This window comes from Gordonibacter urolithinfaciens (genome assembly GCF_900199375.1).
Lineage (GTDB): Bacteria > Actinomycetota > Coriobacteriia > Coriobacteriales > Eggerthellaceae > Gordonibacter > Gordonibacter urolithinfaciens.
Genome location: NZ_LT900217.1, coordinates 2,812,134 through 2,868,769, shown reverse-complemented (window position 1 = coordinate 2,868,769; position 56,636 = coordinate 2,812,134). Strand labels below are relative to the sequence as shown.

49 protein-coding genes are annotated in these 56,636 nt (G+C 68.2%); 22 read left to right on the top strand and 27 right to left on the bottom strand.

Translation table 11 applies throughout. The annotated features are described in order from the left end of the window. Positions 1-663 precede the first annotated feature (663 nt). Positions 664-2,049 (bottom strand): TrpB-like pyridoxal phosphate-dependent enzyme, encoded by a 1,386-nt coding sequence (locus BN3560_RS12270; RefSeq protein ID WP_096228279.1) that lies wholly within the window; start codon positions 2,047-2,049, stop codon positions 664-666. 235 nt (positions 2,050-2,284) lie between these two features. On the opposite strand from BN3560_RS12270, the gene BN3560_RS12265 reads away from it, so the two are divergent. The 9 genes from BN3560_RS12265 to BN3560_RS12225 all read left to right on the top strand — a co-directional run bounded on the left by BN3560_RS12265 (position 2,285) and on the right by BN3560_RS12225 (position 15,530). Continuing rightward, complete coding sequence (locus BN3560_RS12265; RefSeq protein ID WP_096228278.1) at positions 2,285-3,394, top strand: IS1249 family transposase; 1,110 nt, start codon at positions 2,285-2,287, stop codon at positions 3,392-3,394. A gap of 639 nt (positions 3,395-4,033) precedes the next feature. Then, positions 4,034-5,665 (top strand): ABC transporter substrate-binding protein, encoded by a 1,632-nt coding sequence (locus BN3560_RS12260; protein WP_096228277.1) that lies wholly within the window; start codon positions 4,034-4,036, stop codon positions 5,663-5,665. A gap of 232 nt (positions 5,666-5,897) precedes the next feature. Further along, positions 5,898-6,917 (top strand): ABC transporter permease, encoded by a 1,020-nt coding sequence (locus BN3560_RS12255; RefSeq protein WP_096228276.1) that lies wholly within the window; start codon positions 5,898-5,900, stop codon positions 6,915-6,917. A gap of 5 nt (positions 6,918-6,922) precedes the next feature. Next, positions 6,923-7,852: a nickel transporter permease gene (gene nikC, locus BN3560_RS12250; protein WP_167380506.1), complete on the top strand. Its 930-nt coding sequence runs from the start codon at positions 6,923-6,925 to the stop codon at positions 7,850-7,852. Between the two features lie 4 nt (positions 7,853-7,856). Next, on the top strand, positions 7,857-8,984 hold the full coding sequence (locus BN3560_RS12245) for an ABC transporter ATP-binding protein (protein ID WP_096228274.1): 1,128 nt from the start codon (positions 7,857-7,859) through the stop codon (positions 8,982-8,984). Further along, a complete protein-coding gene (locus tag BN3560_RS12240; protein WP_096228273.1) occupies positions 8,981-10,051 on the top strand; it encodes an ABC transporter ATP-binding protein in 1,071 nt (356 codons plus the stop codon). The genes BN3560_RS12245 and BN3560_RS12240 overlap by 4 nt, the downstream gene beginning before the upstream one ends. 92 nt (positions 10,052-10,143) lie before the next feature. After that, positions 10,144-13,146, top strand: coding sequence for an insulinase family protein (locus tag BN3560_RS12235; RefSeq protein WP_096228272.1), 3,003 nt, complete (start codon positions 10,144-10,146; stop codon positions 13,144-13,146). Positions 13,147-13,672: 526 nt separating this feature from the next. Continuing rightward, positions 13,673-14,449: an ABC transporter ATP-binding protein gene (locus tag BN3560_RS12230; protein WP_096228271.1), complete on the top strand. Its 777-nt coding sequence runs from the start codon at positions 13,673-13,675 to the stop codon at positions 14,447-14,449. Between the two features lie 151 nt (positions 14,450-14,600). Further along, positions 14,601-15,530 (top strand): SufB/SufD family protein, encoded by a 930-nt coding sequence (locus BN3560_RS12225; protein ID WP_096228270.1) that lies wholly within the window; start codon positions 14,601-14,603, stop codon positions 15,528-15,530. Between the two features lie 123 nt (positions 15,531-15,653). Here the strand turns inward: BN3560_RS12225 and BN3560_RS12220 are convergent, their stop codons facing one another. After that, positions 15,654-16,616: a substrate-binding periplasmic protein gene (locus BN3560_RS12220; protein WP_096228269.1), complete on the bottom strand. Its 963-nt coding sequence runs from the start codon at positions 16,614-16,616 to the stop codon at positions 15,654-15,656. A 639-nt stretch (positions 16,617-17,255) separates the two neighbouring features. Between BN3560_RS12220 and BN3560_RS12215 the strand changes: the two genes are divergently transcribed. Continuing rightward, the gene (locus BN3560_RS12215) at positions 17,256-17,990 is read left to right on the top strand and encodes a ComF family protein (RefSeq protein WP_096228268.1); all 735 of its coding nucleotides are present in this window, start codon (positions 17,256-17,258) and stop codon (positions 17,988-17,990) included. Between the two features lie 72 nt (positions 17,991-18,062). On the opposite strand, the gene BN3560_RS12210 is transcribed toward BN3560_RS12215, so the two are convergent. Then, positions 18,063-19,385, bottom strand: a complete 1,323-nt coding sequence (locus tag BN3560_RS12210) for a glycosyltransferase family 2 protein (protein WP_096228267.1) — start codon at positions 19,383-19,385, stop codon at positions 18,063-18,065. Positions 19,386-19,743: 358 nt separating this feature from the next. Between BN3560_RS12210 and ahcY the strand changes: the two genes are divergently transcribed. Beyond that, the gene (gene ahcY / locus BN3560_RS12205; RefSeq protein WP_096228266.1) at positions 19,744-21,009 is read left to right on the top strand and encodes an adenosylhomocysteinase; all 1,266 of its coding nucleotides are present in this window, start codon (positions 19,744-19,746) and stop codon (positions 21,007-21,009) included. A gap of 57 nt (positions 21,010-21,066) precedes the next feature. Here the strand turns inward: ahcY and BN3560_RS12200 are convergent, their stop codons facing one another. The 4 genes from BN3560_RS12200 to BN3560_RS12185 are packed head-to-tail and all read right to left on the bottom strand — an operon-like array spanning position 21,067 to position 27,163. Then, positions 21,067-21,402, bottom strand: coding sequence for an Hpt domain-containing protein (locus BN3560_RS12200; protein WP_123649923.1), 336 nt, complete (start codon positions 21,400-21,402; stop codon positions 21,067-21,069). Beyond that, on the bottom strand, positions 21,399-23,102 hold the full coding sequence (locus BN3560_RS12195) for a putative bifunctional diguanylate cyclase/phosphodiesterase (RefSeq protein WP_096228264.1): 1,704 nt from the start codon (positions 23,100-23,102) through the stop codon (positions 21,399-21,401). Before BN3560_RS12195 ends, BN3560_RS12200 begins: the two co-directional genes overlap by 4 nt. After that, complete coding sequence (locus BN3560_RS12190) at positions 23,102-25,810, bottom strand: hybrid sensor histidine kinase/response regulator (RefSeq protein WP_096228263.1); 2,709 nt, start codon at positions 25,808-25,810, stop codon at positions 23,102-23,104. The genes BN3560_RS12195 and BN3560_RS12190 overlap by 1 nt, the downstream gene beginning before the upstream one ends. 6 nt (positions 25,811-25,816) lie before the next feature. Next, positions 25,817-27,163: an ABC transporter substrate-binding protein gene (locus BN3560_RS12185; protein WP_096228262.1), complete on the bottom strand. Its 1,347-nt coding sequence runs from the start codon at positions 27,161-27,163 to the stop codon at positions 25,817-25,819. Positions 27,164-27,483: 320 nt separating this feature from the next. Between BN3560_RS12185 and BN3560_RS14905 the strand changes: the two genes are divergently transcribed. Continuing rightward, positions 27,484-27,615 (top strand): hypothetical protein, encoded by a 132-nt coding sequence (locus BN3560_RS14905; protein WP_269456917.1) that lies wholly within the window; start codon positions 27,484-27,486, stop codon positions 27,613-27,615. Positions 27,616-27,679: 64 nt separating this feature from the next. Here the strand turns inward: BN3560_RS14905 and BN3560_RS12180 are convergent, their stop codons facing one another. Beyond that, a complete protein-coding gene (locus BN3560_RS12180) occupies positions 27,680-28,663 on the bottom strand; it encodes an aromatic ring-hydroxylating oxygenase subunit alpha (RefSeq protein ID WP_096228261.1) in 984 nt (327 codons plus the stop codon). Between the two features lie 300 nt (positions 28,664-28,963). Between BN3560_RS12180 and BN3560_RS12175 the strand changes: the two genes are divergently transcribed. Both BN3560_RS12175 and BN3560_RS12170 read left to right on the top strand, forming a co-directional pair. Then, positions 28,964-29,350, top strand: a complete 387-nt coding sequence (locus BN3560_RS12175; RefSeq protein ID WP_096228260.1) for a hypothetical protein — start codon at positions 28,964-28,966, stop codon at positions 29,348-29,350. A 114-nt stretch (positions 29,351-29,464) separates the two neighbouring features. After that, positions 29,465-30,517 (top strand): ATP-binding protein, encoded by a 1,053-nt coding sequence (locus BN3560_RS12170; protein WP_231897399.1) that lies wholly within the window; start codon positions 29,465-29,467, stop codon positions 30,515-30,517. Between the two features lie 42 nt (positions 30,518-30,559). On the opposite strand, the gene BN3560_RS12165 is transcribed toward BN3560_RS12170, so the two are convergent. The 4 genes from BN3560_RS12165 to BN3560_RS12150 form a co-directional block, all read right to left on the bottom strand. Beyond that, a complete protein-coding gene (locus BN3560_RS12165) occupies positions 30,560-31,231 on the bottom strand; it encodes a pentapeptide repeat-containing protein (protein WP_096228259.1) in 672 nt (223 codons plus the stop codon). Positions 31,232-31,304: 73 nt separating this feature from the next. Next, on the bottom strand, positions 31,305-31,931 hold the full coding sequence (locus tag BN3560_RS12160; protein ID WP_096228258.1) for a 4Fe-4S binding protein: 627 nt from the start codon (positions 31,929-31,931) through the stop codon (positions 31,305-31,307). Then, positions 31,928-32,788 (bottom strand): SIR2 family NAD-dependent protein deacylase, encoded by an 861-nt coding sequence (locus BN3560_RS12155; RefSeq protein WP_096228257.1) that lies wholly within the window; start codon positions 32,786-32,788, stop codon positions 31,928-31,930. The genes BN3560_RS12160 and BN3560_RS12155 overlap by 4 nt, the downstream gene beginning before the upstream one ends. Beyond that, entirely contained in the window at positions 32,772-33,728 is a 957-nt protein-coding gene (locus BN3560_RS12150; protein WP_096228256.1) for a protein-ADP-ribose hydrolase, read from the bottom strand. Before BN3560_RS12150 ends, BN3560_RS12155 begins: the two co-directional genes overlap by 17 nt. A 267-nt stretch (positions 33,729-33,995) precedes the next feature. Here BN3560_RS12150 and BN3560_RS12145 point away from each other — a divergent pair, with 267 nt between their 5' ends. Next, positions 33,996-34,856 carry a MerR family transcriptional regulator gene (locus tag BN3560_RS12145; protein ID WP_096228255.1) on the top strand — a complete coding sequence of 287 codons (861 nt, stop codon included), beginning with the start codon at positions 33,996-33,998 and terminating at the stop codon, positions 34,854-34,856. 128 nt (positions 34,857-34,984) lie between these two features. On the opposite strand, the gene acs is transcribed toward BN3560_RS12145, so the two are convergent. The 5 genes from acs to BN3560_RS12120 all read right to left on the bottom strand — a co-directional run bounded on the left by acs (position 34,985) and on the right by BN3560_RS12120 (position 40,638). After that, complete coding sequence (acs, locus tag BN3560_RS12140; protein ID WP_096228254.1) at positions 34,985-36,976, bottom strand: acetate--CoA ligase; 1,992 nt, start codon at positions 36,974-36,976, stop codon at positions 34,985-34,987. A gap of 63 nt (positions 36,977-37,039) precedes the next feature. Continuing rightward, positions 37,040-37,699 carry a hypothetical protein gene (locus BN3560_RS12135; protein WP_096228253.1) on the bottom strand — a complete coding sequence of 220 codons (660 nt, stop codon included), beginning with the start codon at positions 37,697-37,699 and terminating at the stop codon, positions 37,040-37,042. A gap of 484 nt (positions 37,700-38,183) precedes the next feature. Next, positions 38,184-38,747: a DUF1062 domain-containing protein gene (locus BN3560_RS12130; protein ID WP_096228252.1), complete on the bottom strand. Its 564-nt coding sequence runs from the start codon at positions 38,745-38,747 to the stop codon at positions 38,184-38,186. A gap of 545 nt (positions 38,748-39,292) precedes the next feature. Further along, on the bottom strand, positions 39,293-39,937 hold the full coding sequence (locus BN3560_RS12125) for an MBL fold metallo-hydrolase (RefSeq protein WP_096228251.1): 645 nt from the start codon (positions 39,935-39,937) through the stop codon (positions 39,293-39,295). Positions 39,938-40,230: 293 nt separating this feature from the next. Then, positions 40,231-40,638: an RrF2 family transcriptional regulator gene (locus BN3560_RS12120; protein ID WP_087190489.1), complete on the bottom strand. Its 408-nt coding sequence runs from the start codon at positions 40,636-40,638 to the stop codon at positions 40,231-40,233. A 178-nt stretch (positions 40,639-40,816) separates the two neighbouring features. Between BN3560_RS12120 and sufC the strand changes: the two genes are divergently transcribed. From sufC to sufU, 5 genes are read left to right on the top strand one after another with little or no spacing between them, the layout of a single operon-like run. Beyond that, positions 40,817-41,584, top strand: coding sequence for a Fe-S cluster assembly ATPase SufC (gene sufC / locus BN3560_RS12115; protein WP_096228250.1), 768 nt, complete (start codon positions 40,817-40,819; stop codon positions 41,582-41,584). Between the two features lie 9 nt (positions 41,585-41,593). Further along, positions 41,594-43,009 carry a Fe-S cluster assembly protein SufB gene (gene sufB / locus BN3560_RS12110; RefSeq protein WP_096228249.1) on the top strand — a complete coding sequence of 472 codons (1,416 nt, stop codon included), beginning with the start codon at positions 41,594-41,596 and terminating at the stop codon, positions 43,007-43,009. Then, positions 43,009-44,457: a SufB/SufD family protein gene (locus BN3560_RS12105; RefSeq protein ID WP_096228248.1), complete on the top strand. Its 1,449-nt coding sequence runs from the start codon at positions 43,009-43,011 to the stop codon at positions 44,455-44,457. Before sufB ends, BN3560_RS12105 begins: the two co-directional genes overlap by 1 nt. Further along, positions 44,454-45,686, top strand: coding sequence for an aminotransferase class V-fold PLP-dependent enzyme (locus BN3560_RS12100; protein ID WP_096228247.1), 1,233 nt, complete (start codon positions 44,454-44,456; stop codon positions 45,684-45,686). Before BN3560_RS12105 ends, BN3560_RS12100 begins: the two co-directional genes overlap by 4 nt. Beyond that, entirely contained in the window at positions 45,679-46,125 is a 447-nt protein-coding gene (gene sufU, locus BN3560_RS12095) for a Fe-S cluster assembly sulfur transfer protein SufU (protein WP_096228246.1), read from the top strand. Before BN3560_RS12100 ends, sufU begins: the two co-directional genes overlap by 8 nt. A gap of 224 nt (positions 46,126-46,349) precedes the next feature. Here sufU and BN3560_RS12090 read toward each other — a convergent pair whose 3' ends face one another. From BN3560_RS12090 to BN3560_RS12070, 5 genes are all read right to left on the bottom strand, one after another. Further along, a complete protein-coding gene (locus BN3560_RS12090) occupies positions 46,350-46,919 on the bottom strand; it encodes a VanZ family protein (RefSeq protein ID WP_096228245.1) in 570 nt (189 codons plus the stop codon). A 63-nt stretch (positions 46,920-46,982) separates the two neighbouring features. Next, positions 46,983-48,248, bottom strand: coding sequence for an ABC transporter permease subunit (locus tag BN3560_RS12085; RefSeq protein ID WP_096228244.1), 1,266 nt, complete (start codon positions 48,246-48,248; stop codon positions 46,983-46,985). Further along, positions 48,241-49,161: an ABC transporter ATP-binding protein gene (locus BN3560_RS12080; protein ID WP_096228243.1), complete on the bottom strand. Its 921-nt coding sequence runs from the start codon at positions 49,159-49,161 to the stop codon at positions 48,241-48,243. The genes BN3560_RS12085 and BN3560_RS12080 overlap by 8 nt, the downstream gene beginning before the upstream one ends. Positions 49,162-49,182: 21 nt before the next feature. Further along, positions 49,183-49,983 (bottom strand): hypothetical protein, encoded by an 801-nt coding sequence (locus tag BN3560_RS12075; protein WP_096228242.1) that lies wholly within the window; start codon positions 49,981-49,983, stop codon positions 49,183-49,185. After that, a complete protein-coding gene (locus BN3560_RS12070) occupies positions 49,980-50,483 on the bottom strand; it encodes an RNA polymerase sigma factor (RefSeq protein WP_096228241.1) in 504 nt (167 codons plus the stop codon). Before BN3560_RS12070 ends, BN3560_RS12075 begins: the two co-directional genes overlap by 4 nt. A gap of 191 nt (positions 50,484-50,674) precedes the next feature. Here BN3560_RS12070 and BN3560_RS12065 point away from each other — a divergent pair, with 191 nt between their 5' ends. Further along, positions 50,675-51,580, top strand: a complete 906-nt coding sequence (locus tag BN3560_RS12065; protein WP_096228240.1) for a DUF2268 domain-containing putative Zn-dependent protease — start codon at positions 50,675-50,677, stop codon at positions 51,578-51,580. Between the two features lie 19 nt (positions 51,581-51,599). Here BN3560_RS12065 and BN3560_RS12060 read toward each other — a convergent pair whose 3' ends face one another. The 4 genes from BN3560_RS12060 to BN3560_RS12045 all read right to left on the bottom strand — a co-directional run bounded on the left by BN3560_RS12060 (position 51,600) and on the right by BN3560_RS12045 (position 53,737). After that, positions 51,600-52,361, bottom strand: a complete 762-nt coding sequence (locus BN3560_RS12060; RefSeq protein ID WP_096228239.1) for a M23 family metallopeptidase — start codon at positions 52,359-52,361, stop codon at positions 51,600-51,602. Positions 52,362-52,376: 15 nt separating this feature from the next. Next, a complete protein-coding gene (locus BN3560_RS12055) occupies positions 52,377-52,805 on the bottom strand; it encodes a 6-pyruvoyl trahydropterin synthase family protein (RefSeq protein ID WP_096228238.1) in 429 nt (142 codons plus the stop codon). A gap of 99 nt (positions 52,806-52,904) precedes the next feature. After that, a complete protein-coding gene (locus tag BN3560_RS14565) occupies positions 52,905-53,222 on the bottom strand; it encodes a hypothetical protein (RefSeq protein WP_194073893.1) in 318 nt (105 codons plus the stop codon). Positions 53,223-53,362: 140 nt separating this feature from the next. Continuing rightward, positions 53,363-53,737 (bottom strand): VOC family protein, encoded by a 375-nt coding sequence (locus BN3560_RS12045; protein WP_096228237.1) that lies wholly within the window; start codon positions 53,735-53,737, stop codon positions 53,363-53,365. A 358-nt stretch (positions 53,738-54,095) separates the two neighbouring features. On the opposite strand from BN3560_RS12045, the gene proC reads away from it, so the two are divergent. Further along, on the top strand, positions 54,096-54,899 hold the full coding sequence (gene proC / locus BN3560_RS12040) for a pyrroline-5-carboxylate reductase (protein WP_096228236.1): 804 nt from the start codon (positions 54,096-54,098) through the stop codon (positions 54,897-54,899). A 140-nt stretch (positions 54,900-55,039) separates the two neighbouring features. Here the strand turns inward: proC and BN3560_RS12035 are convergent, their stop codons facing one another. Next, positions 55,040-56,443 carry an MFS transporter gene (locus BN3560_RS12035; protein ID WP_227115400.1) on the bottom strand — a complete coding sequence of 468 codons (1,404 nt, stop codon included), beginning with the start codon at positions 56,441-56,443 and terminating at the stop codon, positions 55,040-55,042. Positions 56,444-56,636: the final 193 nt, after the last annotated feature.

Here is a 56,636-nt window from a genome sequence, read left to right as displayed (position 1 = left end):
GCGAAACGGTTGCCGGCTAGGATGCAGACGCGCGCCCGAGCAGGCGCGCCGCAGCGGGGCGGGCGGGCGAGCCTAGCGAAGCCCCGCCTGATGGACCCGCTGCACGGCGGGTGAATCCCCGTTCGCAGCGCGCCAGGGGACGCTGCCGGAACCGCAGGCCGCCCTCGCGAGCGAAAGGCCGGGATCTGCCGCCGATTCCGGCCTTTCCTGTCAAAAAAGAGCCGGTTTGGCAATCGACAACGTAACGCTCAAAAAGGCGACCTGGCCTTTCTCGAGGCGACCTGTCGAAAGGCGCCTCGAAACGCGCTTCTCGATTGCCAAACCGGCTCTTTTTTGACAGGAAGGACGGTTTCGCGTGACAAAAACACCGGCCTATGCGGAGACAGCCATCACCTGCGCGGCGCGGCTCCCTACCCGGGGCGGCGCCCCTGCGCTTTACGGAGCTCCCGCTTGGTGCGATCCCCGTGCAGTGCGGCGTCCCCCGTGCGAAGCTCGAGCGCAGGGCTCCCGCGTAACGCGACGCAGCTCCCAGCCCAGGCGACCCGCTCGCATGGTGTGGCGCCCCCGACAGGCATCGCGCCCGTTGCCAAGCGGGGAGCGCGGCCGCGGCCGGGTGGCCGGGGGGGGGACGCCCCTCCTCCGGCCTCGGCCGAGGGCCGCCTCCTACTGCAGGCCCTCGATGTGCGGGATGGTGGCGAAGCCGGCTTCCAGCTCCTCGTCGGTGGGCTCGTGGTCGACCATCTCGCCCTTGTTGAAGGCGTCGTAGGCCTTCATGTCGAAGTAGCCGGTGCCGGTGAGGCCGAACAGGATGGTCTTGGCCTCCCCCGTCTCGGCGCAGCGGCGCGCCTCCTCCATGGCCTGGAAGATGGCGTGCGCGCTCTCGGGCGCGGGCAGGATAGTCTCCAAGCGCGCGAACTCCACGGCGGCGGCGAACACGTCGGTCTGCCTCACGGCCACGGCCTCCAGGTAGCCATCGTGCTTCAACTTCGACACGATGGGGCTCATGCCGTGGTAGCGCAGGCCGCCGGCGTGATCGGCGCTGGGCTGGAAGCCGTTGCCAAGCGTGTACATCTTGGCAAGCGGGCACGTCTGGCCCGTGTCGGCGAAGTCGTAGGCGTAGCGCCCGCGCGTGAGCGAGGGGCAGCTCGCAGGCTCCACGGCCACGAAGCGCGTGTCGGGACGCTCGCCGCGCAGCGTGTCGCGCATGAACGGCGCGATGAGGCCGCCCAGGTTCGACCCGCCGCCCGCGCACCCTATCACCACGTCCGGGTACTCGCCCAGCTCTTGAAAAGCGGCGTAGCTCTCCAACCCGATGACCGACTGGTGCAGCACCACCTGGTTGAGCACGCTGCCCAGCGTGTAGCGCCCCTTGTTCTCGGGGATGTTCAGCGCGCGCTCCACCGCCTCGGAGATGGCCGTGCCGAGCGATCCCGTGGAATCGGGATGCTCGGAGAGCATCTTGCGGCCGATGGCCGTGGTGTCCGACGGCGAGGGCGTGACGTTGGCCTTGAACGTCTCCATGATGTTGCGGCGGAACGGCTTCTGCTCGTAGGAGCACTTCACCATGAACACGTCCAGGTTGAGTCCGAAGTGGTCGGCGGCCTCGGCGAGCGCCGTGCCCCACTGGCCCGCGCCCGTCTCGGTGGTGATGCCCGTGAGCTCCTGGGCCTTGGCGTAGTAGGCCTGCGCGATGGCGGAGTTCAGCTTGTGGGAGCCGGACGTGTTGTTGCCCTCGAACTTGTAGTAGATCTTCGCGGGCGTGCCCAGTGCGCGCTCCAGGTTGTACGCGCGGCATAGCGGCGAGGGCCGGTAGATGCGGTACATCTCCCGCACGGGCTCGGGGATGTCGAAGTAGGCCGTGTCGTCGTCGAGCTCCTGCGCCACCAGCTCGTCGCAGAACACGGACGCGAGGTCCTCGGGGCGCGCCACGGCGCCGTTCGGCAGCCGGATGGGCTCGGGCTTCTCCGGCATGTCGGCCCGCAGGTTGTACCACTGCGCGGGGATCTGGTCTTCTCGCAGGTACAGGCGGTGCGGCGCGTTCTCGGTCATGATGGTTCCTTTCACGTTGCTGCGGCGTCCCCGCCGCGGTTCATCCTCGGGTTATAGGACAAAAAGTGTGTCCGACAAACCATCTTTTTCCCAGTTCAATCTGAAGAAATCACACTGAAAAGTTGTTTCGCCCCAACTTTTCACCCGGACAAAAAGTGTGTCCGGTTTGCGCTTGACACGCCTGTTCAAGATAGCTTTTCGGAGAGAAAAGTTCATCTTGGGCAGGAGCGGACGAATGGATAACCCGAAGTGCGGCGCGTGCGGCGGTGCGATGAAGCGCAACGGCAAGACGAAAGCGGGCGCGCAAAGGTGGAGGTGCAAGGCATGCGGGGCATCCACGACGCACCGTATCGACAATTCGGCGAAGGAGCTCGACGCCTTCCTCCGATGGCTCTTCTCCAAGCGCGGCCAAGAGGACTTCGGATGCTCGTCCAGGACGTTTCGCAGGAAAGCCGCCAGATTCTGGCAGATGTGGCCCCTGCCCTCCTACACCGGGGAGGTGTGCGACGTCGTGTTCTTGGACGGCATCTGGATCTCGGGGCTCGTCGTGCTCATAGCCTGCACCAAAGAGCACGTGCTCGCCTGGCACCTGGCCGAGAGCGAGAACTCCGGCGCCTGGGCGGCGCTCATGGCCAAGATGGCCCCGCCGCGCCTGGCCGTCTCCGACGGGGGCGCCGGGTTTGCCAAGGCGGCGCGCGCCATGTGGCCGGGCACCTGCGTCCAGAGGTGCACGTTCCACGCATTCTGCCAGGTAAAAAGGTGCACCACCTCGCGCCCCAAGCTGGAGGCGGGCAAGGAGCTCTACGGCCTCGCCAAGAAGCTGCTGAAGGCCAAGGACGCCGGATCGGCGGCAGCGTGGCTGGCCGAGTACGCGGAGTGGTGCTCCAAGTGGGAGGGGTTCCTGCGCGAGTTCGCGCTCGAAGACGGCAAGAGGCGCTACGTGCACCGGGAGCTGAGGAAGGCCCGCCGCGCGCTCAACGGCCTCGTGCGGTCGGGGACGCTGTTCGCGTTCGTGGAGATGGCCGAAGAGCGGGGCGGCGAGTGGGACTCCACCTCCAACATGATAGAGGGAGGCGTGAACGCGCAGCTGCGCGAGATGATCCGAAACCACCGCGGGCTGTCCAGGATGCGGCGCGTCAAGGCGATCTTCTGGTGGTGTTACGCGCACGCCGGGTCGCCCCTCCCTGCCGCCAGGATGCTGAAGGCCATGCCCACCGACGATGACGTCGAAGGGCTGTTCGCGATGGCCTCCAAGCCCAAGAGGCGGGATGGCGGGACGCCTGACGAATACGGTGCGGGAGTAGCCTGGGGAGAGTTCCACACGGCGGTCGAGTACCGTCAGTGAACAATCGGGCCGGACACACTTTTTGTCCTATAACCCTCATCCTCCGTCCGCGCAAACAAAAAGAGCCCCCGGATCTCCGAGGGCTCTTCTGTGTATGCATGCGCGGAACAGAAGCCTATGCGAGACCCGGGATCAATGCCTTCTCTTCCACCACCACGCGCCGACGGGCAACGTGTTAAGCACGCTGTCGGCGAAAGCTGCGGTGTGGGCGGTTGAGGGCATTGCGGCCTTTCTTCGGTCGGGCTTTCCGGGTCGGACGAAGCATAGCACCAACCGGGCGGCCTTGGGAAGGGGGCAATCCCGATCGCGGCAAGCCGCTCGGCGCGCAGGCCCTCTTGCGGCCCTACCGCGAGCGGGCTGGCAGAGCAGGCTCCGCAGGCGCGCCCTCGCGTAAGCGGCCGGCCCGGCAGCGGGGCCCTCCGCCCGCCGCCCCTTCCGCTGCCTTTCGGGGGCCAATTGGTGCGCTCGGCAGATTAATATCGCGTTTCGGGCGGTTTTGTTGCGCTTCCTTACGCTTTATTGTAATAAAGTATACGGATACGCGACGGTCGCCGCAGGATGCGACGTACCGCGCGCGAGCTGAAAGCTCGAAGGAGGGCCCCGCGACGCGCGGGGTTTGAGGGAAGGAGACATACCCCTATGGAAAGCAAGAGTGCGTTCAGCAGGCGTCAGTTCATGGAGCTGCTCGGCGTGTCGGCGGCAGGCTTCGGCCTCGTCAGCATGGCAGGCTGCGGCGGTGGCGACGACGCCAAGAAGGACGAGGGCGCGGACGCCCCCGCCGGCGGCGGCACGGCCGACACCATCACGTACAGCCTGACGGCCGACCCGCGCGCGGTCGACCCGGCGTACTTCGACGACGGCGAGTCCGCCGTGGTGTCCTGCAACATGTACGAGGGCCTGTACCAGTACGGCAAGACCGACGCGAAGGTGTCGCCCTGCCTGGCCAAGGACCTGCCCGAGATCTCCGACGACGGCCTGGTGTACACCATCAAGCTCAACGAGGGCATCAAGTTCCATGACGGCACCGACTTCAACGCCGAGGCCGTGAAGGCCTCCATCGAGCGTCAGCTCGAGCCCAACCGCAACTCCGACATGCCCTACGCGTCGTTCGTGTTCGGCGAGGAAGAGGCGGGCAACGGCGTCGCGAGCGTCGAGGCCGTTGACGACTACACCGTGAAGATCACGATGCGCGCGGCTTCCGCCCCGTTCGTGAAGAACCTCGCCATGGCCCTGGCCTCCCCCATCGTGGCGCCGAGCGCCATCGAGGCGGCCACCGACGGCCAGGCCATCACCAACCCCGTGGGCACCGGCCCCTACAAGTTCGTCGACTGGACGAAGGGCGCTTCGGTCACCCTCGTTGCCAACGAGGACTACTGGGGCGAGGCTCCCAAGACGAAGAACCTCGTGTTCAAGATCATCGCCGAGGGCAACACGCGCCTGACCTCGCTCATCAACGGCGAGTGCGACATCATCTCCAGCGTCGACCCCGCATCGGCCGACCAGATCGTCGACAACGGCTTCGAGCTGTTCTCCGAGGACGGCATGACCATCAACTACATGGCGTTCAACACCGAGACCGGCAAGTGCACGGACCAGGAGGTCCGCAAGGCCGTGGCCCAGGCCATCAACGTCGAGGAGATGGTGAAGTCCATCTACGGCGACTACGCCACCGTGGCGAACTCGGTCATGCCCACCTGGATGGCCCCCTACACCAAGGACGTCAAGCAGACGGCCTACGATCCCGAGGCCGCCAAGAAGACGCTGGCCGACAAGGGCATCACGTCGCTGCAGTGCATCACCTACACCACCGCCCGCCCCTACAACCAGAAGGGCGGCAGCGACCTGGCCAACATGATCCAGGGCTACCTGTCCGCCGTGGGCGTGGAGCTGAGCATCACGCAGTACGACTGGACCACCTACAAGACGAAGGTGCAGACGGACCCGTACGACATCTGCTTCTACGGCTGGACGGGCGATAACGGCGACCCGGACAATTTCATGAACCTGCTCGCCGACACGAACTGGTCCATGAACGTGGCCCACTGGCAGGACGACGAGTACAAGGCGCTCATCGCCGAGGGCCTGAAGACCCCCGATGGCGACGCGCGCGACGCCATCTACCTGCAGTGCGAGGAAATGGTTGCCGAGAAGCAGCCGTGGGTGCTCATCTCCCACTCCAAGAACCTGCTGGGCTACAGCCCCAAGGTCAAGGACTTCTACTACCATCCGACGGGAGTCGTGTTCTTCAAGGGCGTCTCGAAGGAAGCGTAAAGGCTGTTCCCCGGCGCCCGCGAGGGCGCCGGGTTTTCCCTGTGCGGCCCGCACGTCGTATTCTCGTCGCGTGCGGGCCGCACTTGCGCTACACTGTCATCCGGTCGTAAACGATCTGATGATCTGCACGCCAAGGACGGTTTGGCGTGCCCGAAGCCGGGGGCCACGGGTCTTCGGCTTCGTTCCTGTATTCGTTCGGATAACGGAGCAGGACAGGTAAGAAAGGGGCTTTATGCTCAAGTACATCCTCAAGAGAATCCTCATGGTGATTCCCGTTTTGCTGGGTGTTACGATCATCATCTTCCTCATCACGCGCGTGTTGGCCCCGGACCCGGCTCCGGTGGTTCTGGGCGAGCACGCAACACCCGAGGCGATGGCGGCGTGGCGCGCGGACAACGGGTTGGACGATCCCATCTGGATGCAGTACATCAACTTCATCGTGGGCGCCGTGCAGGGCGACCTCGGAACGTCCTACTACACGCACCAGCCGGTCACGGCCGAGATCGCCGCGCGCTTCCCCGCCACGGCCGAGCTCGCCATCTGCGCCATCATCGTGGCATCGCTTTTGGGCGTGGCCCTCGGCGTGCTGGCGGCGGTGAAGAAGAACAAGCTTGCCGACAACGTGAGCATGGTGGTGGCCCTCGTGGGCGTCTCCATGCCCATCTTCTGGTCGGGCATCCTGCTCATCCTGCTGTTCGCCGGCATCCTGCACGTGCTGCCTTCGAGCGGGCGCGTGACGCCCCTGCTCCAACCCACCGGGGGGACGGGCTTCTTCATACTCGACACCATCATGCGGGGCGACTGGAAGGCGCTGGGCGACGTGCTCGTGCACCTCATCCTGCCCACGGTGGCGCTGTCGCTGTACTCCATGGCCATCATCACGCGCATGACGCGCTCGAGCATGCTCGAGACGCTGAACGCGGACTACATCCGCACCGCGCGCGCCAAGGGCCTGAAGAAGGGCACCGTGAACATCAAGCACGCGCTGCGCAACGCCATGCTGCCCATCTCCACGGTCATCGGCCTGCAGTTCGGCAGCCTCCTAGGCGGCGCGCTGCTCACCGAGACGGTGTTCGCCTGGCCGGGCATCGGCAAGTTCGCCGTCGACTGCGTGCTGAAGAGCGACTTCCCCGTCGTCCAGGGCATCGTGCTCTTGGTGGCGGTCATCTTCGTTATCATGAACCTTGTCGTCGATATCGTGTACGCCTACCTTGATCCCCGCATCAAGTACGGCGCGAAGGAAGAGGGGTGATATCGATGGGAAAGAAGCAGAAGCTCGCAACCGAGCCCGCCGCCGAGATCGTCTTGAACGGCGGGCCGGCCAAGGAGAAGCGCGAGAGCATCTGGAAGGACGTGTTCGCCGGCATCGTGTCGAACAAGGCGTCGCTCGTGAGCGGTATCTTCATCCTGCTGCTCATCATCATCGCGCTGGTCACGAAGTTCGTGCCGAGCGTGCTGCCCTACGACCCGTACGCGCAGAACCTGAGCGAGTCCTTGCTCGGGCCCTCGGCGCAGCATTGGTTCGGCACCGACATCCAGGGCCGCGACATCTTCTGCCGCGTGCTCGTCGGAACGCAGATCACGCTGACCGTGGGCCTGGCCGCCGTGGCCATCTCGCTGACGGTGGGCGTGCTCCTGGGCTCCATCGCCGGCTACAAGGGCGGCAAGGCGGATACGATCATCATGCGCATCATGGACATGATGCTGGCCATCCCCTCCATCCTGCTGGCCATCGCCATCATGGCGGCCCTCGGGCCCGGCATCGAGAAGGCGGTCGTGGCCATCGGCCTGGTGTCCATTCCCGAGTACGCGCGCATCGTGCGCTCGGAGATACTCTCCATCAAGGAGAACGACTACGTGGCCGCGGCGCGCGTCGTGGGCGACTCCAACGCCGCCATCATCTTCCGCCACGTGCTGCCGAACGTGCTGCCGTCCATCATCGTGCGCGCGACGCTCGGCATCTCCACCGCCATCCTGGATGCGGCGGCGCTCGGCTTCCTGGGCCTGGGCGTGCAGCCTCCGGCGGCCGAGTGGGGCGACATGCTGGGACGCGGCCGCAACGAGCTGTTCCGCGCGCCGTGGCTCATGATCTTCCCCGGCATGGCCATCACGCTGACCGTGCTGGCGTTCAACCTGCTGGGCGACGGCATCCGCGACGGCCTGGACCCCAAAGCAAGGAAGAGGTGATCGCATGCTGTTATCGGTGAAGAACCTCTCCACGGAGTTTCCCGTCAAGAAGGGCATCGTCAAGGCCGTCGAGGACGTGAGCTTCGACGTGGACGCCGGCGAGATCCTGGCCATCGTGGGCGAGTCGGGCTCCGGCAAGTCCGTGACCAGCCTCTCGGTCATGGGCCTTCTGGCCGAGCCGGGGCACGTGGCCGGCGGCTCGATGGAGTTCGAGGGCAAGGACCTGGTGACGCTGTCCGAACGCGAGTACCGCGAGCTGCGCGGCAACGACATGGCCATGATCTTCCAAGAGCCCATGACGTCGCTCAACCCGGTGTACCGCGTGGGCAAGCAGATCGTGGAGGCCATCCGCACGCACGAGAACGTGTCGAAGAAGGAGGCGCGCGAGCGCGCCATCGACATGCTGCGCAAGGTGGGCATCCCGAGCCCCGAGAAGCGCATCGACGACTACCCGCACCAGATGTCGGGCGGCATGCGCCAGCGCGTCATGATAGCCATGGCGCTGTCGTGCAACCCGAAGCTGCTCATCGCCGACGAGCCCACCACGGCCCTCGACGTGACCATCCAGGCGCAGATCCTGGACCTGCTGCGCCGCCTGCGCGACGATACCGGCATGGCCGTGCTGCTGATCACGCACGACCTGGGCGTGGTGTCCGAGACGGCCGACCGCGTGGTGGTCATGTACTGCGGCCAGGTGGTGGAGGAGGCCGAGGTGCGCACGCTGTTCGACCACCCGATGCATCCCTACACGCTGGGCCTGCTGAAGTCAATCCCCCGCCTGGAGGACGACGACTCGAAGCGCCTGTACATGATCAAGGGCATGGTGCCGAACCCGCTGGAGATGCCCCCGGGCTGCCACTTCTCCGACCGGTGCGACTCCTGCATGGACATCTGCCGCGAGAAGATCCCCGACCTGGTGGACGTGGGCGGCCACAAGGTGCGGTGCTTCCTGTACGAGAACGCCGAGGGCCAGGCCAAGAGCGCGGCCGCCATCGCCGAGGGCGAGGCCGAGGCGCATGCCGACGCCGAGGCGGCGCGCAACGTGGAGACGGCCGAGGCGCTGCTGGCCGGCGAGGAGATCCGCGAGGCAGAGCTAGAGGAACTTGAGAAGAGCGAGGAGGCGGGCCGATGAGCGAGAGCAACGGGAACAAGGCCGCTGCCGCCCAGCCGCAGGCGGGCGCGGACGGCACGTCCGCGCCCCAGCAGGACATCCTGCTGGACGTCCAGCACCTCACGAAGCGCTTCGCCGCCGAGACGAACTTCTTCGGCAAGGCCACTTCGCACGTGCAGGCCGTGGACGACGTGAGCTTCCAGATCCGCCGCGGCGAGGCGTTCGGCCTGGTGGGCGAGTCGGGCTGCGGCAAGACCACCGTGGGCAAGATGCTGGTGAACCTGCTGAAGCCCACGTCCGGCAAGATCATCTTCGACGGGCACGACCTCACGGCCATGAAGCCCGCGGAGCGCAAGGCCTACTGCAAGGACATCCAGCTGATCTTCCAGGACCCCTATGCGTCGCTGAACCCGCGCATGCGCATCGGCGACATCATCGCCGAGCCCATCCTCACCAACAACATCCTGCCGAAGGACCAGGTAGAGGATCGCGTGAACGAGCTGCTGGAGTGCGTGGGCCTGGCGAACTACATGCGCAACCGCTACCCCCACGAGTTCTCGGGCGGCCAGCGCCAACGCGTGGGCATCGCGCGGGCACTCGCCGTGAACCCGAAGCTCATCGTGTGCGACGAGCCGGTGTCGGCGCTCGACGTGTCCATCCAGGCTCAGGTGCTGAACCTGCTGGACGAGCTCAAGGAGCAGTTCGGCCTCACGTACCTGTTCATCGCCCACGGCCTGAACGTGGTGAAGCACGTGTCCGACCGCGTGGGCGTCATGTACCTGGGCAAGATGATGGAGATCGCCCCGAAGAAGTCGCTGTACGCCGACCCGCTGTCGCCGTACACGCAGGCGCTCCTGTCGGCCATCCCGTCGGTCGACCCGGCCACGAAGCGCGACCGCATCATTCTGGAAGGCGACGTGCCCAGCCCCATCGACCCGCCGCCCGGCTGCCGCTTCGCCGGCCGCTGCTTCGCGAAGGTCGAGGGCTGCGACGAGGTCATGCCCCCGCTGGTCGAGGTGAAGCCGAACCACCAGTGCGCCTGCCACCGCTACGACGAGGGCGGCCCGGGAACGGCGGTCATCGACTAGTCAACCGATAGTATGGAGGCCCTGCCGGGCCTCCTTTTTTTGTGCGACAATGAGCGGAAACGCAACGCTGCCACGAGGAAAGCGAGCCACCCATGGAACTCTCACCTAACGACCAGCTGCACGGGTTCACCGTGCTCACGCGCGAGGAGCTGCCCGAGATCGACGGGACGGCATACGTTCTCTCCCACCGGAAGAGCGGCGCGCGACTGCTCTACCTGGCGAACGACGACGCCAACAAGGCGTTCTCCATCGCGTTCAAGACGCCGCCCGCCGACGACACGGGCGTGTTCCACATACTGGAGCACTCCGTGCTGTGCGGCTCGGACAAGTTCCCCGTCAAGGAGCCGTTCGTGGACCTGCTGAAGAGCTCCATGCAGACGTTCCTGAACGCCATGACGTTCCCCGACAAGACCCTGTATCCCGTGGCAAGCACGAACGACCAGGACCTGCTGAACCTCGCGGACGTGTACCTGGACGCGGTGCTGCACCCGGCCATCTACCATAAGCGCGCCATCTTCGAGCAGGAGGGCTGGCACTACGAACTGGCCGCCGACGCGGAGGCCGACGAGGGCGACTCCATCGCGGGCGACCTCGTGGCGGCGACCGAGGCCGAGGACGGCCAGGCGGAGCTCGTGCTCAACGGCGTGGTGTACAACGAGATGAAGGGCGCGCTCTCCGACGCCAACTCCGTGCTCTACGACGAGCTGCAGGCGGCGCTGTTCCCCGACACGGCCTACCGCTTCGAGTCGGGCGGTACGCCGCGCGCCATCCCCGACCTGACCTATGAGCAGTTCCTGGACGAGCACGCGCGCCACTACCGGCTGGACAACAGCTACCTCACGCTGTACGGCGACGTGGATCTGGATCGCATGCTGGCGTTCTTGGACCGGGAGTACCTCTCCCCCGTGGCCGACGAGGAGGCCGCCCGCGCTGCCGAGCGCACGGCAGCCGGCAGGGCGCCGCTCGAGCCGCACGCCCTGGAGGCCCAGGCGCCCGTGGTGGCCGAGCACGTGGTGCGCGACATGGACACGGCCCCCGAGAACGCCTGCGCGGGCCTGGGCTACGTCATAGGCGACGCTGCCGAGCGCACGCGCCTCGTGGCGGTGGACATCCTGCTGGACGCGCTCATGGGCAGCAACGAGGCGCCCGTGAAGCGCGCGCTGCTGGACGCCGGCCTGGCCGATGACGTGCAGGCATTCGTGGCCGACGGGATGCTGCAGCCGTTCGCCGTCGTGCAGCTGCGCGGGTCGAAGCCCGGGGCCGCCGAACGCTTCCGCGCCGCCTTCGAGGATGCCCTGCGCGCCGTGGCCGAGCAGGGCATCGACCGCACGCTCGTGGAGGCGTCGCTCTCGCGGGCCGAGTTCGTCATGCGCGAGCGCGACTTCGGCATGGCCGACGGCGTGGCGCTGTCCATGACGGCGCTGTCCGGCTGGCTCTACGACGACGAGATGGCCACGACCTACCTGCGCTACGAGGACGACTTCGCCCTGCTGCGCCGCGAGCTGGGCACGGGCTACTTCGAGCGCCTGATGATCGACGTGTTCCTGGAGAGCGGCCACTGGGCGTTGGCCGAGGTGCGGCCGCTCGAAGGCGACGAGGACGCTTACGAGGCCGAGCGACTGCGCGCCGCCGAGGCCGCCATGGGCCCCGAGGACTTCGCGCGCGTGGCCGACGAAGAGGCCGAGCTGCGGCGCCTGCAGACCGAGCCCGACGCGCCCGCGGCGCTCGCCACGCTGCCGCGCCTGTCCGTGGCCGACATCGGGCCGGCGCCGCTCGAGCCCTCCTACGGCCTGGCGGAAGGCACGCCCGTGCCCTGCCTGCGCCACGACATCCCCACGCGCGGCATCGCGTACGCCTACCGCTACTTCGACCTGGGGCGCGCGCGCTTCGAGGACCTGCCCTACGTCGCCGTGCTCGCGCTCGTGCTGGGCAAGCTGGGCACGGCGCGCCACACGGCCGCCGAGATCGACACGCTGGTGAACGGGCGGCTGGGGAACCTGTCGTTCTTCACCGAGATCTACGAGGAAGAGGACGGCGCAGGCGCCTTGGCGCCGAAGCTGGTGGTGGGCGCGAGCGCGCTCTCCGAGAACGTGGAGGCCGCCTGCGAGCTGCCGCTGGAGATCACGCTGGAGACCGACTTCGCCGACGCCGGGAAGATCAAGGACGTGCTGCAGCAGCGGCGCATCGGCATGGAGCAGGGCTTCGCCGCAGCCGGCCATGCGGCCGCCATGGCGCGCGTGGCATCGTACTACCTTCCCGCCGGCATCGTGCGCGAGCAGGTGGGGGGCGTGGACTTCTACCGCTTCCTGAAGGACCTGCTCGCGCACTACGACGAGCGTGCGGACGATCTGGCCGGCCGTCTGGCCGAGCTGGCGGGACGCCTGTTCGTGGACGACGGCTGCACGGTGAGCTTCACCGGCGCCGACGATGACTTCGAGCGGTTCTGGAGGGCCGGGGCCGTCACCGGGCGCACGGGATCCTCCGAGCGTCCGCTGGCCGTGCCCGCGCCCGCCGTGCGCAACGAGGCGTTCATCGTGCCCACCGACGTGTGCTACGCGGCGCAGGGCTTCGACCGCCGCGCCGACGGCGCGCCTTACACGGGCGCTTGGCAGGTGGCGGCGCGCGCGCTGTCCTACGACTTCCTGTGGAACGAGGTGCGCGTGAAGGGCGGCGCCTACGGGGCCGGCTTCGGGGCGGCGCGCACGGGCAACCTGCGCTTCTACTCCTATCGCGACCCGCATCTGGACGAGACGCTGGCGCGCTTCGCCGCCTCGGCAGCCTGGCTCGAGGCGTTCGACCCGAAGCCCGAGGCCATGGAGGGCTACGTGGTGAGCACCGTGGCGGGCTTCGACGCGCCGCTCAAGGCCCGCGCCCTGGCGCGCCGCCAAGACGGCGACTACTTCGGCGGCCGGACGCCCGAGGCGCGCCTCCAGACCCGCGAGGAGATGGTGGCGGCCGACCCGCAGGCCGTACGCGCGCTGGGCGCCCCCCTGGCCGACGCGGTGGCGCACGACGCCGTGTGCACGTTCGGCAGCAAGGACATCATCGAGGCCTCCCGCACCCCCTTCGAGGTGGTCGACCTGCTGAACGAGTAACGATGCGCTTGCAACGCGGCTGAGGCGGGCGCTGCAAGCGCTCTTCCGCAGCACGGCCGCGGCGTCGCTGCGACGAAACCGCACCCGAGATGCGCTCCAGCGCCCTAACGCGCTGGAGCGCATTTTTTTCAATCGCTCGTTTTTTCGTGCATCGTTTTTTCGATCGCCCGGTTTCGCGCGCCCGCTTTTTCCACGCGGTCGTTCGGTGAACCTGCAGCTATTCCGATGTTCGAATTTCCAGTGTGCGGGCACACGCGATGTTTCACGTGAAACATTTGTACGTGCTTGATGCGACCTTGCGCCTTTCGAGCGAATAAATAAGACATTCATACTTCCGTTCCAGGCTTTAAAAGCTAGAATTAACGATTGGAACGAATCGGCGCATGAACGGGTTCTTCGCGCTTCCGCCCAAGGGGGCGCGGCGCGCCGTCCGAGGGGGTTTCGGGCACCGCGCCTTGACGTCATGCACCATAAATGGTAGTAATGTAGTATCAATTAGTGGAGGAAGAGACGGAGAGCATCTGCCATGTTGGAACTGAAGAACCTCACGTTTGAAGTACCGCTGTCGGAGGGCGCGAAGGAGACGAAGCGCATCATCGACGACCTCACGCTCACTATCCCCGACGACCGCTTCACGGTCATCACCGGCCCGAACGGCGGCGGCAAGTCCACGCTCGCCAAGCTCATCATGGGCGTGGAGCAGCCCACGGGCGGCCAGATCCTGTTCGACGGCGAGGACATCACGCACCTGTCCATCTCCGAGCGCGCGAAGAAGGGCATCGGCTACGGCTTCCAGCAGCCCGCCCGCTTCAAGGGCATGAAGGTGAAGAAGCTCCTGGACATCGCCGCCGGCAAGAAGCTGCCCATGCTCTCGTGCAACGAGTACCTGGCGCGCGTGGGCCTGTGCTCGGCGAACTACCTCACCCGCGAGGTGGACAAGAACCTCTCCGGCGGCGAGGTGAAGCGCATCGAGATCGCCACCATCCTCGCGCGCGACCCGAAGCTGGCCATCTACGACGAGCCCGAGGCCGGCATCGACCTCTGGAGCTTCGACCGCCTGACCGAGACGTTCCGCGACATCCACGAGGCGCGCGACGGGCGCTCCATCGTGATCATCTCGCACCAGGAGCGCATCATCCAGCTGGCCGACGAGATCGTGCTGCTGAAAAACGGCCAGGTGGCCGAGACGGGAACGCCCGCCGAACTCATGCCGAAGCTGGGCTTCGTGGCAAAGGGCATCCCCGGCTGCTCGTTCACCGAGCCGCCCGAGCTGCACCTGACCGAGATCCCCACCACCTGCTAAAGAAGAGACAGGGTTTCCGTGGCGAGTCGTCAGAGCCGCGAAGCACCGAGGAGCCTGAAGCTAAGCGGCCTTAGGGCCGTGTGCGAAGGCGAGGAGGGGCTGAACGGCTAGGCGGCCGCCACGGGAAGCCGTCAGGAAGAAGGAGGCCATCATGGCTGTTGATTTGTCCCCCATCGACGAGAGCCTGCTCGCCGAGATCGCCAACATTCACGGCATGCCGAAAGGCGCGTTCAACATCCGCAAGGACGGGCAGCTCGTCGAGCGCCATTCGTCGGCGAACATCGAGATCGCCACGAAGACGGACAACCCCGGCATCGACATCCGCATCAAGGCCGGCACGAAGGGCGAGACGGTGTACATCCCCGTCATCGTGACGCAGGCGGGCTTGAAGGACGTCGTGTACAACACGTTCTACATCGAGGACGACTGCGACGTGACCATCATCGCCGGCTGCGGCATCCACAACGAGAGCCACCAGGCCTCCGAGCACGACGGCATCCACACCTTCTACTGCGGCAAGAACAGCCATGTGAAGTACGTGGAGAAGCACTACGGCGAGGGCGCGGGCACCGGCGAGCGCATCCTGAACCCCATGACCAACGTCATCATGGAGGAGAACGCGAGCTGCGAGATGGAGCTCACGCAGCTGCGCGGCGTGTCGTCCACCGTGCGCGACACGAACGCCGAGCTGGGCGCGGGCGCGAAGCTCGTGCTCACCGAGAAGCTGCTCACGCACGACGACCAGGTTGCCACCTCGAACATGAAGGTGGAGCTCAAGGGCGACGACTCCAGCGTGCAGGTGATCTCGCGCTCGGTGGCGCAGGACAACTCCAAGCAGGTGTTCAACCCGCTCGTGATCGGCGAGGCGGCCTGCCGCGGCCACGTGCAGTGCGACGCCATCATCATGGGCAAGGCGAAGGTCACGGCCATCCCCGGCATCGAGGCCGCAAGCGAGGACGCGCTGCTGGTGCACGAGGCCGCCATCGGCAAGATCGCCGGCGACCAGATCATCAAGCTCATGACGCTCGGGCTCACCGAGGAGGAGGCCGAGCAGGAGATCCTGGAGGACTTCCTGAACTAGCCTCCCCGTCGCGCACACGGCGCGCGAAGCGCTTTCCCGAACGATTGGATAGTCTACCGAATGAAAAAGCCCGCATAAGCGGGCTTTTTCATTCGGTTTGGGAAACGGGTTCCTCGACAAGGCTTACGCCGTGGGCCGCACGGCGTTCCTGCCGGCGTTGCTCTCGACGTTGCCCTCCTCGTCATCTTCGGCAGCAGGCGCATTCTCGCCGCCGTCCGATTCGTCACCGCTTGTCTTGGACTCGTCCGTCTTCGCCGAGGAGGCGCCCGTCGTGAGCGGGAGCGACGAGGCGTCGATGTCCGTGCCCAGCCACTTCTTCTCGATGACCGACACGATGCCGCCGTCGGTGAGCGCAGCGAGCGCATCCTTGACGGCCGCCTGCAGCTCGGTGTTCGCCTCGAGCATGCCGACACAGTAACCGCCGGGCTGCTGCATGAGCGCCACGATCTGCGCGTCGTAGCCGCCGCTGTGGGCCGCGTACATGCCGATGACGGCATCGGCCGCCACGTACTGGGCGGAGCCGTCGGCAAGGGCGGCGAACGCGCTCTTCAAGTCGTTCTCGGACACAAGCGCGTCCTGGCCGAACTCGTTGGTGACCTGCCACGAGCTGGTGGAGGACACCTGGGCCGCGATCTTGGGGGACGACGCCTTGGTGGGCACCGTCGCATTCGCCGAGGTGGAGAACAGCGCCACGCCCTTCGGCAGGTACGCCGGCGACCTCCAGAACGGCACCTCGATCTCGGAGCCGATGCCCATGGCCACGTCGACCTTGCCCTCCTTGAGCGCGGCCTCGGGATCGGTCCCCACGTCCACTATCTCCAGCTTCAAGCCCAGCTGGTCGGCCAGCGCCGCGGCCACGTCGACGTCGATGCCGACGATCTTCGACGAGGACGAAGGCGAGCCGGCCAACGGCGGCGACCCCGCGTTCACGCCAACCCGCAACGTGCCGCTCTTGCCGATGGCAGGCGACGACACCGTCGCGCTCTTCTCGGGAGGGGTGTAGCTCTGCTGCGACGAGCATCCTGCCAGCACCATCGCCAGGCAGGCGGCTGCCGCGCAGCATACGAGCGCCTTCATACGCTTCATTTCCGGTGTGCCTCCATCCGCTGTTTCTCTCTCAAAGCGCCCCTTTCGACTGACCTAGTCTTTGCCCCCACACTCGCGCACCGGGGCCCAGCTCCCACCGGTTACCCTCTCGCCCGTCGCGGCCGTATGCCGCGTCATAAGTAAACGGGCGGTGCGACTTACCTCTAGGATGCGCCATGATCGCCTCCCCGACCAGGTCGGTTCGACTTACGTGGATCCTTTCGACCGCATCTGCCATGGACTAGGGATAGACGTCCCGCAACTACAGACTCGAAAGAAGCACCGTTCAGTTTAGCAGATAGGGAAAACGCCCGGAAGCGCAGCGCGCAGAATCGCACGACAAGAATCACCGGAAGCATCCGAAAGGGCCCGCCCCTGCCGCGGAAGGTTCGCGAAAACGGGCAGGCCGGTGTTGGGGTCGCGCAGGGGGACCCTGTGAGCAGGATCGGCGCCGGACGTGCCCGCCTGCGCGAGATCCGCACGAACGACGGGCAAGGTCCGCACGGCGGGTCGGCAAGGCGGGGACGGCGGAGGCGCAAGGCGGGGACGGTGCCTGCGCCAGGTTCGGGCAAGGTCCGGGCGGCTCGGCGACGGCGGGAATACGGTCGGCGGGCAAGGTTGCGGCGCTATGCTCGCAACATGCCCCTCGCAGTCGACAGAACGCGCCTCTACGTCCGCGGTGCCGCCGAGGCCCTGGCGGAGACGTTGTGGCCCACGCGCTGCGCCGTGTGCGACGCGCCCGGCGAGGTGCTGTGCGACGCCTGCCGAAGCGCCCTGCCCTATCTGGATTGGTGGCGTGCCTGCCCGGTGTGCGGGGCGCCGTTCGGGCGGGTGCAGTGCAGCGAGTGCAACCCCGTGGTGCTCGGGCGCGCCGGGCGCGACACGGTGCCCTACGACGGGTGCGCGAGCGCCGTCACGTTCGGCGAGGCGCCCGCGCGGATCGTGCGCACGTACAAGGACCAGGGAGAGCGCCGCCTGGCCGAGCCCCTGGCCTGCCTCATGGCGCGCGCCCGCCCTCCCTCCTGGCGGCCGGAGGCGGTGGCGTTCGTGCCGGCCACGTCCGCCGCGCGCCGGCGGCGCGGCTTCGACCACGCGGAGCTGCTGGCGCGCGGCCTGGCACAGCGGCTGGACCTGCCCGTGGCGGCCCCCCTCGCCCGCCCGCGCACCCGCGACCAGCGCGCGCTCTCGCGCCGGGCGCGCCTCGAGAACACGGCCGGCCGCTTCGAGGCCCTGCCCGGCGCCACCGTGCCGGGGCGCCTGCTGCTCGTGGACGACGTCTGCACCACCGGCGCCACCCTGTTCGACGCCACCGATGCCCTGCGCCGCGCCGGCGCCGCCCACGTCTGGTGCCTCACGTTCGCCCGGGTGTGGTAAGCCGCCCCTGAACGCGAAAACGGCGGACCTTCCGATCCGCCGTTCCAATGTTACTATCAGTTTAGCCGCCTGCTACATGGTGCGCTCGCGCTTGGAGCTGGCAGCGTCGGAGAACTCGGCCACATCCACCGAGATGCTGTGCTGGATGGGCTTCCACTTGCACTTCTTCACCAGCGCCACCAGCGCGATGGGGATGTAGGTGAGCATGAAGAACGGGAAGGTGAACATGTAGAGCACCTTCTTGCCCGTGGCGGCGTGGATGGAATCCCACTCCACGAACGTGGTGAGCACGCCGAACATGAACATGAAAACCAGGTAGTTGAACAGGCAGAAGAAGATGGACGAGATGGACGAGGCGATCATGATGCCCGTGGACATCATGCCCGTGGCCGCCAGCGCGATGATGATGCCGTTGAACAGCACCGACACGATAGTGAGCAGCATGCCGGGCGCGATGGTCATGAGCATGTCGTAGCAGGCGAAGCGCGCGCCCTTGGGGTTGGCCACGACGCCCTTCGCAAGGCGGGCACCGTAATGCCAGAACACCTGGTAGAACCCCTTCGCCCAGCGGAAGCGCTGGTTCCACGAGTCGCGGAAGGTCGTGGGCTGCTCGTCGTAGAGGATGGCCGTGGGCGTGTAGCTGATGCGCACGCCCTCCAGGATGCTGTTCGTGGAGAACTCGATGTCCTCGGTGAGCAGATGCCACTTCCAACCGCCGGCGCGCTCGATGATGTCGGCAGCCACGAAGAAGCCCGTGCCCGACACGACGCAGCTCGTGTTGAGCGTGAGGCGCGCCTGCGACAGGAACTTCGCCTCGCGCAGGAACCATACGGCGTAGCCGGCGGAGATCCAGTTGGAGTCGTAGTTCTTGGAGTTGCGGTAGCTGGTGGAGGCCTTGGCGCCGTGGTCGAACGTGGCGTTCATCTCGCGGAAGTAGTTCACGTCGAGCACGTTGTCGGCATCGAACACGAAGTAGGCCTCGTAGCCGCGGTCGGCGTACTGCTCGCGGATGACCTGGAAGCCGTAGTCGAGCGCGTAGCCCTTCCCCACCTCCTTGTCGTTGTGCCGGGGAAAGACGATGGCGCCGGCCTCGCGGGCCACGTCGGCCGTGTCGTCAGTGCAGTTGTCGGCGATGACGAACACGTCGATGAGCTCCTGCGGATAGTTCTGCACCTTGATGGAGTGGAGGAGGTCGCCGATGACGGCACTCTCGTTGCGGGCCGAGATGACGGCGGCGAACCGGTGGTTCTTCTTCGCAACGAGCTTCTTGGGCTTGCGCGTGAGCACCACGAACACGTAGTAGAGCTGGTACGTATAGCAGATGCTGAAGGTGAGAAACACGCAGAAGTTGAAGATGTCGACGAACGAAATCTGCGAGAAGAATTGGTCTAGCACTCCGTTTGCTCCTTTTACGGGCCGTCACTGCCTTGCTGACGGCCGTCCTCTGCTCGCTCGCACGCAGGCCCAAGGGCTTCGGCGCCCCCTGCTGCTGCCTGGTGTGGTTGTGGTGCGTGTGCCGTCGTGCGAGTTCGCAAGCTCGGACGATTATAGCCACTTCGCAGCCGCCCGTCCCAACGGGGAGTCCGTTCGTTACCGATTCTTCCGTTTTTTTGCGCGGGAAAAGCCGAGGATTCACAAACGTTGTGCATACGAACTCCACAAACGCCCCGGATCTCCCGCTCGTGATCGCGTGTGCGCTGGCGTACAATAGAGGGCGAACTGTGCCGTTTTCCGTACCCAGGGAGGCTTTTCCATGCCCGAGAACCACGACATCAAAGACATCGCGCTGGCCGACGAGGGCCTTGCCCGCATCATGTGGGCCGACCGCGACATGCCCGTGCTCGCCCGCATCCGCGAGCGCTTCGAGCGGGAGCGCCCCCTGGAGGGCGTGCGCATCGGCGCGTGCATGCACGTGACCACCGAGACGGCGAACCTCATGCGGGCGCTCGTCGCGTCCGGCGCGCAGGTGACGCTCTGCGCCAGCAACCCGCTGTCCACCCAGGACGACACGGCCGCCGCGCTCGTGCGCGACTTCGGCATAAGCGTGTTCGCCGTCGCCGGCGAGGACGCCGACACCTACAACCGCCATATCGAGGCCGTCATCGCCACCGACCCGCAGATCATCATGGACGACGGCGCCGACCTCGACACGGCGCTGCACACACGCTTCACTGACAAGCTGGTGCACGTGGTGGGCGGCACCGAGGAGACCACGACAGGCGTCGTGCGCCTCATGTCCATGGCCGCCGAGGGGACGCTCGCCTACCCCGTGTTCAACATCAACGACGCCAACACCAAGCACTGCTTCGACAACCACTACGGCACCGGCCAGTCCACGCTCGACGGCATCATCCGCGCCACGAACCGCCTCATGTGCGGACGCACCATCGTCATCTCGGGCTACGGCTACTGCGGAAGCGGCCTGGCGCTGCGCGCGAAGGGCATGGGCATGCGCGTGATCGTGTGCGAGGTGGACCCGCTGAAGGCGCTCGAGGCGCACATGGAGGGCTACGAGGTGATGCCCGCGGCCGAGGCGGCGCGCTTCGCCGACGTGTGGGTGACCGTGACGGGCAACTGCAAGGTGGTGGACGCGCCCGCCTTCGAGAACATGAAGGACGGCGCCATCGTCTGCAACTCCGGGCACTTCGACTCCGAGATCAACCTGGTGTGGCTCGAGGAGCACGCGGTGAAGAAGGAGGAGATCAAGCCGCTCGTGGAGGAGTACACGCTGGCCGACGGCCGCACGGTCATCGTGCTGGCGCAGGGGCGCCTCGTGAACCTGTCGTGCGCCGAGGGCCATCCTGCATCCGTGATGGACATGAGCTTCGCGAACCAGGCGCTCGCCGCCGAGTACCTCTACCTCCACGCCGGCGAGCTGGAGAACAAGGTGTACGACGTGCCGGCCGCCATCGACGACGGCGTGGCCCGCGTGAAGCTGGAGACGCTCGGCATCGAGATCGACGAGCTCACCGAGGAGCAGATCAAGTACATGAGCAGCTGGAACTTCGAGACGCTGTAAGGCGCGCCGCGCCGGTTCGCTGCGAAGGCCCCCGCTCGCGCGAGCGGGGGCCTTCGGCTACAGGGGAAGATCCTCGAAGGCGCGGTCGAGCGCTTGGAGGCGCGCCGCAGCGCCTTCGAGCGAACCGGCGCGCAAAAGCTCCACCCACTCCGACAGCACGGCGGACACGGGGACGAGGCCGAGGTTCGCGGCGACGCCCTTCAGCGTGTGGCCCGCCTCGAACGCGGCCCGTGCATCGCCCGCCGCCACGGCGGTCGCAAGCCCGGCGCGAGCCGGATCGTCGCGGAACAGGGCCAGGCATTCCAAGTAGAGCTCCTCGTCGTCCATGAAGCGCTCCAACGCCCCGTCGACATCGGCCCCGCACGCACGCAGCTCCCCGATGGACGCGGTCATGGGCGCCTCCCCTCCCCCGCCTCGTCGGCGCCGAGTCCCGCAGCCAGCTCGCTCGTGCCCACCCGCTCGCGGAACCGGTCGAACTCGGCCGCGGGCATCGGCCGAGCGTAGAGGTAGCCTTGGGCGTAGTCGCATGAGCAGCTGGCGAGAAGCTGCGCCTGCTCCTCGGTCTCGACGCCCTCGGCCACGACGGTGAGGTCGAGCTCGCGGGCGAGGCCGACGACGAACCTCACCACGGCGCGCTTGCGGTGCAGGGCGTCGTCCTGCATGAAGCGCATGTCCAGCTTCAGCACGTCGATGGGAAGCTCGGTGAGCATGTTGAGCGACGAGTAGCCCGTGCCGAAGTCGTCCATCTCCACGGTGAACCCGTTGTCCTTCAAGCGGCCGATGCTGCTGCTGATCTGCTCCGGGTCCTCGGTGTAGGCCGTCTCGGTTATCTCGAGGTGCAGCAGCCCGGGGTCCACGCCGTGCTCCCTCGCGATGCCGAGCAGCCTGCTGGGCAGGTCGGACGCGTACAGGTCGGCGCGCGAGACGTTCACCGATATGCTGCACGGCTCCTTCCCCTCCGCCTGCCATTGCTCGAGCTTCTTGCAAGCCTGGTCGAAGACGAAGTGGTCGAGCTCGGCGATGAAGCCGTTGCGCTCGAAAAGAGGGATGAACACGGCCGGGGACAGGAACCCCTCGGTGGGGTGATTCCACCGCACGAGCGCCTCGGCCCCCACCACCTTGCCGGTGCCGATCTCGCATTTCGGCTGCAGGTACATCTCGAACTGCCCGTCGGCGATGGCGTCCCCGAGGCTGGCCGTCATCCGCTGCTCGAAGATCATCTTGTCGCGCAGCGAGTCGTCGTAGTACGCCACGCGCGCGTCGAAGCGCCCCTTGACGGACTCGATGGCGATGCCCGCCAGGTCGCACATGGCGCTGGGCGGGATGCTGCGGTCGGCCACCTGGTACACGCCGTAGCGCATGACGATGCTCATGCGCGGGTCGAACGCCCCGATGCGCGTCGAGAGCCCCTCCAGAAGCCCTTCCAGCCCGTCCCTGCGGCGCACGAGCACGCCGAACTTGTCCGAGCCGAGCCGCCCGCACGCCTCCACGCCCTCGGTCTCGGCCAGCTCGGCCGCCACGTGCCGCAGCAGCGCATCCCCGACGGACACCCCGTGCAGGTCGTTGACCAGCTTGAAACGCTCGATGTCCGCGCAGACGACGTCGTACGCAATTTCCTGTTCGGACGCCAGCAGCTCCTCGCAGGCATGGTAGAAGAACTCCTTGCTGAAGGCGCCAGTGAGCCGGTCGCGCTCGACCAGGTTGATGAAGGCGGCGGATTCCCGGTCCTTGATGATGTTCGTCAGGCGATGCTTGATGATGAGGGGCTTGTAGGGCTTGGAGAGGAAGTCGCTCGCACCGCGCGAGAGGGCCTGGACCTCGGATTCGTCGCCCTCTTGCTGGGTGGTGACGATGACGGGGATGCGCGCGAGGTCCGGGTCGGCCTGCATGGCCTCGAGGACGGCGTAACCGTCCATGACGGGCATGACGATGTCCAAGAGCACGGCCGACACGCCGGCCGGGTCGTCCCGCAGCCGCTCGAGCGCCTCCCGCCCGTCGGCCGCCTCGGCGACGAGGTAGTCGTCGGCGAGGATGCGGGCCAAGAGCCGGCGGTTGACGGCGTTGTCGTCGACAACGAGAACGGTGCGTTTCATCAGTGCCTCCTCAAGGGCGAGTTCAGCGCAGCGGCGAGGCTCTTCGCCTCGAGCGGCTTGTCGACGTGGGCGTCCATGCCGGCATCGAGGGATGCCTGTCGGTCCTCGGCGAACGCGTTCGCCGTCATGGCCACGATGCGGACGGTGCGCGCGTCGGGGTGGCCCCCGGCGCGTATGGCGCGCGTCGCCGCGTAGCCGTCCATCACGGGCATCCGCACGTCCATGAGGACGGCATCGTACGTGCCCGGCTCGGAGCCCTCGAACAGCTCCACCGCCTGCCTGCCGTTCTCGGCGAAGTCGGACGCGGCGCCGGCGGCCGCGAGCATCTTCCCGACGATCTTCCGGTTCACGGGATGGTCGTCGGCCACGAGGAACCGCATCCCGGAGCAGCCGAGCACGGCAGCCGGGGCGTCGGCGCAGGGCTCCTCGCCGGAAGCGCCAGCCGGCCCTTTCGCCCCTTCGTCGGGCTCGCAGCGCTTGAACGACGCGATGACCGTGAACTCGGCGCCACGGCCCCTCTCGCTCTTGACGCCGATCGTGCCGCCCATGGCCTGCACGATGCTCTTCGTGATGGCAAGCCCCAGGCCCGTGCCCTCGATGGCGTTCACCGTCGAGTCGACCTCGCGCTCGAACGCCCCGAAGATGCCGTCCAGGTTCTCGGCGGCGATGCCGATGCCGTTGTCGGCCACGACGAACCTGAAGGAGGCGTACGCCGCGCCCTCCTGCGCGCCCGCACCCCTCACCTCGTCGACGGAGAAGGCGATGCGGCCGCCCTCGGGCGTGTACTTGCACGCGTTGTTCAGCAGGTTGATGAGCACCTGGCGCAGCCGCACGGGATCGCCAACGAGGCGGGGGTGCCGCACGTCCACGCTGACGTCGAGCGTCTGGCCGCGCTCGGCGCACAACGGCCTGACGATGGCCACCGTCTGGTCGGCGAGGGCGCGCAGGTCGAAGTCCTCCGGCACGAGCGAGAGCTTTCCGCTCTCGATCTTCGAGAAGTCCAGGATGTCGTTGATGAGGTCGAGCAGGTGGTGCGACGAATGCGACACCTCCGACAGGCACTCGCGCACCTTCGCGGGATCGTCGGCCTGCTGGGCGGCGAGGTCGGTCATGCAGACGATGGCGTTCATGGGCGTGCGGATGTCGTGGGACACGCTCGAGAGGAAGCGGCTCTTCGCGGAGTTCGCCTGCTCGGCGCTGCGCAGGGCCTCCTGCAGCGTGTCGCGCATCATCTGCAGCTCGGTCAGGCGCTGCTCGCGCTCCTGCCCCGCCCGCTCGATCTCCTGCTGGGCCAGCACCGCGGCCGTCACGTCCTTGCACATGATGCAGGCGCGCCGGGCGCCATCGGCCTCGGAAAAGTAGACGGAGCACTCGACCCACACGTCCCCCTCGCCCCCGCTCACATGGAAACGGAACTGCGGAACGGCGCTCGTCGAGGATTGGAAACGCGCGAACAGCCGCCCCGGTTCGAGGAGCTCCTCGAACCGGGGCACGTCGGCATCATCGAGGTAGGTGCGCGTTTCTTCGTACAGATCGCGGTAGGGCACGAACTTGCCAGCGAGCGGGAACGACTTCCACATGCCCTCGCCATACGGCTCCACGCGGCAGGTCTGATCATCAAGGTCGATGACCACCTGGCAGTCATACTCACGACGGGCGATCTCGGACAGCCGACGGTCCTGGTCGCGGATCGTGCGCTCTTGCTCGCTTTTCACGCGCTCGATGCGGCGGCGCTGCTTCTGCCGGCCGTAGAACGCCAGGGCCGCGAAAGCCACGGCCAGCCCCACCACGAGCACGACCTGCGTGACGCGCAGCAGCGCGGCGACCGAATCGCTCTCCCGGTTGAGCTCGTCGGCGGGAAGCAACGTCATGACGCGCCAGGAGGGGTTCGCGGCGCTCTTCGCCAGGCAGAGGTAGGACGTGCGCCCGTCGTACGAGACGCGGAAGATGTCGCTGCCGCTGGACGCCATGCTCGCGCGCAGCCCGTCGGCCAGCTCCTGCCCGCCGTCGGTTCTGCCGAGGGCCTCGTAGACCGTGGACAAGCCTCCGGGGAGCATGTCGGACAGCGGCCCGTTCACCACCCAGCTGCCGTCGTCGGCGGAGACGACGAATGCGCGGCCGCTTCCCTTCCAGAACGCGAACATGTCCTCGGCGTAGTAGCGCTGGGGGATGAGCTCGGCGCAGACGGCCCCCGTCACCTGGCCGTCCCGCTCGATGGGGGCCTGGATGAGCGAGCGCATGAAGCCCGAGGAGTCGAAGTAGTCTCCCGACACGCCCGGCTCCCCTTCCAGCGCGGTCACGGGCGCGGGCAGGTCGGTGGCGAGCACGGGGTTCCCGGCGGCGTCGAAGCCGGTGCCGTCCGCGAAGAGGACGTACACCGCGGGGAAGTCCTGGGTGGCGGCGAACATGGGCAGCTCGGCCGCGATCTGCCCGGCGGACAGGCCCGCCGCCGCATCGGCGAACCGCGACAGCGCGGCGCGGTCGGCCGTCAGGCGGTCGTCGACGTTCTGGGCGACCGCCTTCGTGGAGCTGACCAGGTGGTCGTAGCCGATGTCGCGGACGGACGACGTGATGCGGTCGATGAGGAGGCCCGACCCGAAGGACGCTGCCATGAGGGCCGCCAGGAACACGGCGGCGGCGAGGACGTTCCTCGCAGCGGCGCGTCTGCGCAGCTTGCCCGGCAGGCCGGTGTTCCCGGAGTCGGCCATCGCAGGCTATTCCGCCGCCGACGGGGCCTGGGCGTCGTACTGCGCCACCTCGGCCCGCTGCATGTCGTCGTAGCGCAGCGCCACGTCGTGGGCCGAGGATCCCGCCAGGAGCTCGCGGCACAGGTCCCTGATGCTCGCCCACGTGTTGAAGTGCAGGCGGAAGTCCTGGTTGGGAATCTGGTTGCCGCTGCGCACGGTTTCCACCAAGGACGCGTAGGCCTCCCCCGCCGCGTTCGATTCGTCGTCGGCGAGGGGCGTGAGCTGGCCCTTGATGCCGGCGATGCGCTTCAGGTTGTCAGGCGCGCACAGCGCCTCGATGGCCTCCACGGCGTATTCGCGCTTCTCGCTGCTCGGGTTGATGGCCATGCGCCGGTCGGCCCCCACCACGGCCACGGAGCCCTCGTCGAGCACGGGCATGGCGGTGCCCGCCGTGGCGAACTCGGCGTCCGCAAGGCCGGGGCGGCCCACAAGGCCGCACACGAAGGCGCCCTCTTGCGCGAGGAACGGCTCCACATCGTTGTTCGGCGCCGTGGAGAGCGTCCGGTCGACGTCGAGGTAGCCCTTGTCGGCAAGCATCTCCACGAACGCGAAACCCTTCTCCATGTACGTGCTCACCGGCGTCGCGCCGCTGGACAGGTCGGCCAACAGCTGCTCGGCGTCGTCGCTGGCGTACAGGTCGGCAAAGCCCACCGCCATGGCCGGCGCCGTGAGCGCGAAATCGTTGTTGGCCACGTACGGCGTGATGCCGGCGGCCTTCAGAGTCTCGCAGACGTGCAGGAACTGCCCGAGGTCCTCCGGGACGGACAGGCCGTGCGCGTCGAGCATGTCCTTGTTCCAGATGAAGCCGAAGCCGGTGTAGGAGAGCGGGATGGAGAAGACCTTGCCGTCGTAGGTGCTCTGGGCAAGCGCATCAACCGACAGCGTGGAGGCCGCGTCGAGGCCGGAGAGGTCCATCAGGTAGCCGTGACGGTCGAAGTCGATGACGTCCTCGGCGGGCACGATGTAGGCGTCCACGCTGTTCTCGGCGAGGCGGGAGGCGAGGAAGCCCCGGTACGACTCCTGCGTCGTCCCCTTGGCGTAGTAGTCGGCATGGTCCTCCACCACGTGGATGGTCGACCCATCTAAGGACACGATATCGTCCGGCCACATGCCGGGCACGGCGGACAGCGCGAAGAACGACAGCGTGACCGTCTCCTGGTCGTCGTAGGACCTCACAAGGCCGTTGCCGTCGGAGGACTCCTGCGAAGCGCAGGCAAGCAAGCAGGCCGCCGCAGCGAGCGCGAGGGCGAGCGCGGCGGCGCAAAGCGCACGGCGCAGCAGCAGGGCGGAGCGCGCGGGAGCGGTGGTGCTCATGGCAGCCAGCCTTTCTCTTACTGCGGCGCGCGCAAGCCGGACGGCGCCGGACGGACGGCGCGGTTCCCGCCAGGTGGCATTCGGGGCCTCCCGGAAGCCGGTCCGGGCTTCCGCAGCGAAGCGCCTCGTTTCGTTACCCGTATGTTATCGCAGATGGGCGCAGCACGCCAGCCCTCGGCAAAGCGCGGGGGCACGGACCGGCCCCGAAGCGCCTTCCCGCAGGACGCGCAGCGCCGCCGGGAGAAAGACAGTATGATCTGCGCGCCGAGGGAAAGGCGGTTGCCATGAGGATAGCGGGCATGGGGGGGGTTCCGGAGCTGATGATAGTTTTGATGTACGTGCTGGTCATCGCATTGCTCGCCACCGTCGGGTACCTGGTGGTGAAGAAGGCGGTCAAGAAGGCCATCATCGAGGCCCACGACGAGATCGAGGCGCGCGGCAAGCAGGGGTGACGCCCGGGGCCACGAGTCATCGGGCTGCTAGTCGGCGATCCGCACAGACATCCCTCCTGAGGGGTTACCTCTTCCCTACCTCCGCGGCCTTCTTGAGCTCGTCGCGGCGGGAGCGGAACTCGAGGACGGGCTTGTCGCCGCGCAGGAGGTTCTCGCCCATCTGAAGCTCGGTCTTCTTCGGGCGCTGGGTGAGCACCACGCGGCGATCTTGGTGCAGGATCACGCCGTTCGCCACGTTGCCGGCCGCGCACACGAGGCCGCGCAGCACCGGCGCCTTCACCATGCGCTGGTAGAGACGCAGGTAGATCTTCGTGTGCTCGTCATCAACGGGCGCGAACGCGGCCATGATGCGCAAGTCGTCCGAGATTCGGTTCTGCCAGAGGTTCGGCACGCGGTACTGCAGGCTGTTCAGCTCCTGCCAATCCTCGATCTCGTCCGCCGCCTGCGGCTCTTGGCCGTGGTCGGGCTCGTTCTTCACGTAGAACGTGAGCGTCTCGTCGTCCCACATCGTGACGGGGCCGTTCACGAGCGTCTTATGGCCGCGCCCGATGGTGTTCGGATGGACGAAAGGCAGGTGGATCACGTCGAGTTGGTTCTCGATGGCCCTCGAGTAATGCACGTCCCACACCTCGGAGCGCTCGGCGTAGGGGAAGCCGCCGCGGAACTCGTCGAACATCGGCAGGTCGTCCGGTGCGTCCTCGGGCTTGCCGTAGAACACCCAGATGAAGCCGAACGCATCCACCGCGAGCCACGGGCGCACGCGGAAGTTCTCGGGCACTTCGACCTCGAGGCCGTTCGCCGGTATGGCCACCACGCGCCCGTCGGCGGCATAGCGCAGGCCGTGGAACGGGCAGTGCACGTGCCCGCCTTCCACGCGCCCCTCCGCGAGATCCGCACCGCGGTGGCAGCACGTGCCGTCGAGGCAGGCCACGTTGCCCTCACCGTCGCGCCAGAACACTAGGCGCCGCCCGAAGCGCACGGCGCCCACGGGGCGGCCGCGCCTCACCTCGGAGGACGACAGGACGGCGTACCACTGGTTCGGGATCATGGGGACCTCGCTTCCTGCGGCGCGCAGCAGGCTGCCGCGGCTGCATCGGGATCGACGTCCCCATTGTCCCGCGCGGTCGCAGACGCAGGCAACCAACAGCTTTCACACCGCCGGTCAACACACCGGCAACGCGGCAGCGTTATCGAAAGCGGTGCGAGCGAGCTTTTACCAATCACCGGGCAATGGGAGCCGGTGCAGGCGACCGCGAGCGAGGTTGTTCTTTGGGGACGGTCACCGGGCAGGACGGTCGCGGGGCCGGGCGATCGCGTACGAGGGCATAAGGCAGAACGGAAAGATGGTATGATCGTCGCCACCGAGGGAAAGGCGGATGACATGAGAATACTGGGCATGGGGGTGCCGGAGCTGCTGATCTTGGTCGTCTACCCACTGATAATCGCACTGTTCGCAGCCATCGGATACCTGGTGGTGAAGAAGGCGGTCAAGAAGGCCATCATCGAGGCCCATGACGAGATCGAGGCGCGCGGCAAGCAGGGGCAGGGTTCACACGGCCTTTGCGATTGCGGCCGCGAGCACAGCCCGATGTGCCCCGACCCGTGCGCCGCCAGTAGACGACGGCCGCGCCGACACGCTGGGCGATGCCGGCAGCCTGCCGATGACGTTCGGCATGCCTTTTTGTCTATTGAGCAAATTTGCTCAATAGGAGGAAATCATGGCAGAGTTCCGTAGACCTGTGGTGTCCACACTCGTCTCGCGCATGAACGAGACCCGACGCTACATCCAAATGCTCTAGGCCCGCGCCAAACCGGAAAGTCCACCGCCATCAGGCAGGCGCTGGAGCAGGTGGATCTCCCACGCCACATTGCGCTTGCCAGCATCGACTCATCGAGCCGTGACTGGCTGCGTGCCCAGTGGGTGCAGGCTCGCAACCTGGTAACACCCGACTCGCCCAGCGCCTTGCTCGTTATCGACGAGGTGCAGCTGGTCGACCAATGGTCTGCCGCAGTCAAAGAGCTGTGGGACGAGGACGCTTGGAGCGGCATCGACCTGCGCGTCATGCTGTCCGGATCGTCTTCCCCGCTGATGCAAAAAGGGTTGACGGAAGGTTTGACCGGGCGTTTCGAAGTCATTCGCAGCACTCACTGGAGCTTCGCCGAGTGCCGGGAGGCGTTCGGATATACGCTCGACGAGTTCCTGCACTTCGGAGGTTATCCCGGAAGCGCCCCGCTCAGGCAGGACCAGCAGCGATGGCTTGCCTACATGAACGACTCGGTCATCGACCCGAGCATCGCGAAAGACGTCATCGCCCTCGACGCGGTACGCAAGCCGGCGCTCATGCGCAAGCTGTTCCAAATCGGCGCGCCCTATTCGGGGCAAGAGCTCTCGTACCGCAAGATACTCGGGCAGATGGACGATGCGGGCAACACCACGACCATCGCCCATTACCTCGACTTGCTGGGAAGCGCAGGGCTTTTGCGTGGCCTGCAAAAGTACGATCCGAAACTCATCAGAGAAAAGGCGAGCTCGCCGCGACTCATGGTGTACGACACGTCCCTCATGACCGCCACATACGGGCCCTATCGCGACTTCCTCCTCACCGACCCCGAACGCAAAGGACACCTGGTCGAGAGCGCTGTGGGTGCCTACCTGCTCGCGCAGGCCAACGAACGCCGCTTCGACGTGCACTGGTGGCGAGAAGGCACGAGCGAAGTCGATTTCGTCATCTCCCAAGCAGGCGAGAGCGTCGCCGTCGAGGTGAAGAGCGGCCGCGTTAAGTCGCTTAAGGGACTCGCGGCGTTCGTCAACCGCTTCCCCGAAGCCCGAACCCTCGTCGTGGGATCGGCGGAATGCCCGCTTGAGCGGTTCCTTTCGGGCGAGGTGCCGCTTTTCGGGTGATATCGACCGGCATCGCCGACCGACAGCCTCCGGACTGCGCCGTCAGTCGGCGATGACCACGCCGAGGCGCTGGGCGATGCCGGCGGCCTGGTAGAGGTCCATGCGGCAGCCCTTGAGCTCGCCCATGGCGTCGGAGAGCACGATATCGGCCAGCTGGCAGGTTGTGAAGTCGATGCCGGCGAGCGAGGTGCGGAAGAAGCTCGTTCCCGTGAAGCGCACGTCGTCGAAGGCGGTGCGCGCAAGTCGCGCCTCGGACAGGTCGGCGTGCGAGAAATCGTCAGCACGCGCGAGCACGTCGGTCAGCCTGGCCTTCGCGAGCGACGCGTAGGACAGCGTGGAGTCGCGCAGCTCGGTGCGGGCGAGCACGGCCTCGGTGAAGTTCGCTCCCGTGAACTTGCACGAGGAGAACGTGCAGCGCGTGAAGTTCGCCTCGGAGAAATCGCTGTTGGAGAAATCGCAGCCGGAGAACGCCACGTCGGCGAACGAGGCGCGGGAGAAGTCGCAGGCCGCGTACCGGCAGCCCTCGACGCGCGATTCGGACAGCTCGAGCAGCGAGAAGTCGGCGCGCACGGCTGCGTCGCCTGCGACGAGCACGTGCGCGACGAGCGGGTCGCCGTCCATCTCGCGCTCGATCCATGCGGCGAGCGCGTCCACCGCCGCCAGCTCGCCGGGCACGGCCGGGTTGGCGGGATGGGGTATCGGGGAGTTCTTCATGGGGCAGCCTCTTTCTGTCCCCATCATTCTACCTGAAAAGAAGAGCGAACCGGGAGCGCAGGAGGACGCCCCGCTACCGCGACGCGATGGCGTCCGACGGGCACACCTCGCGGCAGCGGCCGCAGTGGAGGCACGCCTGCTGCTCGATGAGGGCGCGGCCGTCGGGCCGCGGCGCGATGCAGCCCTGTGGACAAGCCGCGAAGCAGGCGCCGCAGCCGGTGCAGGCGTCCGAGACCGCGAAACCCTCGCGCGCGACGGGGCCGCCGCCCAGTGCGAACGGTGCGCGGAAAAGGGGGCGGCGGCCCAGGTCGAAGAACTCTCCCTGGCCCCGCTCCAGGTAGAACGCCTCCAGCACGTAGCGCGAATCGCCGGGGTAGAGCTCTTCCATGGAGGGGTTGAGCTCGAACACGCGGTCGACGAGCCGGCGCTGCTCGGCCGGATCGTCGGGATGCTCCACCGGACCGCGAAGCCGGCACGTGCGGTAGCCGGGCGACTGTCCTACGATCGCCGCATAGCGCGTGCGCATGACCTGTCCGTAGAACGCCTTGCCGCGCGCGGCCACGAAATAAAGCCGGCCGCCCTCCACCATCATGACGTCGATGACGCGCACGGCGGGCAGGCCGTCCTCGTCGACGGTGGCGAAGGCCACGTCGCGCACCTCGCGTAGGTACCGAAGGCAGAAATCTGCGTCGACCGTCATAGCTTCCCCCTCTCCGCCGCGCTCGCGATCCGCGGCCACAGCTCGGCGATGTCGCCCTGCAGGCCCACGCCCGGCACGCCCTCGGGCAGGTGCGCGTCATCGTAGTTCAAGCGCACGAGCGGGGCTCCCGTCGCGCGGGCCAGCGCCTCGAACGGGAAGCGGACGATGCCCGGCGTGTTCCATCCCACGCCCAGCTCCAGCAGCACGGCGGGCTCGCGCACCATGCCCTCGACGAAGCGGCGGTAGCGCTCCTGCGCGGCGCGCCAAGCCGTGTCTTCCACGAAATGGCCGTCCACGCGCAGGTGCACGGCCATCGGGCCGCCGCACACGGGGCAGGCCGGCACGAGGTCGGACGGCACGAGGCAGTCCTCGGTGCGCGCGAGCATCTGGGCCACGAGCTCGCGGTTCGGGTAGAGCGCATCGTGGCAGCCGCGGGCGCACTGCAAGAGGCCGTAGTCGCCTTGCGTGGCGAACAGGCGCTCGGGCGGGAAGCCCGCCTTCTCGAACTGGGCGTCCACGTTCGTGGTGATGACGAAGCTGTCGCGCTCCCGGGCGAACGCGCGCAGCGCGCGGTACAGCGGCAGCGCCCCCGGCTCGTGGCGGTTGACCCACACGTGGCGCGCCCAGTAGCCCCAGCGCGCCTCCTCGGACGGGAACGGGTAGAAGCCCGCCGCGTACATGTCGGTCATGCCGTACTTCTCGATGAAGGGGGCGAAGTTCCGCACGAAGCGCTCGCCGCCGTAGGAGAGCCCCGCCGCCGCAGACAGGCCGGCGCCGGCGCCGATGAGCACGCGGCGCGCGCCTTGGAGCAGCTCGGCGGCGCGCGCCGCGTCCCCGCCGCTAGCCGAGCAGGTCATGGTAGATCGCCTCGTCCTCGTCGCCGAACACGTTGAACACCACCTTGAGGCCGCTGGGCGCACCGGGCGCCTCCGGGGAGCTGCCTGGGCCGGAAGCGTTCGCCGAACCTGCCGCTCCCGAGCCGCTTGCAGCGCCCCGAGCCGCCCCGCCGTCGGCGCCGCGAGTGCCGCCGACGGCATCCGCGCCCTCCCCGGCATGTCGGTCGAGCCAAGAGCGCACCGTGCCCACGGCTATCTCGGCAGCCTCCCTTTGCGGGAAGCCGAACGTGCCGGTGGACACGCAGCAGAAGGCGACCGTGCGGCACCCGCACGCCGCGGCGGCTTCGAGGCAGCTCTCGTAGCACGAGGCCAGCTCGCGCCGGTGCCGTTCGGTGGGCGCGCCGTCGGCGATGGGGCCCACCGTGTGCAGCACCCAGCGGGCGGGCAGGTTGTACGCGTCCGTGACCTGCACGCGGCCGGTGGGCTCCGCATGCCCGTGCCGCTCCATGAGCGCGGCGCACGCCATGCGCAGCTGCACGCCGGCGAACGTGTGGATGGCGTTGTCGATGCAGTGGTGTCCCGGCAGCCAGCAGCCCAGGAGCGCGCTGTTCGCCGCGTTCACGATGGCGTCCGCCTCGAGCGTGGTTATGTCGCCGCGCCACACGGAAAGCCGCGCGTCGACCGGCGTCGGCGGCAGCTCGGCGACGCGCGCGATGCCCGCCTGCGCAATGAGGCCGCGCAGCAGCCGGTCCTGCACCGCCAGGAACCGCTCGTCCGCCGGGCGCGGCTCGCGCGTGTTGACGAGCGCCCGGAACTCGGCGAACGCCTCGTCGAAGGGCCGGCCCTCGGCAGGTGCCTGCACGAGGCCCCGCTCTTCCCGGAGGTACCGCACCAGGTACGCCACGTCCTCGTCCCGCCCGCGCGCGCCGCCCGCCGCGCACGACACGTTAGCTTGCACCATAAGAGCCCCTTTCGCCTGGCCCGAGTATGCGCCTTTCCGATCCGCTCCGCAATGCCCGCGTTCCTGCCGGCCCGGCAGACGGGACGCTGCCGGGCACTGGCGGGAGGATCGGCTACGCTCCCCTGACCATCAGGCGCGACGCCGCCGCCGCATGGTAGAATCCCCGAAATGGCAAGCCCGGGCGCGCCCCCGAGCCGCCCGGACGAGCCGCCCGGCCGGAGCCGCTGCGAAGCGATCTCCGACGACCGGCGGCATAAGGAGGTCGCCATGCAGCATCCCCTGCTCCTCTCCACCGGCGAGTTCGCCCAGATGTGCAACGTCAGCCGGGAGCTTCTGGTGCACTACGACAAGATCGGCCTGCTCAAGCCCAAGGAGGTGCGGGGCAACGGCTACCGCTACTACTCGCTCAAGCAGCTGTACCTGTTCGACGTCGTGCGCTTCTTCATGGACGCGGGCATGTCCACCAAGGAGATCAAGGAGTACCTGGACAACCGCACGACCCAACTGTTCCTGGACAGCATCCAGACGAGCATCGACCGCATGGGGCAGCAGCGCGACATCCTGGACGCCCGCATCGGCATGATGGAGAAGATGCGCTACCTCACCCAGCGGGCCGTGACGTTCCCCAAAGAGCAGCCGCGGCTGTCGTACTGGGACGAGACGTGGTTCCTCACGACCGAGGTGCGCCGCGAGCGCTCGCAGCAGGCCTACGCACAGGCCGTGAGCGAGCATTCGGACTTCTGCCGCAACAGGGCGGGCGTGGCCACGTTCCCCTTGGGGCGCGTCATCGACATCCCCGATCTGGACGACCCCTCCGAGTTCTACTACACCAAGCTCGTCACCTGGATATCGCCGCCCCGCGACGCCGCGTGCCTCGGGGACCGCGTAGAATGCAAGCCGAAGGGCAACTACGCGGTCGTGCTGCACCAGGGCGGCACGAGCACGGTGGAGCGCTCGTACGAGAAGCTGCTGGCCTACGTGGAGCGCGAGGGCTTCCTGATGCGGGGGCCGCTGTACGAGCTGGACATGAACTCGTACCTGATGTCGGACTCGGCCGACGACTACCTTCTGCACATCTCGGTGCTCGTGGACGTGGAGGACGCCGCCGAAAGGGGCGGTGGGGCGTAGGGGGCGCCGGGTTCCGGGGATGCCGCAGCCGTCCGCGTACGCACGCGACAGGCCGGCCGAGAAGAGGAGCACGCCCGGCTGGCATGAGGAGGGGCCCGCGCGCGGGCCCCTCTCCTTCGTGGAAACCGTTAGGCGCTCAGGCGCTTCGTCTCCTCTATCAGGTCGTACACCACCGAGGGCTCGGACAGCGTGGAGATGTCGCACAGGTCCTCGGTCTCCTGCGCGGCTATCTTGCGCAGGATGCGGCGCATGATCTTGCCGCTGCGGGTCTTCGGCAGCGCGGCCGTGAAGTGGATGTGGTCGGGCGTGGCGATGGGCCCGATGCTCTCGCGCACGTGGCGCACCAGCTGGGAGCGCAAATCATCGTTGATGACCGTGCCCTCCTTCACCGTGACGTAGGCGTAGATGCCCTCGCCCTTCACGGGGTGCGGGCAGCCCACGACCGCCGCCTCGGCCACCTGCAGGTACGACACGAGCGCGCTCTCCACCTCGGCCGTGCCGATGCGGTGGCCCGACACGTTGATGACGTCGTCGATGCGGCCGGTGATCCAGAGGTAGCCGTCCTCGTCGCGGTAGGCGCCGTCACCGGTGAGGTAGCGGCCCGGCTGGGGGAAGTACACGTCCTTGAACGCGGTCTCGTTCTGGAACACGCCCAGCATCATGCCCGGCCAGGGTCGCGTGAGCACGAGGCTTCCGGGCTCGTTCGGCACGGCCTCGCTCCCGTCGGGGCGCACGACGCGCGGAGCCACGCCGAAGAACGGCAGGGCCGCCGACCCCGGCTTCATGTCCACCGCGCCCGGCAGCGACGTGATCATGACGCCGCCCGTCTCCGTCTGCCACCACGTGTCGGCGATGGGGCAGCGGCCCCGCCCGACGGCGGAGTAGTACCACAGCCACGCCTTCGACGTGATGGGCTCGCCCACCGACCCCAGAAGGCGCAGGCTGCTGATGTCATGGCCGTTCACCCACCGCTCGCCATCCTTCATCATGGAGCGGATGGCCGTGGGGGCCGTGTAGAGGATGTTCACGCCGAACTTCTCCACGACCTCCCAGAAGCGGTCGGGCTTCGGGTAGCTGGGCACGCCCTCGAACATGAGCGACGTGGCGCCGTTGGCGAGCGGCCCGTACACGAGGTACGAGTGCCCCGTGATCCACCCCGCGTCGGCCGTGCACCAGTAGATGTCCGTCTCCTTCAGGTCGAACACGTACTTCATGGTGAGCGAGGCGTACAGCAGGTAGCCGCCGGTGCCGTGGACGATGCCCTTCGGCTTGGCCGTGCTGCCGCTGGTGTAGAGCACGAACAGCGGCTCGTTCGCCTCCATGCGCGCAGGCTCGCAGGAGGGGGCGGCGCCGGCCAGGAGGTCGTCCCACCACAGGTCGCGCTCGGCGGCCATCTCGGTGCGCTTCTCGATGCGGCGCACGACGATGCAGCTCTTCACCTGGGGACACTGGCCGAGCGCCTTGTCGCAGAGGTCCTTGAGGTGCAGGATCTTGCCCGACCGGTAGCCGTAGTTGGCCGTGACCACCACGCGAGCGCCCGAGTCGAGGATGCGGTCGCGCAGCGCATCGGCGGACAGGCCGCTGAACACGACGCAGTGCACGGCGCCGATGCGGGCGCACGCCAGCATGGCGATGGCCAGCTGGGGAATCATGGGAAGGTAGAGCACCACGCGGTCGCCCTTCTTCACGCCCAGGTCCTTGAGGACGTTGGCGGCCTTGCACACCTCGCGGTGCAGGCGCTGGTAGGTGTACACCTCGACCTCTTCGGAAGGCTCGCCCTGCCAGATGAGGGCCGCCTTGTTGCGGCGCGGGCCCTCCAGGTGCCGGTCGAGGCAGTTGGCGGACGCGTTGAGCTCGGCGCCGCGGAAGTAGCGGACGAAGGGGCGGGCCGACTCGAAGTCGTACTCCTCCACCGCGTCCCATGGACGGTACCAGTCCAGCGTCTCACGGGCCATCTGGCCCCAGAACGCCTCGGGCTCGTCGATCGAGCGGCGGTACAGCTCGTCGTAGTCCTGGCGGCTCTTCACGAGGGCCTTGTAGCTGAACTCGGGGGACGGCTCGATCGTGCTCTCGTCCTTGAGCATTTGCCTGATGAAGGCGGCGCGGGTGTTATGCTCCATGATAGGGTCCCTTCTACTCGTCTTGGGGGGGGGCGGAAAGCGCGGAATCGTCGCGGGCGCGGCCTAGGCGACGTTGTCCTCGCGAGCGAGGTCGACGTACACCACGTTGTGGGCGACGACGGGCTGGTACATGGCCTTCAGGTGCAGGGGGCCGGGACTGCAGGCGCGCAGGTTCCGGCCCAGGTCCGGGCGGGTGTGGACAAGATGCGCGAACGTGTCCTCGAGCAGCACGGTCTCGTGCAGGCCCTGGCACTCGTGCAGGGCGAGGCAGAGCGCGTCCACCGTGCCCTCGTCGCAGCGGGCGCACCAGTCGAAGTCGGCGATGTCCATGAGCACGACGGCGAAGGCGATGAGCTCCTTGTCGCGCAGGCACGGCACGAGGCGCTCGAGGTCGGTGCGGGCGAGCGGGCGGCCGTCCATGAGCTCGTCGAGGCGCAGCAGCGCGTTTCTCCGCAGGTAGGCGGGCGCATCGCTGGCGGCAAGGGTAACGAGCGGCACCGGGTCGGCGAGCCGGGACACGGCCGCGATCTTGGCGGCGCGGCTGGCGTTCGCGTCGAAGATGCGGGCCAGCGGGTCGAGCCTGCGGGAGCCGGACGGGGCCGGACGGCGCGCCTCGGCGTGCGCGGTCTGGACCAACAGGGCGCTCAAAGCGGCGCGGGGACGGTTGGAGACGGTACTCGTTGCGGGCTTCGTCGTATCGGTTGCTTTCTTCTTCGCGTTCATGGCGTGCCTCCTTCGCGGTCAGCTCATGTCTTGTTCCTCTATCTTCGTTGGGGGTCTCGTCGTCGATCGGTCTGGACGGGTTCTGCAGAGGACGGCCGGTGCTCGGGGATCGCAGGGTGCTCCGGCACCGGCCGCCGTGGGCCCATCATGGGGGTTGCAACGATTACAAGGTCAAGGAACCCCCGGCGCGCCGCCCTTCGGCCGGTTCGATTTCGGCCGCGAGCGGATTTTCGAAGGGGGAATCGTTGCCGGCGCATAACCTTCGCAGAGGCGGAACGCCGCTACGCAGGATGCAATGCGGGACGGGGCGCGGCATGGAGGGCAGAGGATAAAGGTACGCGATGACGCGAGGCGCCTCGGCGCACGGCGCCCCCGCCGCCGAGGTTTCCGATGGAGGCGGGCGGCTGTCGTGGAAGGGAGAAAAAATGGGAGGGGGAGCCAAGTGCTTCCCCTCCCCCTCCCGCCGTAGCCCTGCGGCGGCCCGTCAGCTCCGCCGTGGGCGCAGGATGATTGCTTGGTGCGGGCGGAGCTTCGCGGCGAGGACGTCGGCTCCGTCGTCGGCGCTCACGTCGCCCGCCTCCACGAGGCGCGCGAGACCGCTGCGCGAAACGCCCAGCTTGGCCCGCAGCACCTCGGCCAGGCGCAGGCCCGCAAGGCCTCCGCCGTCGATCTCGACCCGGCAGTCCTCGCGGCCGTCGGGCAGGTCGCCCTCGACGGCGAAGGCGACCTTGCCCCGGCGCGCGCCGTTGCGCCTGAGCAGGCCGACGTCGAGCGCGCACCGCAGCGCCGTCGCAGGATCGTTGCCCGTGAACCGCCCGAGCTCCTCCCGGTCGATGCCTCCCGGGCGCATGCGGCTTATCACGGCGCTGTTCCACACGTTCCCGCACGTGGCGCATCGGTAGACGAGCCACACGTCTAACCGCTTCTTCTGGGCATTCACACGGAACATGCCCGTGGACGTGAACTTCGCGTCAGCACCGCAGGTTCCACAAGGGCGCAGCGCGACCGGCGCGCCGGTCGCCTCCACGCGCCATACAATCGTGTTCATGATGGTTGCTGCCTTCCTTCGCAATTCGAATATGCTCGATTCGGAAGGCAGGCACAGGCGGCACCACGCCGTTATTCAGCTTTTTCATAGGGTAAGCCTCTCTGATCGTCCGGTTCGGCCGGTGGGCCCGTCCGCGATGCGGCCGTGTGCTTGCGCGCCGGCCCAGGGGAGCAGGCACCGTCCGCCGGAAGCGCCGCAGGAGGCGGTGCACCGGACGGGCGATCATAGCTCGCAAGGAACCGACCGCGTGCCGCTTGTCGGCCGGGCGGACGGATGTCGCCCATCGCAAGGCGGCCGCACGTTGCGCGGCAGCGGATGGGACGGATGTATCGCGTGGTTTACCGGTTGGGAGGAACAGTCATGGAAGAGACCTTGTCGATCGGGTTTGCGGGCCGTGCGGCCCGGCTCGCCATCATACCGGGCGCCCCGCCGCGCGTCAACCGCGAAGAGCGCCCGCCGCACCCGATACGCCGAGCGCGGGGCACTGCGGCGGAGCGACGCGGTACAGGCAAATGGCCCGCGACGGCGGGCGCGCGCCTCGAGGGTCAGGCGCGCCCGCTGCGGCCCGAACGCTCGAGCGCCTCGAGGCTCCGCTCGAGCAGCGCGCGGCCAACGGGGCCGCCGTGGGCACACAGGAACGTTTCCGCGCCGGTGCCGAGCAGGGTGTGCCATGCGTCCCCCACGCGCTCCGGCCGGTCGGCGAACGGCGGGAAGACGGACCTCCCGCGGTGGATGAGCGCGTCGCCCACGAGGGCCGCCTCTCCATCGACCACGAAGCTCGCAGAGCACTCCGTGTGGCCGGGCGTTGCTACCACCTTAAGGCAAGATCCGAAGGCGCCCTCGTCGAGCGGCAGGGGGCGCACGTCGGGAACCGGCTCGAACGCCTCGCAGACATGCAGGCGGCGCTGCACCGCCATCACGGCCGCGCCGAGCGGCGTGGCACCGGCGGGCAGGACGCAGCGGCCGGCCCGCACCTGGTCGGCCTCGCCCTCCGGGGCGAAGACGGGGCAGCCGAACCGCCGGCTCCAGGCAGCCGCGTTGCCGGCGTGGTCGCCGTGGGCATGCGTGAGCAGGATGGCGTCGAACGCGTTGAAGCCGAGCCTTTCGAGCTGCGCCTCGATCGCCGCGCGCTCGCCGGGGCACGGCCGTGTCCACCAGGAAGCGCCGGCCGTCGCCCGCCTCCACCGCATAGCAGGCGCTGCGCACGACGCCGACGCGCACGATGCGGGAGCCCTGGGATGTCTGCCATGCGAGGTTTTTCATGCCATGCAGTATAGCAGCCGCCCCGCACCGCGCAGCCGACGGAGCGCGGGTGGAGGCGATGCGTACCCGGGTCGTTGCCGTTCTAGCGGCCGGGGCGCGCCGACCGCATAGCGTGCCGACAGCCTTGCAGGCGCCACCGAACCTGCGCCGCGCTGAAGAGCGTCCGCGGACATCGGCATCTTCCGGACTACGGCCCGGGCGGCGTTGCCTTCGCGCGGAGTCACGCGCCGGCCAGGTCGGCGAGCGTGACCCCGTCGACATAGCGCTCGATAACGTCGTCGAGTCCGGCCCAGAAGCGCACGGTGGTGCACTCCCCCGCGCGCGGGCAGGCCATGCCCTCCTCCAAGTCGAGGCACGCCACGGGCGCCGTGGTCCCCTCGACGGCTCGCAGCACGTCGCCTGCACGCACGGACGCCGCCTCCCGGGCCAGCGCGTAGCCGCCGCCTTTTCCTCGGACGCTGCGCAGCAGGCCCGCCTGCACGAGCGGCCTCGCCAGCTGCTCGAGGTACTTGAGCGAGATGTCCTCGCGCTCCGACACCTCGCGCAGGGCCACCTTGCCCTCCACGCCCGCCTGCGCCACGCACACCATGAGCCGCAGCGCATAGCGTCCCTTCGTCGACACGAGCATCTTTCGTCCTTTCCCATCCCGCAACCACGTCCAGCCTACCCCAAACGCGTCCTGCGCCCCTGGCCATCCAATCGCTTTTGTAAATTCTAGCAAACAAGTAGGATTAAGTCTTGACAATTTCCCGCTTGCCCTTATCTTAATCCTAGCAAACTTATATGATTAAAGAAAGGCACGGCACATGACGACCACGACGCGCGATACGCTCCTCTCCGTCCGCGGGCTTTCCGCCTCGGCCGACGAAACCCCCATCCTGCACGGCATCGACCTCGACGTGGGCGCAGGCGAGACCCATGTCATCATGGGCCCGAACGGCGCGGGCAAGTCCACGCTCGGTCACGTCGTCATGGGCGACAACGCCTACACGGTGGACGGCGGCACGGTCGAGTTCGACGGCCAGGACATCACCGACCTCTCCCCCGACAAGCGCTCGCGCGCGGGGCTGTTCCTCAGCTTCCAGGCGCCCGTCGAGATCCCCGGCGTGCCGCTGTCCAGCTTCCTGCGCGCCACGATGGCGGGCCGCGAGGGCGCCGGCGACCTCAAGGGCAAGCAGTTCCGCAAGCACGTGCGCGCGCTGGCCGACGAGCTGGACATGGACCCGGCCTACCTCGACCGCGAGTTGGGCGTGGGCTTTTCGGGCGGCGAGAAGAAGAAGCTCGAGATGCTGCAATTGCTGCTGCTCGCTCCCAAGCTGGCCATCCTCGACGAGACGGACTCGGGCCTCGACGTGGACGCGCTCGGCGTGGTGTCCCGCGGCATCGACGCGTACCGCCGCTCGACCGGCGGCGCGCTCGTGGTGATCACCCACAACACGCGCATCCTCGAGCACCTCGACGTCGACCGCGTGCACGTCATGGTGCGCGGCCGCATGGCTGCCGAGGGCGACGCGTCGCTCATCGACGCCATCGACGAGCAGGGCTTCGAGCAATTCGAGCAGATCGAGCGCTAGGAGGCCCGCATGCCAAAAGAATTCCGTACCTACGTCGAAGACGTCGACCGCACGCTGTACGACGTGCATGACGCGACCGACGCCTCCCGCTACCTCGACGCGGGCCTCACGCCCGACATCGTCCGCGAGATCTCGGCCAAGAAGGACGAGCCCACCTGGATGCTCGACTTCCGCCTGAAGGCGCTCGACACCTACCAGCGCATGGAGGCACCCGACTGGGGCCCCGGCCTCGAGGGCCTCGACATGGACCACATCGTGACGTACGTGAAACCGAACGCCGAACAGGCGAGCGACTGGGACAGCCTCCCCGACGACGTGAAGAACACGTTCGACCGCCTGGGCATACCGCAGGCCGAGCGCGCCTACCTGGCCGGCGTCGGCGCGCAGTACGACTCCGAGCTGGTGTACCACAACATGCAGAAAACGGCCGCCGACTTAGGGATCGTCTACTCGGGCATCGAGGAGGCGCTGCGCGAGCCGAAGTGGGAGGCGCTCATCCGCGAGAAGTTCATGACGCTCATCCCGCCTGCCGACCACAAGTTCGCCGCGCTGCACGGCGCGGTGTGGAGCGGCGGCTCGTTCGTCTACGTGCCGAAGGGCGTGCAGCTGGACTTCCCCCTGCAAAGCTACTTCCGCCTGAACGCGAAGGGCGCGGGGCAGTTCGAGCACACGCTCATCATCGTGGAGGACGACGCCAGCCTGCACTTCATCGAAGGCTGCTCGGCACCGAAGTACAACGTCGCGAACCTGCACGCCGGCGCGGTGGAGCTGTTCGTGGGCAAGCGCGCGCATCTGCGGTATTCCACGATCGAGAACTGGTCGAAGAACATGTACAACCTCAACACGAAGCGCGCCGTGGTGGAGGAAGGCGGCGGCGTCGAGTGGATCAGCGGGTCGTTCGGCAGCCACGTGGGCTACCTCTACCCCATGTCCATCCTCGCCGGGCGCAAGGCGACCAGCAGCTTCACCGGCATCACGTTCGCCGGCGCGGGCCAGAACCTCGACACCGGCTGCAAGGTGGTGCTGGCCGCGCCCGACACGTCGGCCACCGTGGAGACGAAGTCCATCTCGAAGGGCGGCGGCACGTCCACGTTCCGCTCGTCCATCGTGGCCACCGAGAACGCGCGGAACTCCGCCGCCAGCGTGTCGTGCCAGTCGCTCATGCTGGACGACCTCAGCCGCTCGGACACCATCCCGGCCATGGACATCCGCTGCAAGCACGTGGACATCGGCCACGAGGCCACCATCGGGCGCATCGGCGACGACAAGGTGTTCTACCTGATGAGCCGCGGCGTGTCCGAGGAGGAGGCGCGCACGATGATCGTGAACGGCTTCGCCGACCCCGTGTCGAAGGAGCTGCCACTTGAGTACGCCGTGGAAATGAACAACCTGATCAAGCTTGAAATGGAAGGGGCCATCGGATAATGGGAACCCTCACGATAGAACACGCGAACGCGATGCCCGCCCCCACGTGGCACCGGCTGAAGATGAACGATGCGGACATAGAGCTGCCCGCCGAGCTGAGCGCCGCCCAAAAGGCGGAAGTGTCATGCGAGGAAGGGCTGCGAGGGGAAGCCGATGCGTTCGACGCCGCTTTGGAGGCCATGGACGCAGGTGCCTTTGAGGGTGCGATCAACATGCGCACGGCCGACCCCCTTCCCGTGGCTACCTCGCCCATCACGTCCGCGGGTAACCCTCCCCCCTCCATGGCCGCAGGCGAGCTCGGGGATGAGACCAACAAGCGCGCGGCCGATCGCGGTGACTCCGCAGTTGAACCCGCAAGCGTCCCGACGTCGGCTGCGCACCAGGTTGATGATCAAGAAGTCCTCCCTGCAGCCATGGAAAGCGGAGCTCTTTCGCAGGTTAACGACCAGGCGAATCCGTCTGCAGCCATAGAGGACGGGGCTCTCTCCCTCTACCAGCAGCAGGCGCTTGAGAACCTTTACCTCGCTCCTTCCGACGTGTTCGCCACGGGCATGGGGGACGAGGCGCGGGAGTACCTCGAGTTCGTGGCGGGCGAGCCCATCGTGTTCGCCACGCGCCCTGGCGAGCGCACCTGCGCCACGGTGCGCGTCGAGGGCGTGGACGGCGCGGCCAACGCGGCCGCCATCGACGTCGTTGCCGCTCCGGGCTCGTCGCTGTCGCTCGCCATCGCGCTCGATTCGCCCGCACCGGGCGCGGGCGTCGTGGGCACGCGGCTGCGTGTGTTCGCGGGTGCCGACGCGCGCGTGGACATCATGAGCACGCAGACGCTCGACGACTCGTGGATCGCCCTCGACGACGCGGGCATCGTGGCCGACGAGCGCGCCCGCGTGCAGGTGCGCCACACCGTGCTGGGCGCGGGCCGCTCCTACACCGGGCTCGACGCCGACCTGCGCGGCGACGACGCGCGCCTCGACATCGACACGCGCTACCTGGCCCGCGGCGACCAGCAGCGCGACTTCAACTACGTCGTCCACCAGCGCGGGCGCCGCACCGTCTGCAACCTCGACGCGAACGGCGTGCTGGCTGGCCGCTCGAGCAAGACGCTGCGCGGCACCATCGAGCTCGTGCACGGTTGCAAGGGCTCCGTCGGCTCCGAGCAGGAGACGGTGCTTTTGGCCGACGAGCGCGTGGTGAACCGCACCGTGCCCGTCATCCTCTGCGACGAGGACGACGTGGCCGGCAACCATGGAGCCACCATCGGCCACATACGCCCCGAGCAGCTGCTCTACCTGGCCAGTCGCGGAATCTCGCCCGACGACGCCGAGCGCCTGTTCATCACCGCCACGTATCAAGGAGCGGCCATCGACGCGCCCGACGAACGCACCCGAACCGCCGTCGCCCGCCTCGCCGCCGCGCGCGGGATCGACATAGAGGAGGCCGTCGCATGATCAACCCGATCGATATCGCCGCGAACCCCTACAAGCAGGACTTCCCCCTGCTGGCGGCCAACCCCGACCTCGCCTTCCTCGACAGCGCGGCCACGGCCCAGCGCCCCGCCGTCGCCCTCGACGCGCAGCGCGACTTCTACGAGACCATGAACGCGAACGCGCTGCGCGGCCTCTACCGCCTGTCGGTGGAGGCCACCGAGGCCATCGAGGAGGCCCGCGCCCACGTCGCGCGGTTCATCGGGGCCGCCGACGCGCGCGAGATCGTGTTCTGCCGCAACGCGAGCGAGGCGCTCAACCTCGTGGCGCTCGCCTTCGCGCCCACCGTGCTCGAGCCGGGCGACGAGGTGTGCATCACCATCATGGAGCACCACTCGAACCTCATCCCTTGGCAACAGGCTTGCCGCGCCGCGGGCGCGCGCCTCGTGTACCTCTTCCCCGACGAGGACGGCGTGATCTCGGAGGCGGAGCTCGACGCGAAGATCGGCCCGCGCACGAAGATCGTCGCCGCCGCGCAGGTGTCGAACGTCCTCGGCATCGAGAACCCTGTTCCGGCCATGGCCCGGCGCGTGCACGCGCACGGGGGCTTCATGGTGGTGGACGGCGCGCAATCGGTGCCGCATATGCCCGTGAACGTGCAGGAGCTCGGCTGCGATTTCTTCGCATTCTCGGCGCACAAGGCGCTCGGGCCCTTCGGCGTGGGCGTGCTGTGGGGCAAGCTCGACCTGCTGGAGGCCATGCCGCCCTTCCTCACGGGCGGCGAGATGATCTCGTCGGTCACGCAGGACGGGGCCGTATGGGCCCCGGTGCCCGAGAAGTTCGAGGCCGGCACGCAGGACGCCGCCGGCATCGTGGGCACCGCCGCCGCGCTCGGCTACCTCGAGGGCATCGGCTGGAACGCGCTGCAGGCGCGCGAGCAGGCGCTCGTGCGCACGGCCATGGAGCGCATGGCGGCGCTGCCGTACCTCGAGATCATCGGCCACCCCGACCCGGCGCAGCACCACGGCGCCATCAGCTTCAACGTGCGCGGCATCCACCCGCACGACGTGGCCAGCATCCTCGACGAGCGCAACGTGGCCATCCGCGCCGGACATCACTGCGCCCAGCCCCTACTCGCATGGCTCGGGGTGGAATCGTGCTGCCGCGCGTCGCTCGCGTTCTACAACGACGAGGGCGATATCGACGCGCTCATCGCCGGCTTGGACACCGTTTGGAGGACCTTCAATGGCTAGCATCTACACCGCGGCGCTCATGGAGCACAACGCGCATCCCGACTACAAGTACGAGATGGACGAGCCCACGTGCACGCACGACGGCGTGAACCCCAGCTGCGGCGACGAGCTGACGCTGGCGCTGCGCCTCAACGGCGACGTGATCGAGGAAGCCGCTTTCACCGGCCACGGCTGCGCCGTGAGCCAGGCGGCCGCCGACATGATGGCCGACCTCGTCACCGGCGAGACGGTCGACGAAGCGCGCCGCCTGAGCGGCCTCTACCTCGACATGATCAAGGGCCGCCCGCTCACCGACGAGGAACGCGAAGACCTCGACGAGGCCGCCGAGCTGGCGACCATCTCCCGCATGCCCGCCCGCGTCAAGTGCGCCGAGCTGGCCTGGAGGACGCTGGAGAAGCTGTTGGAGAAGGAAACGGCAGCAGGACGCGAGGCGCGGTGACGCCAAAACTGGGGCCTTCTGCCAGAAAACGGCCGGTTTGGCAATCGAAAAGCAGCTTGAACGACGCGACGCGAGAAGCCAGACCGCGTTTCCCTAGCTCACGTTTTCTGGAAGCGTAGCGGCCTTGGAGGAGGTTTGCCAAACTGCTCGTTTTTTGACACAGGCGCCCGAATTCCGTAGCAAAGCCCGCAGAGCCGGAGCCGCAGACTGTCATCCGCCAAGCCTTAAACGAGTTCGTCCCGCTTACGTGCGGCAAGGCGCTCCCACGCCTTCCACAGGCCGAAGCCGATCAGGCCGCCGGCGACGTTGAGGATGACGTCGTCCACGTCCACGACGCGGTACAGGTAACCTGCCACGGCGAGCCCCACGACCAACTGCGCGAGCTCGATGGCAACCGAGCAGGCTGCGAGGACGAGCGCCGCCGCAGGCAGCCGGCGCAGGCGGTCGGACAGCAGCGGAAGCATGAGTCCCAGCGGCACGAACATGAGCACGTTGCCGCCCACGATGATGGTCGCGATCGACCACCACCAGCCGGTTTGCGCCGCATCAGCCACCGTGCGCGCGATGCCGGCGAAAGGCACGAGATTGTACGAGATCCCCCAAGTAGGCGCATAGCCCATCCCGCCCTCAACCGGCAGCGGGAACAGCGTCACCGCCGCCACCGCGCCCACATAGGCGGTAAGCGCCAGGTAAAGGCACGTCCGTCTCGCCCCTGTTCGGCGCACAAAACACACGACCAGAACCGCCACGAGCGCAACGCCTGTCGGCACGACCACGAATCCCCGCTCCAGCATCGCCGCACCCGCCTTTCGCCGCACCCGCTTACGTCAACCTCCATTATACCGACGGCAGCGCCCCTACATCACCTGGTGTCGCCGGAAGGCGCGGGCGGCGAGGGGCGCGCAAACGGCCAGCACGACCGCGTACAGGATCGCGAGCAGTCCCACCAGGTCGATCACAAGCGGCCCTAGGGGATACGACACGAGCGAGTTGTAGAGCACCTGGTCGTTCAACGCGTTGATCGGGAACAGGTAGAGCGCGTGCAGGATCGCGCCGCTGCCGCCCGAGGGGATCATGCCGGGAAGGAAGACAAGCGCGGCGCACACGGCGAAGATGGCCAGCTGGGAGCGCAGCTTCGACGATAGCAGCAGCGTGAGGGCCGCGAGGCCGAGCGTCATGAGGTAGCCGAGCCCGATCGCCGTCCACGCGGCCTCGGCCGTCGTGAGGTCGTAGGGGATGCCGAGGGCCAGCACCTGCACGGGCAGATCGCCGCCCTCCGCGCCGAAGAACGCGAGCGCCACGCCCACGATGACGGCCGTCGCCAGCGCATAGTACGCGGTGGCGAACAGAAGCGACGCGACGATCTTCGCCGCCACCAGCTTGGAGCGCCCGTAGCGCGCAGCCAGCAGCACGGCGTCGGTGCGGTCCTGGTACTCGCCGGCGAACACGGGCGTCAGCACCACGCACACCGCCACCATCGCGAACGAGAGGAAGCCGAGGCACGCCAGCACGTCGCCCCATCCGCCGGCGTAGCCGTACGAGAGCGGCTCGCCCACCGCGGCCTGCTTCTCCGTCCAATAGGCGCGCTCGGCGTCCGAGTACGCCCAGGTGCCGCCCATGCCGTCGTCGAGCGCACGCTGCAGCGAATCCGCGACGGCCCCGTAGAAGCCGGCGACGTCCTCGTCGCCCAACTGCGCCGCCACTTGGTACTGCTCCATCGAGCCCGCGATCCACGGCGAGAGCAGGTACGAGTAGTACGTGTCGTAGATGGCGCGGAACTCGTCCTCGTCGTAAGCCTCCTTCATGACGGCGTACGCGGCCTCGGCGCTCAGGCCCTCCACCTGGGCCGGATCGACCTTCGAGAACGCGAGCGCCCGATACGCGGCCACCTCCTCCTGCACGCGCTCGACGGTGAGCACGCCCTCGTGCGCCTCGGCGCGCGCCTTCTGCTGGGCAATGGCGGCGGTGCCGCCCAGAATCTCTCCCGTGCTCGACGACGTCTTCGTCTGCACCACGTTGAGCGCCATGATCACGCAGAGCAGCGCCATGATGCCCGCGCTCACCATCTGCGACGTGCGCCGCGCGAGCAGCTTCTTGAACTCGAACTTCACCAGGTCAAGCATGTCGGCCTCCTTGGGAAACGGATGCAACGGGCTCGACGGGCTCCATCGCCTCGTCTCGGAACACATGGAGGTACACGTCCTCCAGCGTCGGCTCGAGCGGGCGCGCGCACGGCACGGGGGGCTCGTCTGCCACGACGCGCGCCACCGCATGGCCGTCGGCGGCGTAGTGGACGTTGCCCACGCAGCTCGTCGCGGCCAGCGCTTCGGCCTGCCGCACGTCAACGTGGCACTCCCACACCTTCCCCGCAACGGTGGCCACCACCTCGGCCGGCGCGCCGCGCATGATGAAAGAGCCCGCGCGCATGACCAGGATCTCGTCGGCGACGTACTCCACATCCGACACGATGTGCGTGGACAGGACGACGATCTTGTCCTGCGCGAAGCTGGCGATGAGGTTGCGGAAGCGCACACGCTCCTTCGGATCGAGCCCGGCCGTGGGCTCGTCGAGCACGAGGACGGCTGGGTCGTTCAGCACGGCCTGCGCGATGCCGAGGCGCTGCTTCATGCCGCCGGAGAACGTGCGCACCTTGACGCGGGCCACGTCGGCGAGCCCCACCGTCTCCAGCAGCTCGAGCGAGCGACGGCGCGCCGCGTGGCGGTCGATGCCCTTGAGCGCGGCCAGGTACAGCATGAAGTCGAGCGCCGTGAAATCGGGGTAGTAGCCGAAATCCTGCGGCAGGTAGCCCAGGCAGGCACGGTACCCGTCGCCGAGCGCGCGCACGTCGCGGCCGTCGAAGCGGATCTCGCCGGACGTGGGTCGCAGCACGTCGCACACCATGCGCATGAGGGTGGTCTTGCCCGCGCCGTTCGCGCCCAGAAGGCCGTACACGCCGGGCCCGAGGGTCGCCGACACGCGGTCGACGGCGATCTTCGACCCGAACTGCTTGCTCAGCCGGTCAATCGTCAGTTCCATGGAGGTTGCTCCTTTCTTTCGCTATCGTAGGGTCGAGGAGGACGCGAGCTTGTCGAGCCCGCCCGCGATGCAGCCGAGCCACGCGCGCGCCTCGCGGGCGGCCCACGCGGCCGAGGCCGCCGCCACGAGCGCCCACGCCCACGCCGAGGCCTGGGCGTACGCGTCCGGCACCAGGGAGAACGCCGCATAGGCCGCCGCCATCACCAAGAGCGTCCACGCGAAGCCGAGCGGCAGCGCCTGCGACGGCGGGCAGCGGCGCACGAGCACGAGCGCCCCCGCGCACGAGAGGAAGTACGGGGCACAGGCATGCACGAGCGAGGCGAAGGGATCGGCCCCCAGCAGAAGCGGGGCCGAGAGCACGATGGCCGTGAGCACCGCCACGTCCGAGCATCCCAGCACGATGAGCCGCGCGAGCGCGACCGCCCGGCTGTCGAAGCGGCAGGCGTACTCGAGCTCGGCCACGCGGTTGGCGGCGCTGGACAGCAGATCCGGCAGGCCCACGAGCACCGTCGCCGCCGCCAGCACGCCCGAGGCGAGCGAGAGGTCGCGCGGGGCGCTGTCGCCGAGCAGGCAGAGCGCCACCATGGCGGCCACGAGCGCGAGCTGGGCCGCCCACACCTGCGGGCGGATGAAGCGCGCCTGCGCGGCCACGAATCCGGCGAACGACATCGGCTGCACCGCCCCGCGCGCCGGCAGGGCCGCCTCGGCGCGCACGGCCGCGAGGGTCGCGGCCTTGGCATCCGCGTCCGGCCCGCCGCGCTCGGCGCGGTAGTGCGCCCGCAGCAGCTGCTCGACCTCGCGTTTTCCCATTTCGCCGCTCATGAGCCTTCCCTTCCTTCCAGCCCCCGCTTCAGCTCGGCCAGCGCCCTGTTGAGCCGGCGGTTCACCGCGAACCGCGACACGCCCAGCACGCTGGCAATCTCACCCACCTTGAATCCCTGGTCGAAGCGCAGCTCCACCACCTCCCGCAGGTCGGGATCGAGCGCCTCCACCAGCGCACCCACCTCGCTGCCCGCGCACGCGGCCGCCGGGTCGGCGTCGGGCGAGCGGTCGGGCACGTCCACGTCGAGCGGGGCGGCGGGCGGCCGCTTCGCGCGCGCCGCGTCGATGCAGAGGTTGCGCGCGATGGTGAACAGGTACGCGAGCGGCTTGCCGTCCGACGGCGAGCACCCGCTGCGCACGAAGCGCAGGAATGTCTCCTGCGCCACGTCCGGCGCGTCGTCGTAGGACGGCGCATGCCGTCGGCAGTACGCCAGCACGTCGTCGTAGTGCTCCTCGACCAAGCGATCGAACGCCTCGCCGTCCCGCAACCGATTCTTCAAGCCCCGCTTCACCTCCTCTGCCCTGTATAACGAATCCTACCCGCGATCCGTGCGGGCGCCGGTGAAAAAACCCGGATCGCCCGCCCCCCCCCCAACGATCCGGCATCCGGCGGCGGAACCAGACTCCCCCTTGACCCTCACGCGGCGTGAGGCCGTAGCATGGGGCGCGCACCCGACAGAAAGGACACCTCATGAACGTGCAACCCGTTCGCTCCGACGCAGCCTACCGCGCCATGATGGCCGCGCCCGCCGGCAAGCGCGGCGACCTGTACCGCTACGAGCTCATGGCCCCCTTCAAGGAGAAATGGGACTGCTACCGCGTGCCGCTCAAGGCGGCGGAACCCGGCGGCTACGACGTGGTCATGGCCAGCGAGATGCTCGGCATCCTGCCGCCCGCCCAGGTGGACGAAAACCGCGCCGAAGCCGTGCGCCTCCTCGGCGACGACGCCTTCTGGGACGCGTGCCGGCGCTCCGTCGAGCGCTCGCTCTCGCGCTTCTCCGCACGCGGCATCGAGCTTCCGCGGCAGGACTACCGCTTCACCGTGCTGCTGGCGAACCCCGGCCATCCCGTCGTGCGCGCGAGCGAGGGCTACTGCGGCGACGGCGGCATCCCCGGATCCATCCTCGCCTGGCTCGACCCGAACGAGTCGACGATGCGCCGCCTGCCCGCCGCGCTCGCGCACGAGGCGAACCACAACGTGCGCTTCCAGTTCGTGAAGTGGAGAGACGACATCGCGCTCGGGGAGATGCTGGTGAGCGAGGGCCTGGCCGAGAACTTCGCCGTGGAGCTGTTCGGCGAGGAGCTGGCGGGGCCGTGGGTCACGCGCACCACGCCGGAGGCGCTCGCGCAGGTGAAGCCGCTCGTGCGCGCAGGCCTGGAAGCACAGGGCCTCGCCGAGCTGTCCGCCTACCTCTACGGCGACGAGACGGCCGCGCTCATGGGCTACCCCACGCGCGGCGTCCCCTACTGCGCCGGCTACGCCTGCGGATACCACCTGGTAAGGCGCTTCCTCGACGAGACGGGGGCCGACATCGCGGAGGCCACCTTCCTGCCCGCCGCCGACATCCTCGACGCCGCCCGCGGCTTCTGGGAGTGAGTCAAGGGGGCTGCCGGGCCTATTCCCCTCCCGAGGGCTCCACCCTCAGGCCGCGCGTGAGGAACGGAGGGAAGTCGTCGTAGGCCGCCGGCGGAACCGGCCTCGGATCGGCCGCAGCATAGTTCGGCGCAGGCGCGGCCGCGACGCCCGCGAACCGCACGGGCACGCCCGGCGAAGTGTAGAAGCTCTGCCCCTTCTGGATATGAAAGTGCAGGTGCGGATGCGAGCTGCAGCCCGAGCTTCCGCAGAATCCGACACGCTGCCCGCGTTGCACGTGCCGGCCCGCCTCCACCAGCACGCCGCCCGGCCTCAGATGGCACAGGCACGAGAACTCGTCGTTCCCGTGGTCGATGAGAACGTAGTTGCCGCGAATGTCACCGCCGCCGAAGTGCACCGTCTCATCAAGCATGATCTGCGCATTCGGGCACGACGTCCCCACTTCCGCCACGACGCCGTCGGCGGGCGCAAGCACCGGCAAGCCGTAGCAGTAGTACGAGGCAGGATCGGCCGGATCGGCGTCGGGCGGGCAGTTGCGCCCCTCGTCGTCGAGCACCACGAAGTCGTAGGCGTAGCGCTGGGTGAGCACGCCCCATGAATGCGACGTCTCCTTGTCCACGCCGCCGTTGACCACCGTCCAAGCACCCTCGAACGGCAGGGCGTACTCCTCCTGCGAGGCCCCCTTGCGCTTGTCGGGCTCCTTGCCGTTGTAGCGAACGGCCATCGCCATGAGCCCTCCGACCTGCTTCGCCGACTGTAAAAAGAGCGCGGCTTTCTTGCCCACGGCGACCCCTTCCCGTCAGCGCTGCAGCGGGCGGTAGACGACGCAGTTGTTCGGCGTCTCGTACATCTCCACCTGGGACACGGGAAGCCCCTGCTCCGCCAGGCAGTCGCAGAAGTAGCGCGCCAGGTTCTCCGCCGTGGTGCGGAAGGGCACGATGAACAGGCTGAACCCCTCGGCCTCGAGCGCCGCCAGCGTCGCCGGGGCGAGCGAGCCCTCCTCCACGAGGAAGGTGTGGTCCAGCGCGTCGGCCAGCTCGCGCACCGCGCGCTTGAACACGCCGAAGTCGAGCACCATGCCCTTCATCGTGCCCTCGGTTTGCAGGTCGTCCACCGCCAGATGCACCACCGCGCGCCAACGGTGGCCGTGCAGATTCTCGCACTTGCCGTAGTAGTCGGTGAGAAAATGGGCCGAATCGAAGCTGGCCTCGGTCTTCAGTCCGTACATGCATGCTCCTTCGCCTTCGCCGCGTCGTTTGCCGCATCATAGCACGGAAGTCCGGCGCTCTTCATCGGGGCAAGGCGACCGTTCCAGATGGCGTCAGCTTCAGCCACGTCGCCGCATTTCGCAATGCAACGTTTCGCGTCTCTCGACTTCATCCACGTCGGACCACGAATCTGGCTGCCGGCTCGCGGCCTTGGCGGCGAGAACCCGCTGGCTCAATACGAGCTCCTCCCGGATAGACGACGATACGAGGATGGCCAACGCGGCGCTCGCAAAGGTACCGACAAAGTAGCACTCGGCAAACTCCTTGGCATCGAGCATCTTGAAGCGCGCGATGCCCTTGGCCGCCGGCACGAAGGCGCTTGCGCCGTACTGCTCGCAGGGCGCAAGCGCGGAGATGACGGTTCGCTCCGTTGCCATCGATCATTAGCAGCAGTATTCGTTGCTATCATTGTCTAGCAACGAATACTGCTGCCAGAGCGCAGAGCTTCCACCATGAGAGGCCCGGGATTTTCGAGCCCCGGGCCTCTAAGCTCCGTTAGCGACCTAGGCCCGCGCCGCTACTCGGCGTAGTCATGGATCACGGCCTCGATGTTGTTGCCCTCGGGGTCGTAGACGAACGCTGCGTAGTAGCCGGGATGGTAGTCGCGAGGGCCGGGGGCTCCGTTGTCGGTGCCGCCGGCGGCGAGCGCCGCCTCGTAGAAGGCCCTCACCTGGGCGGCGTCCTCTGCGAGGAAGGCGACATGCGCGGGGACGGGCTCGGCGCCCTCGGGCAGCGGGGCCACCCACATATCGCCCGGCTCGCCCTCCACGTGCAGCTGCAGACCGCCGGGATACTCGATGCCCCGCACGTAGCCGAGCGGCTCCAGGGCCGCCGCGTAGAAGGCCTTGGCTCCCTCGACGTCCTTCACCTTCACGCTCATATGGTCGATCATCGCGATCCTTTCTCTCGGGGAATGCCGTCGCCGGCAAGTGTAGCACGCCAGGGCGCACCCGCGCCCTCCCTGCAGCGCCCGGAACGCCGGCGGCCGCCCGCGTGCAGCCGTGCCCCCGCATGCAGAGCGCCTGCAGGGGCTCGCGCGAGGAACGCGGCAGGCGTGCCGGGCGCCCCCCCCGACCGAGCCGGCGCGAGCAGGGCCGAACGCCCCGTCCGCCCGAATCCGAACAGGCTGCCCGCCCAAGCGTGCAGTTTTGCTGACGAGCAGGCCGCCGGTTCGCCATCTCGGACCACCTACGGGCCCGCGTGCCGTACAATCGGGGAAACGCTTTCAGACGCGACGGAAAGAGGACCCTATGGCAGACCAGGTCAACGCCCCCTCGTTGGGCTTCATCGGATTCGGGAACATGGCGCAGGCCATGGCAAGGGGGCTCGTGGAGGCGGGCGCGCTGCCGGGCGGGCGCATCTACGCGACCGCCGCGCATTTCGACAAGCTGCAGGCGAGCACGGCCGCGCTGGGCGCGCACGCCTGCGAGACGGCGCAGGACGTGGTTCAGGCGAGCGACTTCGTGGTGGTAGCCGTGAAGCCGCACCTCGTGGCGCAGGTGCTCGAGCCCGTGCGCGACATGCTGGCCGCGCCCGGCAAGGCCGTGATCTCGGTGGCCGCCGGCTGCGGCTTCGAGCTCTACGAGGAGGTCCTCGCGCCCGGCACGCACCACCTGAGCACCATCCCCAACACGCCCATCGCCGTGGGTGCGGGCGTGGTGGCCTGCGAGCAGCGCCATTCCCTCGACGATGCCGAGCTTGCGGCTTTCGAGGAGCTGTTCGGCCAGGTGGCTCTCATCGAATGGGTGGACGGCAAGCTGCTGTCCACCGCCAGCGCCATCGCCGGCTGCGGCCCCGCCTTCGCGGCCATGTTCCTGGAGGCGCTGGGCGACGCCGGCGTGAAGCACGGGCTGCCGCGCGCTGCCGCGTACCGCCTGGCCGCCCAGATGATGATGGGCACCGCGAAGCTGCATCTGGAGACGGGCACGCACCCCGGCGCCATGAAGGACGCCGTGTGCTCGCCGGGCGGCACCACCATCAAGGGCGTCGCCTCGCTCGAGAAGGACGCCTTCCGCGGCGCCGTGGTAAACGCCATCGACGCCATCGAGGGATAGGCGCCGCCGGCTGCAGCCGGCACCCAGCCCGCACCGGCGCCTGCGTTCCGCACCCTCGCGCACTCGCAGCGGCGCTCCGCCCCCCCCCGCGGGCGCGCCGCTGAGCGCCATGACCGGCCCGGCGCCCGCCGGCCGCGACATCAGCCCTTCCGGCGACGCAGGCGGTACGCGTAGACCAGCGACACGAGCAGGCTCGCCACGGCGATGCCGATGGCGATCTCCATGGTGTGCGCGAACCCCTCATCGTAGGCAGCCGCCTTAGCCAAGCCGCGCGACGTGCCGGCGAGCACGTCGGCGGACAGCACGCCCACGAACAGCGACGAGCCGATGGCCGAGGCTATCTGGATGAACGCCGAGTTGATGGACGAGGCATGCGCGTACAGGCTCGACGGAAGCTGGACGAGCGCCGTGGTCTTCGAGGGCGCCACCACCAGGCCGAGCCCCACGTAGGCCACGGCGGAGGCCAGCACGACCAGCGCGAGCAGCGGCCGTCCCGCCGCGAGCGCGACGCCCGCCAGTCCGAGCGCCGTCAAGGCGAAGCCGAAGGGCACAAGGGGCCAGATGCCCCTCCTATCAAGCAGCCGTCCGCCCACGACGTCGGACAGCGCGTTCGCCAGCACCGGCCCGGCCAGCAGCGTGCCGGCGAGGAACGCGGAGAACCCCAGCGCCCCCTCGTAGTACAACGGCAGCAGGATGCTGAGCGAGAACGATGCCATCATGCCCAGCATGACCAGCAGCTCGCCCACGGCGAACCCGGGGTTCCCGAGCGGCCTCAAGTTGAGAAGCGGGTCCTTCAGGGCCAGCTGGCGCCAGGCGAACAGGCCCAGCACCGCCACGCCGGCCGCCAGCACTGCGAGCGACGGCAGCGGGTCGCGGAACACCTCGCCCAGCCCGTAGACGAGCGCCCCCAGGCCCACCAGGCCCAGCACCACGCTCAAGGGGTCGACCGCGCCCGCGCCGCGCGGCCCCACCTCGCGCAGGCGGAAGAACCCCACGGCAAGCAGCAGCACCGCCAAGGCGAGGGGCAAGGCGAACAGCGCGTGCCGGCCGAGCCCCGTGAGCACCAGGCCGGACGCTACGGGGCTCACGGCAAGGCCCGCCGCCACGGTGCCGCTGTTCATGGCCAGGTGCGTGCCGCGCCTGGCCGGATCGGAGTTCGCCATGATGAAGCTGGTCACGGCAGGGTAGAACAGGCCGGTGCACACGGCCTGCACGAGCCGCCCCGCCAAAAGCACCCAGAAGTCGGGGGCGAGCAGGGCCAGCCCGCTTCCCAAGGCAAGCGCGCCGCAGCCTATGAGGAACACCGTGCGCAGCCCCAGGCGCCGCAGCAGGAACGCCGCGAGCGCGATGGACGTGGCGGCCACTACCATGTAGCCGGTCACGAGCCAGTTCGCCGTGGAGAGCGTCACGCCGAACTCGTCCGCTACCTGCGGCAGGGCGATGTTCATCATGCTCTGCGCGAACGAGGCGGCAAACGAGCACGCGAGCAGCAGCGGGAGCTGCGCACGCGCCTCCTTGCCACCCGCCTTCACCGTCGTCCGCACCGCACCGCCTTTCCTCGTCCTGCCCATGCCGCCGCCCGCAAAGCACCGCGGGCGCACGCGCGCGAGATGCGCCCGCGGCACGCGCGACCGACAGGCTCCGCCGCCGAACCCCGCGCGGCGCGCGGGGCTATCGCCGACCAGTCTAAGCGCGGCCGCCGGGGGGCGGCCGAACCGTTGCGGACATGCAACCTCA

Excerpts from the sequence above, each read along its gene's own strand:
- BN3560_RS12105 (WP_096228248.1), top strand. The coding sequence starts at position 43,009 with ATGGGAACCCTCACGATAGAACACGCGAACGCGATGCCCGCCCCCACG.
- sufB (WP_096228249.1), top strand. The coding sequence starts at position 41,594 with ATGCCAAAAGAATTCCGTACCTACGTCGAAGACGTCGACCGCACGCTG.
- BN3560_RS12100 (WP_096228247.1), top strand. The coding sequence starts at position 44,454 with ATGATCAACCCGATCGATATCGCCGCGAACCCCTACAAGCAGGACTTC.
- BN3560_RS12265 (WP_096228278.1), top strand. The coding sequence starts at position 2,285 with ATGGATAACCCGAAGTGCGGCGCGTGCGGCGGTGCGATGAAGCGCAAC.
- BN3560_RS14905 (WP_269456917.1), top strand. The coding sequence starts at position 27,484 with ATGATAGTTTTGATGTACGTGCTGGTCATCGCATTGCTCGCCACCGTC.
- BN3560_RS12215 (WP_096228268.1), top strand. The coding sequence starts at position 17,256 with ATGCCCCTCGCAGTCGACAGAACGCGCCTCTACGTCCGCGGTGCCGCC.
- BN3560_RS12195 (WP_096228264.1), bottom strand. The coding sequence starts at position 23,102 with ATGAAACGCACCGTTCTCGTTGTCGACGACAACGCCGTCAACCGCCGG.
- BN3560_RS12255 (WP_096228276.1), top strand. The coding sequence starts at position 5,898 with ATGCTCAAGTACATCCTCAAGAGAATCCTCATGGTGATTCCCGTTTTG.
- BN3560_RS12190 (WP_096228263.1), bottom strand. The coding sequence starts at position 25,810 with ATGGCCGACTCCGGGAACACCGGCCTGCCGGGCAAGCTGCGCAGACGC.
- BN3560_RS12075 (WP_096228242.1), bottom strand. The coding sequence starts at position 49,983 with ATGAGCGGCGAAATGGGAAAACGCGAGGTCGAGCAGCTGCTGCGGGCG.
- BN3560_RS12180 (WP_096228261.1), bottom strand. The coding sequence starts at position 28,663 with ATGATCCCGAACCAGTGGTACGCCGTCCTGTCGTCCTCCGAGGTGAGG.
- BN3560_RS12230 (WP_096228271.1), top strand. The coding sequence starts at position 13,673 with ATGTTGGAACTGAAGAACCTCACGTTTGAAGTACCGCTGTCGGAGGGC.
- BN3560_RS12125 (WP_096228251.1), bottom strand. The coding sequence starts at position 39,937 with ATGCGGTGGAGGCGGGCGACGGCCGGCGCTTCCTGGTGGACACGGCCG.
- acs (WP_096228254.1), bottom strand. The coding sequence starts at position 36,976 with ATGGAGCATAACACCCGCGCCGCCTTCATCAGGCAAATGCTCAAGGAC.
- BN3560_RS12080 (WP_096228243.1), bottom strand. The coding sequence starts at position 49,161 with ATGGAACTGACGATTGACCGGCTGAGCAAGCAGTTCGGGTCGAAGATC.
- BN3560_RS12220 (WP_096228269.1), bottom strand. The coding sequence starts at position 16,616 with ATGAAGCGTATGAAGGCGCTCGTATGCTGCGCGGCAGCCGCCTGCCTG.
- BN3560_RS12240 (WP_096228273.1), top strand. The coding sequence starts at position 8,981 with ATGAGCGAGAGCAACGGGAACAAGGCCGCTGCCGCCCAGCCGCAGGCG.
- BN3560_RS12225 (WP_096228270.1), top strand. The coding sequence starts at position 14,601 with ATGGCTGTTGATTTGTCCCCCATCGACGAGAGCCTGCTCGCCGAGATC.
- BN3560_RS12185 (WP_096228262.1), bottom strand. The coding sequence starts at position 27,163 with ATGAGCACCACCGCTCCCGCGCGCTCCGCCCTGCTGCTGCGCCGTGCG.
- BN3560_RS12055 (WP_096228238.1), bottom strand. The coding sequence starts at position 52,805 with ATGTACGGACTGAAGACCGAGGCCAGCTTCGATTCGGCCCATTTTCTC.
- BN3560_RS12165 (WP_096228259.1), bottom strand. The coding sequence starts at position 31,231 with ATGAAGAACTCCCCGATACCCCATCCCGCCAACCCGGCCGTGCCCGGC.
- BN3560_RS12120 (WP_087190489.1), bottom strand. The coding sequence starts at position 40,638 with ATGCTCGTGTCGACGAAGGGACGCTATGCGCTGCGGCTCATGGTGTGC.
- ahcY (WP_096228266.1), top strand. The coding sequence starts at position 19,744 with ATGCCCGAGAACCACGACATCAAAGACATCGCGCTGGCCGACGAGGGC.
- BN3560_RS12085 (WP_096228244.1), bottom strand. The coding sequence starts at position 48,248 with ATGCTTGACCTGGTGAAGTTCGAGTTCAAGAAGCTGCTCGCGCGGCGC.
- BN3560_RS12160 (WP_096228258.1), bottom strand. The coding sequence starts at position 31,931 with ATGACGGTCGACGCAGATTTCTGCCTTCGGTACCTACGCGAGGTGCGC.
- sufU (WP_096228246.1), top strand. The coding sequence starts at position 45,679 with ATGGCTAGCATCTACACCGCGGCGCTCATGGAGCACAACGCGCATCCC.
- BN3560_RS12065 (WP_096228240.1), top strand. The coding sequence starts at position 50,675 with ATGAACGTGCAACCCGTTCGCTCCGACGCAGCCTACCGCGCCATGATG.
- BN3560_RS12145 (WP_096228255.1), top strand. The coding sequence starts at position 33,996 with ATGCAGCATCCCCTGCTCCTCTCCACCGGCGAGTTCGCCCAGATGTGC.
- nikC (WP_167380506.1), top strand. The coding sequence starts at position 6,923 with ATGGGAAAGAAGCAGAAGCTCGCAACCGAGCCCGCCGCCGAGATCGTC.
- BN3560_RS12135 (WP_096228253.1), bottom strand. The coding sequence starts at position 37,699 with ATGAACGCGAAGAAGAAAGCAACCGATACGACGAAGCCCGCAACGAGT.
- BN3560_RS12130 (WP_096228252.1), bottom strand. The coding sequence starts at position 38,747 with ATGAACACGATTGTATGGCGCGTGGAGGCGACCGGCGCGCCGGTCGCG.
- BN3560_RS12175 (WP_096228260.1), top strand. The coding sequence starts at position 28,964 with ATGATCGTCGCCACCGAGGGAAAGGCGGATGACATGAGAATACTGGGC.
- sufC (WP_096228250.1), top strand. The coding sequence starts at position 40,817 with ATGACGACCACGACGCGCGATACGCTCCTCTCCGTCCGCGGGCTTTCC.
- BN3560_RS12260 (WP_096228277.1), top strand. The coding sequence starts at position 4,034 with ATGGAAAGCAAGAGTGCGTTCAGCAGGCGTCAGTTCATGGAGCTGCTC.
- BN3560_RS12245 (WP_096228274.1), top strand. The coding sequence starts at position 7,857 with ATGCTGTTATCGGTGAAGAACCTCTCCACGGAGTTTCCCGTCAAGAAG.
- BN3560_RS12155 (WP_096228257.1), bottom strand. The coding sequence starts at position 32,788 with ATGACCTGCTCGGCTAGCGGCGGGGACGCGGCGCGCGCCGCCGAGCTG.
- BN3560_RS12045 (WP_096228237.1), bottom strand. The coding sequence starts at position 53,737 with ATGATCGACCATATGAGCGTGAAGGTGAAGGACGTCGAGGGAGCCAAG.
- BN3560_RS12090 (WP_096228245.1), bottom strand. The coding sequence starts at position 46,919 with ATGCTGGAGCGGGGATTCGTGGTCGTGCCGACAGGCGTTGCGCTCGTG.
- BN3560_RS12235 (WP_096228272.1), top strand. The coding sequence starts at position 10,144 with ATGGAACTCTCACCTAACGACCAGCTGCACGGGTTCACCGTGCTCACG.
- BN3560_RS14565 (WP_194073893.1), bottom strand. The coding sequence starts at position 53,222 with ATGGCAACGGAGCGAACCGTCATCTCCGCGCTTGCGCCCTGCGAGCAG.
- BN3560_RS12150 (WP_096228256.1), bottom strand. The coding sequence starts at position 33,728 with ATGGTGCAAGCTAACGTGTCGTGCGCGGCGGGCGGCGCGCGCGGGCGG.
- proC (WP_096228236.1), top strand. The coding sequence starts at position 54,096 with ATGGCAGACCAGGTCAACGCCCCCTCGTTGGGCTTCATCGGATTCGGG.
- BN3560_RS12270 (WP_096228279.1), bottom strand. The coding sequence starts at position 2,049 with ATGACCGAGAACGCGCCGCACCGCCTGTACCTGCGAGAAGACCAGATC.
- BN3560_RS12200 (WP_123649923.1), bottom strand. The coding sequence starts at position 21,402 with ATGACCGCGTCCATCGGGGAGCTGCGTGCGTGCGGGGCCGATGTCGAC.